Origin of the sequence: Granulicella cerasi (genome assembly GCF_025685575.1) — a bacterium.
In the GTDB taxonomy this organism is placed as follows: domain Bacteria; phylum Acidobacteriota; class Terriglobia; order Terriglobales; family Acidobacteriaceae; genus Granulicella; species Granulicella cerasi.
In genome coordinates, this window is the sequence record NZ_JAGSYD010000001.1 from 1,207,759 (window position 1) to 1,265,429 (window position 57,671).

The window sequence follows — 57,671 nt, forward strand, 5'->3', positions numbered from 1 at the left end:
GAAAGAATCGGGGCATCGTCCATGGCTCACACTTTACGCGAGCGCGCTGCGCAGAGCGACGGCATGAAACAAAATATCGTGCCGCAATGCAATCCGATGCGGTGCGCGAGTTACCCTTGAGCCATCCTCATGGTCAAGTCTCTCCACGTCCTGGTGATCGATGACGATCCCATCATGCGCGAAATTCTGGAAGCGCTGCTCAGCCTCTCCGGTTGCACGGTTGAACTCTTCAGCTCCGGCGAACCGGGCGTGGCGCGTTTGCGCGAAGCGGGCAAAGCTGTCGACGTCGTGTTGACCGACCTGCACATGCCCGGACTGCAAGGCGCTGAGTTAGCTGCGGCGCTGCAGGCGGAGCGCACGGAAGGCACCGCGCTGGTCGGCATGAGCGGCAGCTCGCCTACCGAAGATGAGACCCGTCTGCTCGACAGCTTTCTGCAAAAGCCGTTCAACGTGGAGGACTTCTACGCTGCGCTCGAGGCGGCGCAACGGCGCGCTACCGCACCTGCGACCGCTGCAGGCGCTGCTCCTGCGTCGGAGGCTGTGCTGGATGAAGACACCTTCGCGCGCCTGCGTGAAAGCTTCCCGGCCGAAGCTCTGCGCGGACTGTACGAGCTCACGGTGAGCGACGTGCGGCAGCGGATCGAGCGCATGAAGGTCGCAGCGGCTGCGGGCGATCTTGACCTCGTGCATCGCGAAGCCCACGCCATCAAGGGCGGATGCGGCATGGTGGGCGCGGTGGAGTTGGCGCGGCTTGCTACTGCTACGGAAGAGGGAACCGAGTTAGATGCTGAGGGGATTGTGCGATTGCATCTTGCGTGCGAGCGACTCGAGGTTATGCTGGAGAGGAAGCTTGCGCTGTAATCGTAATCATTAGCCCCGACGGAGAACGCGATGCCGAATTCTGCTGTGAAGAAGAGCTCCACCACGCGAAGCAACGCCCCCGAGGTCCGCATCGTTGTTGCCGACGACCACCCAGTGGTGCGGTTCGGCGTGAAGAACATGCTGATGAGCGAAGAGGGCTTCCAGGTCGTGGGCGAAGCCTCTGACGGCGAAGAAGCCATCACCGAAACCATCGAGCATGAGCCGGACATTCTGCTGTTGGACATGCAGATGCCGAAGCTGCCTGGCCTTGAGGCAATGCGCGCCATCATGAGCCGCTCGCCGCGCGTGAAGATCATCCTACTCACCAGCACGATCACGACGCAGCAGATCATCGAAGCGCTGCAGATCGGCGCTCGCGGCATCGTGCTGAAGGATACTGTCGCGGGCGACCTCGGCGAGAGCATCCGCGCCGTGCTCAGCGGCGACTACTGGATCGGCGGCCAGCGCGTCGCGAACCTGCTCGCTGCGTTGCATGACCTGATGCAGCAGGCCGCAGCTGTACCTGAGAAGAAGACCTACGGCCTGACACCGCGCGAACTCGAAGTAGTAACGTGCATCGTCGAAGGCTGCTCGAACAAGGACATCGCCAAGCAGTTCACGATCTCGGAAGAAACGGTCAAGCGCCATCTGTCGAACATCTTCGACAAGACCGGTGTTTCGACGCGCCTCGAACTCGCGCTGTTCGCCATCAGCCACAAGCTGGTGGATCTCGACGCTTAAGGCGTAGCAAGGATCAAACAGCCGCAGCTTCTCGCTGCGGCTGTTTTCTTTGGTGCGCTCTACAATCGATCTATGAGCGAAGATTTCTTTGACGTCCTTGTCATTGGTGCGGGCCCGACCGGGCTTGCGTGCGCGATTGACGCGCAGAACGTCGGGCTGCGCGTTGGCGTGGTCGACAAGGGGTGTCTGACGAACTCGCTCTTTCACTATCCGGCGAACATGGTCTTCTTCACCACGCCGGAGCTGCTTGAGATTGGCAACATCCCGTTTCCGTCGCCGAACCAGAAGCCCACGCGCGCCGAGGCGTTGGAGTACTACCGCAAGGTCGCGCAGCACTACAGGCTCGACACGCGGCTCTATGAGTCGGTGAAGCAGGTGAGCGGCAGCGATGGCGACTTCAGCGTGCAGATCGAAGATCGCTTCGGCCGCGCGAAGGTCTATCGCGCAAAGAAGCTGATCGTCTCTACGGGCTACTACGATCGCCCGAATTACCTCGGCATTCCCGGTGAGGAGCTGTCGAAGGTCGAGCATTACTACGACGATCCGCATCCGTTCTATAACCAGGATGTGCTCGTCATCGGCGGCAAGAACTCTGCGGCGATTGCGGCGCTGGAGCTGTATCGCCACGGCGCGCGCGTCACGTTGATTCATCGCGGCGCCGAGTTGCATCGCCACATCAAGTACTGGATCAAGCCGGACATCGAAAACCGCATCAAGAACGGCGAAGTGCAGGGCTTGATGAACACGACCTGCACGCAGATCACCGAGGACACCGTGACGCTGCAGACGCCGGAGGGCGAGCGCACGATCAAGAACGATTTCGTCTTCGCGCTCACCGGCTATCAGCCGGACTTCAGCTTCATCGAGTCGATGGGCGTGCACCTCGACCCCGACAATGCGCGCTGCCCGGTCTGCAACAAGGAGACCCTGGAGTCGAACGTAGCGGGCATCTATCTCGCGGGCGTTGTCGTCGCAGGCGAGCGCACCAATGAGGTCTTCATCGAGAACGGTCGCTTTCACGGTGCCTTGATTGCGGCGGACCTTGCTGTGAAGTTGAAGGGCGCGGCCGCGCAGCATCTCGAAGCGCCATCGCACACGGTTGCTGCGGAGTAAGCGTCTTCCAACGCAAACGTAGCGTCTAAGTGCAGAAGGAGTTACCTTGATGCGCTTTGCTGCTGCTTTGCTCTTTGCTGCTCTTGCTCTGCCCACCTCTGCACAGGTCTTCAAAGCGAAGGAAGCTTTGACGGTTCCCGGCACCACGACGAACGGCGTCGCCGTGCGCCCCGATGGCAAAGTCTTTCTTGTCATCGCCCGGCAGCCCGGCCAGAACGTGCCGCAGATTGCGGAGTTCGAGCAGGGCAAGCTCATTCCATATCCCAGCGCGGCGTGGAACTCCTACAAGGCCGGCGATGATGCAAGCCAGAAATTCGTGCACGCGAATGCGCTACGATTCGACACGGAAGGCGTGCTCTGGGTGGTCGATGCTGGCGCAGAGGACATCGGTAAGCCCTACGTGAAGGGCGGCCCGAAGCTCGTCTCCATCGATACGCATACGGGCAAGGTGAAGCGTGTGCTCGCGCTCGATGACGACAGCCTGAAGCCGACGAGCTACATCGACGATGTGCGCTTCAACGACGACCACGCCTACATCACCGACGCTGGCGCGCCTGGCCTCATCGCGATGCACACGCCCGACGGCTCCTTCCGGCGTGTGCTGGATGGCGATCCTTCGACGACCGCGCAGCGCCCGGTACGCGCTGCAGGCAAGCAGCTTTCCACCGCGGAGGGTAAGCCGCTGATGGTGCACGCCGATCAACTCGAGGTCTCGCCGGATGGCTCGAAGCTCTACTACCAGCCGCTCTGCGGGCCGATGTCAGTGATCGAAACGCAGTACCTCGATGAGATCGACCTCAGCGAAGCAGAGCGTCACACCCATGTGCAGCACTTTGCGGACACGCCCTGCACAGGTGGAACGGCGATCGACGCGAGTGGCAACATCTACGTCACGGACGTCGATGGGCAGCAGATTCTTCGCTACACGCCGATGGGCGTGCCGACCACGCTCACGCAGGATAAGCGCATCATCTGGGGTGACGCGCTGTGGCTTTCAGCCGATGGCAAGCTATGGATTCCCGACGCGCAGAACAGCCTCTCGGCGGGCATGAACGGCGGCAAGAACGAACAACATTTGCCGGGCAAGGTGTACACGCTGGAAATCGGTGCGAAGCCGCCGATCAACGACCATCGATAGCGAGTGTGCGGGTGTACGCTATCTGCACAGGAGGAAATCGAGCATGGCTGCCGCGATGACTACACCTTTCGTCTCCGTTGACGAATACCTCCGCACATCCTACTCGCCGGACGTTGAGTACCTTGACGGCGTGATCGAGGAACGCAACTTGGGTGAGTTTGACCATTCTGATCTGCAGCGCATTTTGACGACCATCTTCGGCGTGAACGCAAAAGCATGGGGCATCAAAGCGCTGCCGGAGCTTCGTACGCAGGTTGCCCCTATGCGTTACCGCGTGCCCGATCTGCTGGTGATCGAAGCCACTCGCCCGCGCACGCCGATCATCAAGCAGGCGCCCCTGCTTTGCATTGAAATCCTTTCCCCAGAAGACCGCTGGCCGCGCATGGAAGTGAAGCTGCGGGATTATTTTGAAATGGGTGTGCCCGAGGTCTGGGTGTTTGATCCCGAATCCCGCTCCGTCATCGTCGTGAAGAGAGATGGCTCGCGCACGGAGCATCGCGAGGGTGCATTGACGCTTTCCGGCACGCCTGTTCAGTTATCGCTCGCCGAAGTCTTCGCGGTTCTGGATGAAGGTTGAGCCGGAGTCGTATCCTAAGAGGCGCAAAGGAATCCGCCCTTATGACCACGATCCAGCAAGACGACTTTATCGAGAGCGTGCGCGCCGCGCTGCAGTACATCAGCTTCTATCACCCGGTCGATTACATCGAAAACCTCAAACGCGCCTATGAACTGGAGCAGTCGCCTTCGGCCAAGGACGCGATGAAGCAGATCCTCGTGAACTCGCGCATGTGCGCCGAGGGTCATCGCCCCATCTGCCAGGACACCGGCATCGTCACCGTCTTCGTGAAGCTTGGCATGGAGTGCCGCTTCGCCAAGGGCGACGCACCTGCAAGCATGACGCTGCAGGAGATGTGCGACCAGGGCGTGCGCGAAGCGTGGCTCGACCCCGACAACAAGCTGCGCGGCTCTATCCTCGCGGACCCTGCGTTCTCGCGCAAGAACACCAAGGACAACACGCCGTGCGTCGTCGAGGTCTCGCTTGTCGCGGGCAACACTTGCGATGTAACAGTAGCGGCTAAGGGCGGCGGCTCGGAAGCGAAGTCGAAGTTCGCGATGCTCAACCCTTCGGACCCCGTCGTCGATTGGGTGCTGAAGACCGTGCCGACGATGGGCGCGGGATGGTGCCCCCCGGGCATCCTGGGCATCGGCATCGGTGGCACCGCTGAGAAGGCCATGTTGCTCGCCAAGCAGGCGCTGATGGACCCGATCGACATGCAGGAGTTGAAGACGCGCGGGCCGCAGACGAACATCGAGAAGCTGCGCGTCGAGATCTACGACAAGGTAAACGCGCTCGGCATTGGCGCGCAGGGCCTTGGCGGCCTTACGACCGTGCTCGATGTGAAGATCTATGACTGGCCCTCGCACGCAGCGAACTTGCCGGTCGCGATGATACCCAACTGTGCAGCGACGCGTCATGCGCACTTCGTGATGAAAGGTGAAGGCCCGGTGTATCTCGATCCGCCGTCGCTCGAACACTGGCCGTCGATGACTTACGAAGCGCACAATGGCAAGCGTGTGAACCTCGACACGCTGACGCACGAAGAGACGAAGTCGTGGAAGCCTGGCGATGTGTTGCTGTTGAACGGCAAGCTGCTCACCGGCCGCGATGCCGCGCACAAGCGCATGACGGACATGCTGAGCAAAGGCGAGAAGCTCCCCGTCGACTTCACCAACAAGCTCATCTACTACGTTGGCCCGGTGGATCCGGTGCATGGCGAGGTCGTTGGTCCTGCAGGCCCCACGACGGCAACGCGCATGGACAAGTTCACGCGCCAGATGCTCGAGCAGACAGGATTGCTTGGCATGGTGGGCAAAGCTGAGCGTGGCGTCGCAGCGATTGACGCGATTCGCGACAACGAAGCGATCTATCTCATCGCGATTGGCGGCGCGGCATATCTTGTCTCGAAGGCGATCAAGGCATCGAAGCTGCTCGCCTTTGAAGACCTCGGCATGGAGGCGATCTACGAGTTCGATGTCGTGGATATGCCTGTGACCGTTGCGGTCGATAGCAAGGGCAATAGCGTTCACATCACCGGGCCGCAGGAGTGGAAGGAAAAGATTGCGCACTCGATGCAACTCGGCGACGTGGCGATCTTGAATCAGTAAGCGAATCGCCAACAATCATGCAGGTTTCGTAAAGAAGGTTGCCTGCGGAAGAAGTATCTTTCGCGGGCATCGCTTTGTCGCTTTCATCGCATCCATTTCAAATGTTCGCGTAGTTTTGCGCGAGATTTCTTCAGCCAGCATCCTGCAGGCGAAGTGACAGTGCGAGGAGACAAAGATGTTCAGCAAGGCCCAACGACTTACCGGTGTGCTCTCGGCCGCCGCAGTTCTAGCGTTCGTTCCCTTTTTTGCGAACGCGCAGGAAGCCAACCCCACCACCATTGCTCCCGGAGCCAAGCAGGCCGCGATCGTCGCAGACGGCCCGAACGGCATGTACATCTACAAGGTGAAGGTGGTCGAGCGTGACCTTGACGCGGTGAACTACCTGAACCGCTCGGGCTCCACGAAGATCGGTTTCCAGGGCACGAGCCTGCTGCCGCAGGCGACCGGCGAAGGCAAGGTTGATTCCGTCACCGGCAAGACGAACATTCAGGTGAACTTCAAGGGCCTCAAGCAGGCCAATAGCTTTGGTCCTGAGTACCTGACCTATGTGCTGTGGGCTATCTCGGCTGACGGCCGTCCGCAGAATCTCGGCGAGCTCGAGCTCGCAGGCGATAAGGCGAGCCTGCAGGTGAGCTCAGGCTTCCAGTCGTTCGGCATGATCGTCACCGCTGAGCCTTACTACGCTGTCTCGCAGCCCAGCGACGTGGTCGTCCTGCAGAACGTTTTCTCCGACAAGACGCAGGGCATCCTGCAGCACGTGAACATCCACTACTCGCTGCTGCCGAAGGGCCTCTACGCCAACACCGGCGGTCAGAACTCGGTGCAGGATCCGATCACGGACCGCGAGCACTATCCGCTGGCGCTCTACGAGGCGCATAACGCTGCGCGCATCGCGCTTGCTGCTGGTGCGGAGAAGTATGCTCCGGGCGTGGTCGAGCGTATGAACACGAACCTGAAGAACGCTGACGATATGCAGGCCTCAAAGAGCCGCGACGTAAAGATGATCTTTACGCAGGCACGCGAAGCGACACAGCGTGCGGAAGATGCTCGCCTGATCTCACTGCGCAAGCAGGCAGCTGATCGTGCCCAGGCCGAGCGTGATGCGCGCGCTGCTGCTGAAGCCAATGCCGCTGCCTCGCAGCAGCAGGCTGCTGATTCGCAGGCCGCTGCAGACCGCGCCGCCGCCGCCAAGGCTGAAGCCGATGCAGAACGTGCGAAGGCTGAAGCTGCAGCAGCTGCTGCGAATGCACAGGCCGCATCGGCCAAGCAGGACGCCGCTGCCACTCGCGAGAAGCTGCGCGCACAGCTCAACAACGTGCTCCAGACCAGCGAAAACGCTCGCGGCCTGATCGTGAACATGAACGATGTGCTCTTCGACACCGGCAAGTACACGCTGAAGCCCGGCACGCAGGTTTCGCTGGCCAAGGTCGCGACGATTCTGCAGCTATATCCTGGCCTGAAGGTGCACGTCGAAGGCTACACCGACTCGGTGGGCGGCGACGACTACAACCAGAAGCTCAGCGAAAATCGCGCCAACGCTGTGAAGGACTTCCTGACGCAGAATGGTGTTCCCGCTGACAACGTTACCTCGCAGGGTTATGGCAAGACGCATCCTGTTGCGGATAACGGCACCAAGGAGGGGCGCGCCCAGAACCGTCGCGTGAACCTCGTGGTCTCCGGTGACGCGATCGGCGTCAAGGAATCCACGCCTGATCAGCAGTAACTTCACTGCACTGAAAACAAGAAGGCCGCGGATAACTCCGCGGCCTTCTTGTTATCCGATGAACATCATCGGCGGCAGCGATAAGACTCATCGAAGACCGGGGCAAACGCCTGCCGATAACTCGCATCCATCTTTATACGTAAGCGCTTTGCGAACAACGCAGGCGCGGGCTTGCTGAGGGCGCGGGGTTTTCGCGATTTCTCTCGCTTGTCGTCAACGGCGGAGAATCGCACACAGTTGACGGACCTCAGCAGCAAACAAGATTAGTTCCGGGGGATAAGGCAATGGCAAACACACTCGAAGGATCGACGAAGAATCAGGAAACAGAGAAGGTATTGCTGGACGTCATCAAGACGCTGGCAGACAGCCAGAAGGGCTTTGCGGACATCGGCGAGCATCTGAAGGACGAGACGATCAAGCGTTTCTTTCTCGCAGAGAGCCTGAAGCGTGCGAACTTCCGCGCGGAGCTCGAGAACGAACTTCATCGTGCAGGTATGCCCGATGTGAAGGAAGGCGGCTCGGTGGCGGGCGCTCTGCATCGCTCGTGGGGTGATCTGAAGGCGAAGCTCGGCGGCGGCGATCACTCGCTGCTGGAGACGGCAGAGCAGGGTGAGGACGAAGCGAAGAAGGCTTATAAGACGGCGCTTGAGAGCGATCTGCCGTTGCCGGTTCGCGAGTTGCTCAGCACGCAGCAGGCGCACATCCTCATGTCGCATGACTTCGTGAAGAATCACCGCGACGCGTTGAAGTCGTAAGTCGTTACAGCTTGTACCAAGCGGCAGCCTTAGTGGCTGCCGTTTGTCTTTGGGGGCAGAATGCGAATTGGTAGGTTGTTGATGGGGGCGATGTACATCGCTGCAGGTATCGCACACTTCGCGTTCACCCGCCGCTATGAGGCGATCATGCCGGAGTATCTTCCAGCGCATCGAGAGCTGGTGCTCGCCAGTGGAGCCGCTGAAATTGCCTGCGGCGTCGGCATTTTGATGACCGCGACACAGTCCGCTGCAGCATGGGGAACCGTCGCGTTGCTGATCGCAGTTTTTCCCGCAAATCTCTGGATGGCGCAGCATCCTGACCGCTTCGCTCCCGTGCCCGTGTGGGCGCTCTACGCGCGCCTCCCATTGCAGTTCCTCCTGATGGCGTGGGCGCTCCGCTATCGTCGGCAAGACGCTGTGTGAGCAAAACAAAAGGCGCGACCGAAGTCGCGCCTATGTCTTGCCGAAGCCTTAGAGATGCATCGGACCGAAGTGCAGGTAGAGCACGACCGCGCTCGCCAGAATGCAGTAGATGCCGAAGAGCCACCAGCGGCCTTCTTCGAGCCATGCGCTGAGCCACTTCAAACCAGCCAGGCCTGCGAAGAAGCTCGCGACCATACCGATAAGCGCGAAGACGAGGCTCGAGTGCAGATCGATCGGCGCACCGGCGGCGGTGGCTTCATGAGAAGCCTTCAGCAAACGCAGCAGCTCGCGACCAATGACAAGTGGGGTGATGATGACAGCCAACGCAAAGGAGAAGCGTTCGGCGCGCTCGCGCTGTGCACCCACCATCATGCCCGCGGAGATCGTCGCGCCGGAGCGCGAGAAGCCGCGGAAGGGCATGCACAGGCCTTGCACGGCGCCCATCCATCCAGCCTGCGCGAAGGTGACGTTGTCGCCCGAGCGTGTCGCTGCGCGCTCATAAGCAAGCGTCCTGTCCTTCTGTTCGCCGCGCTCACGCAGGCCGGAGAGCAGGATCAGCACACCAGCCGCGAACAGTGCGATGCCCACGAGATCAAGGCGGCCAAAGAGCAATTCGATTTCGGCTTTGGGCATGCCTTTGAAGGCCGTCTTCTCGATGACCTTGATGATGGGGTAACCGATGGCGCCGGTCAGCACGGTGGCCCAGCCTGCGCGGATCGCAAAGCGGGCGAACGCGTCGCCGGTCGCGAAGTACGCACGACGCCACTGGTTCAGGAAGTAGACGATGACCGCAAACATCGTGCCGGTGTGCAGCATCACGAGCACGAGCGTCATCTCGGGCGAGCTGGGGTCGAGGTGCAGCAGCTTCTCTGCGACGACAACGTGTGCGGAGCTCGAGACGGGGAGCAACTCAGCAAGGCCCTGGACGATCGCCAGAATCAGAACTTTGAGCAAAGACATGGCCTGATTCTAACGGAGCGCCGCGCCCCGGAATATGACACTTCTTAGTCGCGGTCGCTACCGTAGATGGGAATGTTCTGCGCGACGCGGAAGGCGAGACTCTGCGCGCGCGCCGCGTACTCCGACTGCGGAAACGCCTTCGAGAGCTGGTCGGCGATCTCCTGGCAGTCGTGCTTGGCCTGCTCGGCGCGCCTGGTCTGCTCGTCAACGGTGTACATCGTCACAAGCACGCCCTGCCGGTAGGCCGCGTTGTAGAGCGCCTCGGCGGTCTTTGGCCCGAGCGGGAACTGGTTGGCGTACTTGATGTACAGGCCGGCCTCCATCTCCGGGCACTTCGGCAGGCCCTGCCAGTCGCCGCACAGCTTGTTGTCGATCAGGTCAAACGCCGCCTTCGCTGCCTGCGGCGAGTTGGGATACTGCTTCATCACGCGCTTCAGGTCGCCTTCGAACAACTGTGGCCGCAGGTACGCTTCCTGCTCATGCGCGCTGGGCAGCGTGCTGATGTCCGTCTTGTCGAGCTGCCAGCGAATATCTGCGGAGCGATACGCCGCCTCGGCTGCCAGCGGTGACCGCGGGAAGTAGTCGGCCACGCGCTGGTAGAGCCAGTGCGCTGCCGCGGCAGCACCCTTCGGCGGATGCGGCAGCATCGCCTGCGCCTCAAACTCCAGCGCCGCGCCGTAAAGGATGTTGTCCCCGTTCGGCGTGCCCGGGCTGACGATGCCTTTGTCGCGAATCCAGCCCGTTGAAGGATCGGGATGTACGCCGGGGTCTTCGATCTCCGGCGCTGCGTCGGGATCGGCCTTGTCGGCGCTGTCCGTGTTTGCAAAGACGTTCACCCACGCGCCGTTGCGCGCCACGACCACCACTTCGTGCCCGGGCGTCACCTGCGTCATCGGCGAAGTCCCGCCATCGGCGGTCACGTAGACGTTCGCGGTATGCAGCACCGTCGCACGCGCGGCAAGATCATAACCGGCGAGGTCCTGCTTCTTCTTCTGGGCGAACATGGCCGTGGAGCAAAGCAGCAGGGCAATCGCGACGGTGGTCTTCATGCGGTCCTCGGGGAGTAGCTATCTCTTCGTTAGACGGTGAATCGTCCTCGACCGTTACGCTGTCATCTCCGCGCGCAGCTTCGGGTCGATGTTGCCCCCGCTGACGATTGCGATGAGACGCTCGGCGGGCGGCAGCTCCTCCGTGTGGAAGAGCGCAGCGGCCAACGTTACCGCACCTGAAGGCTCGGCCACAATGTCGGTCGTCGTCAAGAGCAATCGCAGAGCCTCGCGCAGTTCCTCTTCCGTGATCGTGACGATGCCGTCGGTGAAGCGCAAAATGTGCTCGAAGTTCTTAGCGCCCAGCGACTGCGTGCGCAGCCCGTCGGCAAGCGTGCGCGTCGTTTTCTCGGCGGGCCATTCGACCAGCGACTTCGTGCGAAAGCTCTCGGCGGCATCGCCCGCAAGCTCCGGCTCGCAACCCCACACCTGTGGCGCTGTCCATCCGCGTGCTTCGCTGGCCAGCTTCACCCCGGTAGAAACTCCCGAGAGCAGTCCGCCGCCGGACACCGGCGAGAGCAACAATGTCTTCGCCGCTTCTTCAGCGGTCAAAGCGTTCACGATCTCCACGCCGCACGTAGCTTGCCCTGCGATGATGCGCTCGTCATCATACGGAGGAACGACCGTGTAGCCGTGTTCGGCAGACAGCTCTTCCGCTTTGAGCTTGCGTGCCGCGCTCGCCGTGCCGACAAAGACCACCTCCGCGCCCAGCGCGCGCGTAGCCTCCACCTTCACCTGCGGTGCATTGTCTGGCATCACGATCACGGCTTTCGAACCCAACGCACGCGCCGCATACGCAACGCCCTGCGCGTGGTTGCCGCTGGAGTACGTGATGACGCCGCGCCGCAACTGCTCAGGCGTGAGCTGCGCGATCATGTTGTACGCGCCGCGCAGCTTGAAGCTGCCGATCGGCTGCTTGGATTCATCCTTCAGCCAGATGCGCTCATTGAAGCGTACGAGAGGCGTTTCCACCGCGACTCCGTGGATGCGCCTCTGCGCGCCTTCGATCTCCTGCAGTGTGACGAAACTCACTCTTCCTCCGCATCGGCAAGAATCATGCCGAAGAAATGCACCAGCCGCAAGCGGTCGCCTGCGCTGGGCGCGTGTCCATCCAAATCCAGGTGCGAAAGCACCGGCGAGATCAGCACGGCGCGCAAGGACTCGCTCGGAAGCTCCGAGGCCATCCACTGCGTCTCCGCCGCGGGGATGATGTTGTCGCCTTCGCCGTGTAGCAGATACACAGGCGTCATCAGCGTCTTCAGGTGCCCGTCCGGACTGACGCCGGCCATCTCCAGCACATGCTTCAGCTCGGCCTGCGTCAGCATCCGTCGCGTGTCCGGTGAGGTCGTGTCGAGCAACTGCTTCGCCTCGGCACGCTGCGCGTCGCTCATCTGCGCGAGCGCGGCGTTCTCCGCATCATGGTCTTCGTACAAATGCGCGCGCAGCAGCCGGCGCATGGCTTCATGGTCTTGCGCGGGGACAAAGTCCTCCACATGCTCGTACTCGAGCACCAATGCGCCGTACTCATGCGGCGGCAGCAGCTCAGTCTTGCCGTCCGGCATCGTATCTTCGCCGGTGCGGTAATACGAAGCCACGCGCGACATCGCATCCTGCGAGCCTACGGCGACGACGAACTTGATGCTCGGCCGATACGCCGGGTCGGCCGCTGCGAGCAACGAAAGACCGCCCGAGAAGCTCAACCCCATCACCGAAACCGGTCGGCCGCCGCTCTGCTGCGAAAGCCACTTCGCCGTTTCACCGATCGTCTCAATCGAGTTCGCACCGACGTGATAGTCCTTGATGTCGGGCAGCTCCGGCGTCAGCACGCGCAGGCCGCACGACGCGATCGCCGACGCAAAAGCCACGAGCCGCGGCTCGTTCATGCCGAGATGGTGCACGCCATGCAGCACGAGAAACGCCGGCGCGTCGGGCTTCCCGACGGGCTCATACATCCGCGCGGCAACAGGGCCATTCGGTGTGTTGATCGTCACCTCGCGCGTTATCACCTTCGTGCTCACCACGCGTTGTACGAGCGGCGGCACAGGTTGGTTGCCCACCAGGTCGAGCACCGCAATGGCCTGCAAGTGCGCACGCGTCGTGGGCCACACCGCGATGCCAAAGCACACCAGCGCGACGAGCAACATCACCGCCGCGATGAGCCGGCGCTGCGTTTTGCTGCGTTGCTTCCTCTCTTGTTTGCGGTGAATGTCGTCGGCGATGCGTTGTACGCCGCCAAGCTCGCTTGCGTGTTCGCGCATCCGCGTTATCGCCTCACCAGCAGAACGATCATCATGACGACAAGCACAACGGTCATCGCAAAGGACATCGCGACCAGCACACGCAGCGAAGCCACTTTGTTTTCGAGACCCGCAATGCGTTCTTCGGTCGCCACCAGCGCCACGCGCGCGGTACGCACTTCGCTCACGGCGAGATCGATGCGCTCGCTCTGCTCGTTCATCTGGCGATAAACGCTCTCATGCGCGTGCAGCGTCTTGCTCACTTCGACACGCAGCGCGTCAAGGGAGTTGCGTGTCTCTTCGTCGTTGCCACTACGCGACTGCAGGAAGCGGTCGGCCATCGGCACCAGTCGCGAAACATGGGGCAGCAATTCAAGCAGTTGAGGAATCAACTTGGGCCACATAGACGCCTCCTAGGCGACAACGAAACGCTTGCGCATGCGCCACTGCATCCACGTGCCCACGAGGCACAGCGCAACAATCGCCGCGATCAGACTCTGCGACCACACGCAGTAGATGCACCACTTCTGAATGACGAAGGCCTCCAGGTAGCTGAGCACCGCTGCGCCGCCAAAGCCGATCTCCGCCACCTGCAGCGTCAACCAGAACGGAGCAAAGAGCGCCAGCACCGCGATGGCTGCGTAGCCGATGATGCCGAGCGTTGCCACCGGAACGTGCACCGCTTTGCTCGTAGCCGGATCTTCTTCGAGCGACTGCGCAGGGAAGACCGCATAGCGTGAGTGGTTCACCGAGCCGCAGTCCCACTTTTCGCTCACCGCACAGGGCGGCGCCATCGACGGGTCCTGCTTATGAATGCGCAGCGCGAGGAAGGAATCCACCATGCCGCCCAGGGCGATCAACGCGACGAGAAAACGCAGGAAGCGCAAAGCTGTCATGCGCTCCATTGTAGAGTCCCGCGCGGCCGTTCGTGCATCCTTACACTAAGAAGCGAAGGAGTTCCGCCACCGATGGAAGCAATTCAAGACACGCTGCACCTCTGGGCCAACGAAGCGAATGCCGATGCCGCCAAGGCCTGGGTGGAGCATCATCTGAGCGCCGCGCGCGAGCTCGTCGCCGCGCTTACCGCGGAGACCGCGCCGCGCACGGTCGCCAACACGCTCGAGCGCTACGACCGCGCCTGCTGGCATCTGCGCATGGCCGGTTCGCAGGCGCATGTGATGTTCATGGTGCATCCGCTGGCCGCTGTGCGCGACGCCGCACAGGAGCTGTCGCAGGTCGTCTCCGCAGAAGGCGTCGCATTGTCGTTGAACCGCGATGTCTACGACGCGCTGGCGGCTGTTGACGTCTCGCAGGAGGACGAGCGCACGCGTTTCTTCGCCGACCGCGCTTTGCTTGGCTATCGTCTCGCCGGTGTCGACCGCGACGAGGCCATACGCATCAGGATCGGCGAGATCTCTGAGAAGTCCACGATGCTGGCGATGCAATTCAGCCGCGCCGTGCAGGACGACGTCCGCACCATCAACGTCATCGACCCCGAGCAACTGCGCGGCCTGCCCGCCGACTACCTCATGCGCAAGGGCGTCCTCGAAAACGACGGCAAGCTGACCGCCGAAGGCCCGGTGACGATCACGACCGATCCGCCTGATCTCTCGCCCGTCATGAGCTACGCTGCTTCGCGCGAGCTGCGTCGTGAGCTCTACCTCGCCTACAACGGTCGCGGCTATCCTCAGAACAAGCAGGTGCTGCTCGACCTGCTGGCGCTGCGTCAGGAGCTCGCCGAAGTCCTCGGCTTCCGCTCCTATGCCGACCTCGCCACCGTGGACCAGATGATGGGTTCGGCGGCGAAGATGCGCGAGTTCCTTGCCTCTGTCGAAGCTGTTGCGCGCCCTACGGCACAGGTGGAATACGCTGCGCTCGAGAAATTCGTTGCTGCGCAGGACGCCGCCGCGCTGCCGCTCACGCTCTCCGACGCACGCTTCTGGGAAGAGCAGTATCGCCGCGCGCAGTATGACTTCGACTCGCAGTCCGTGCGTCCGTACTTCCCCTACGAGCCGGTGCAGCAGGGCATCCTGCGCACCGCGGGCAAGTTCTTCGCCGTGCGTTTCGAGCGTGACCTCGCCGCCAGGGTCTGGGATCCGAGCGTCGAAGCCTACTCGGTCTTCGACGAAGCCGAAGGTGCGGACAAGACGCGGATCATCGGCCGCATCTACCTCGACATGCACCCGCGCGAAGGCAAGAGCAAGTGGTTCTCGGAGTGCTCGCTGGTCGGTGGCCTGCTTGGCACCGCGTTGCCCGAAGCTTCGCTCGTCTGCAACTTCCCACAGCCCACCGCGGAAGACCCCGGCCTGATGCAGTATGCCGACGTCGTCACCTACTTCCACGAGTTCGGTCACCTGATGCACGAAGTGCTCGGTGGCGCACGTCAGCGCTGGGCATCGCAGAGCGGCATCGCCACCGAGGGCGACTTTGTCGAAGTGCCCTCTCAGATGCTCGAAGAGTTCTTCGAAGATCCCGAGCTGCTACGAACCTTCGCGAAGCACTACGAGACCGGCGAGCCGATCCCGTATGACGCGGTCGCTCGCATGACGCGTGCCGCTGCACATGGTCGCGGGCTCTCCACCTTAACGCAGGTCATGTACGCGACCTACTCCATGGAGACGCACGATCGCCGCGCCGCAGAACTCGACCTCGACACGCTGTTGCGCGATGGCTATGACCGCTTCTCGCGCTACGAGTTCGTCGACGGTAACCGCATGTACGCCGCATTTACGCACCTCATCGGCTACACGTCGAACTACTACACCTACCTCTTCGACAAGGTGATCGCGCTCGAGTTCTTTGCACAGTTCCCGCAGGGCGAGATCGGCGGCACGACGGCGTTGAAGTATCGCCACGAGGTGTTGGAGCCCGGCGGCTCGAAGCCCGCAGCCGATCTGGTGAAGGCGTTCCTTGGTCGCGAAACCAGCATGAACGCGTTGCAGGCGTATATCGAGAAGTCCGTCGAATAATCCTCGCAACACTGAAGGACAGAAGGGCCGCGAGCATCACTCGCGGCCCTTCTCTTGTTTGTCATTCCCTTGGTGCGTCGGCGTCTCGCCGACGCGATGGGCGTTACCGCTTACCCGTTTTCTTCGCGACAGCTTTCTTGGCCGGGGCTGCGGTCTTCGCTACGACTTTCTTCGCCGGGGCCTTCTTGGCAGGCACGGCCTTCTTCAATGCGGGCTTTGGTGCAGCCTTCACCGCGACCTTGGCGGGAGCCTTCTTGGCGACAACTTTCGCGGGCGCCGGCTTGGCCTTGGCCGCGATCTTGATAGGCGCAACCACTTTCCCGGCAGCTTTCACCGGAGCCGGTTCAGGCTTCTTCGTGGCAACCTTCGCCACAGGCGCAGCAGGCTTCGCCGCGACCTTCGGCGCTTCCACCTTCTTCGCTGTACCCTTCGCAGGAGCAGACGCCACGACCGGCGCAAGGGTCGCTGGGGGCGGCGCAGCGGCAGCCTTCTCCGCAGCTACGCTCGCCGTCATCACCTTGGTCGCCGAAGCCGTCGGATCGATGCCGCCCTCCGCCGTTTCGTGGCCCTGGCGCAACGCATGAACGATCACACGCAGCATTTCTTCGGTCGGCGCAGGCTTGCCCGTCCAGATCTCGAACTGGCGCGCACCCTGCGTGACAAACATCTCCACGCCGGTGATCACGGGCAGACCCTTCGCGCGCGCCATCTTCAGCAACGGCGTGTCGATCGGGTTGTAGACCGTGTCGAAGAACAACCGAGCGTTCAACTCTTCCGGCTTCAGCACGTTTGTCAGCTTGTTGCCGAGCATGCCCGCGGGCGTGCAGTTGATGATGACGTCGAAGCTCATCTTCGCCAGCTGCTCGCGCTTGATGACCTTCGCACCCGACTGACGGGCCAGCTTTGCCGCCGTCTCCGGCGTGCGGTTCAGGATGGAGACCTCCGCACCCTTGTCCGCGCAGCCAAAGACTGCAGCACGTGCTGCGCCACCGGCGCCGAGCACCAGCACCTTCGCCCCGCGCAGCTGCAGACGACGCTCCAGCGGGCCGACAATGCCGGCGACATCCGTGTTGAAACCGTAGAACTTGCCGTCCGGCATCCGCGCGATCGTATTCACCGCGCCGATCTTCTGGCTCAGGGCATCGGTGCGTTCCAGGTGCTTGATCACATCCTGCTTCAGAGGCATCGTCACGCTCAGGCCGTGGATCGGCACCTCGCGCATCACCTTGAAGAGGTCATCCACATCGGTCGCGAGCAGCGCCATATACACGGCGTTCACGGTCTCGCGGCGGAAAGCGGTGTTGAGCATCAGCGGCGACATCGACGCGCTGACGGGATTGCCCGCCACGCCGAAAACCTTGGTGGCCTTATCGATCAGCTCAACGCGGTAGGTCTCGATCAGCGTGCGCGCGGCAATCTGGCCGGGTGCGGTCGCTTCATCGGCTACCGCGGCAGCGAAGGTAAACGCCGAGCCGGAGCGCAGACCCAGCACGCGCGACAGGATGCCTGCTTCGCCCATGCAGATACCGATCACCGGCACCGAACCCTTGTCCTGCGCGCTGTCGAGGAAGCGCAGCATGGCGATGTTGTCGGAAAGCTTCTGCGCCGTCGGCACGACCTTCATAAAGTCGGGCTCGTAGACGGCCATGCGCTTGTAGAGCGCATCGAGGTCGGTCGTGCGCTTGAAGTCGTGGTGACTGATCATCACCGTCGCCCCGGTGGAGCGCAGCCTGCTCACGGCGTCCTTCGGCAGTTTCTCGGCGGCCTCCAGTTCGAGATCGATGATCTGGAAGCCAGCCTGGCCAGCCTTCATCAGGATGTCGAAGGCCTGGCTCGGCGAACCGGTAAACTTACCGCCAAAATCCTTACATCGGCAGGTGGCAACGACGACATCCGCTCCGTGCGTCTCCAGCCACGCCTTCATCGCGGGCAGGGCAGCGGCGGGCTTCGGCAGATAATCCAGCCGGAACTCCAGCAGGCTGGTTTCGGCTACGGCCACGTTGGCTTTTTGCAGGATTTCGTCGGCGGTAGCGCCCGTCAAGGCGACGCACAACTTGCCCAGGCGCGAACGCAGAAGGTGGGAGGCGATTTGTGTCTCTGTGCTCATGCTTTAGTGGTTTGCAGTTTCGTACAATCGCGGTATCGTAACGCTGAACTCGAGCCAATGCAAGCACTAAGCGCATTTGACGGCTTCCGCGAAGCGCGGCACCAAGGGTACGTCGCTTCTCGCATCACACCCATTAAGTTGACTCCCACAAAGGTGTTAGGGGCGTCCATCAAAGTAGGAAACTCGAGTCAGCGCACAAAAATTAACACAGTTGTAAAACTTTCCACCGCGAAGAGGCATCTACTACAAGTAACTGAGAGGCATTTCCAAACTGTCCTACCTTTTGTAGTAACCCCTATTTGTCCAGCTTTTTGGACCCATTCACACAATCCTCAGTTTTTTCCTCCCCCTATATGCCTCTCGTGGCCCCGCATGAAAGCGGGGCCAAAATTCTTAAGCCACCTTTTTCGCCGGTAGACTGTCCCCTGTGACTGACTCCGCGAACATCGCTGCTGACATCGAATGTGTCCCCGGCTGGGAGAAGTTTCCCTGGCTGCGCGCTGGCTTCTCGACCCGCCTGCGAGGCGTTTCTACTGTCTACAACTCACACGGCATCGGCGAGCTCAACCTCGGCTGGACCGCCACCGACACGCAGGAAGCGGTCGAAGAGAATCGCCGCCGCTTTCTGGCTGCGGTGAACGATGGCAGCGTCGCGGAACTCGTTACCATCGGCCAGACGCATACGGACGTTACGCAGATCGTCCGCGCTGGGCATGGCAAGCTGTCCACGGACACCGGACGTGCCACGCTCGAGGGCGACGGCCTGGCAACCGCGCTGCCGGGGCTGATGCTCGGCGTACAAACCGCCGATTGCACGCCGGTGCTCGTCGCGGATGTCGAGAAGCGCGTGGTGGCGGCCTTCCACGCCGGCTGGCGCGGCACGGCGGCACGCATTGTGGAGCAGGGGATCGCTCTCCTGGTGCAGGAATACAGTTCCCGGCCGGAGGATATGATCGCGGCGATCGGCCCGGCGATCGGAGCTTGCTGCTACGTCGTCGGCCAGGACCTCAGAGACCAATTCGACGAGCAGTTCCCCTATGCGGGCGATCTCTTCCGCGAGATCGATGGCATACCCGCGCCGCAGTTTCATCTCGATCTGCACGAGGCCAACCGCCGACAGCTACTCGACGCCGGTCTCATGCCGCAACAGATCACCGTTCTCGGCGAGTGCACCGCCTGTACGAGAACGCCAACGGGCCAGCGGAAGTACTTCTCCCATCGCGACGAAAAGGGCTTCACCGGTCGCATGATCTCGGCGATCGGGATTACGGGATGAGGGAATCCAGCAAACCCACATCTGCAGAGGCGCAGACGTGGGTGCCGGCCTGTTGAACGGTGTTGCTTAGCTCTTCTTGCCCAGCTCTTCAAACAGCGCATCGCGACGTTCGAAGGCATAGGCGTCCATTTTGCCGAGGTTCTGCCAGTAGATGAATCCTGCGACCACCGCGAGCGCCGCGAGGATCAGCGGCATCAGCCAGCCGAAGCCGCTGAAGCGCGCCAACTGCATCAGCGACCAACCCACTGCCGCCGAAAGCAGCAGAATGCCCATGCTGATGAGCGCGCTGACGCCATTCGCCTGCTTCTGCGCAGTCTTTTGCAGCTCGATTCTCTTCGGGCTGCTGATCGAGCGGTAGTTGCCGACGGTCATCTCCACCGCCAGCGTTGCCAGCGCCCATAGGACGGAGCTCAAGAGCATCACGGGGCTCGGCGCGCCGATCAGGTACGCGATCAGCGCGATGACGGCGATCATCTCGATCGCCGCGAGGATCGCGTTCAGCAGATTCTTCGCCAGCAGGACATCTCGCATCTTCACCGGCGCCATGAAGTAGAACTGCGTGCCCGTGCCGTCAAGGCCGAAGGCGTTGTAGCTGATCGGCACGATGCCGAGGAGTGCATACGAGAGCGCTGCCGGATAGACCCACTCCGATGACGTGTTCGACGTAACGCGCCCGGCAAAAAGGAAGACCATGACCAGCGGCGCTACGATGCCGTAGAGGATGCCCATGTTGCGGCGGAGGTAAAGAAACTCCTTACCGAGGATGGCCTGAATGGCTCCGACCGGACGCCCCTGCACGGCAGTCGTCGAAGGCACGGTTCTCGACGCTACACGCTGCTCGGTGTTGACGCGCTTCGGCGTACGAACCGCGTTCGCGACGTCGCTCAGGTTCTCACCCGCGAACTCTGCCTTCATGCGCAGGCCAAAGATCGCGAGGAAGAGCGCGCCGTAGAGCACTATCCCCGCCTCTTCCATGACGGCCTTTGCGGGCTGGCCGTTCGCGCTGGAAGCGACGGAATCTCCCATTAACCCCGGAGGCAGCAGACGGAAGTATGGACGCGCCTTGTCCCAGTAGAGCAGCGCGCGGCTCGCGGTCGGGGAGGGCTTCTCCGGCTCGGTAACATGCGTCATGCCCAGCTCGACACTGTCCGGCGTGGTGCTCGTCGCGTGGTGACGATGATGGCGACCGTGGTTGCGGTCCATGTTGTAGTGAACGTTCAGCCACTGCACGCTCATGGACGCGATGAAGATCAGCGCTGTGAAGACCTCGCGCGCGCGTCGCGTGGAGAGCCAGCGGTCCACCCAGGCGAAGACCATGCGCGTGAAAAGCAGATTGACGGCAGCGAAGAGCAGGGCTCCGACCAGCGCCACGAGCCACAGGTGTGCGTTACCCACGATGATACCCACCGCCGCTGCCAGCGACAGCACCACCACGAGCACATTGCCGGGGCTAATGATGCCAAAGAAGAGACGTACGAGCGCGTAGCGACCCACGGTCAGCGGAAAGCGGATGAGCTGCGTCGGATCAAACGTGGTGCCGGGCGAGCCGAGGTTGATGTTGATGAGCTGCGAGAGCACGAAGATGCCCCACATCATGCTCGTCACCAGGCCATACTTGCCTTCGCTCGCCGCATACGCGCAGGCGATGCCGATGCCCGCAGCAAGCCCCGCCGCGATCACCAGCGTCAGCAGGCCCACAAAGAGCCACGACAGGGCTTCGCTCTTGCCACCCTTGCGCCCAAGCATGTTGCGGAAGATGCGCCAGCGCAGCGTAATGATGGCGAGATACTGCGCCTTCGTCTGCTCTGCGGTCCACGGTGCGGAGGTTAGCTCAGCCATGACAGCTCGCCTTCATGTGCCGTATGCTCGGCGCTGTCCTTGCCCACCACGTTCAGGAATATCTGCTCCAGCGTCAGTCGCTCAGTCTGCGCGCCCTGCTCGGTCTGCAGCTTGGCCTGCACGCCTGCGCGCAGCTCTTCCAGTGATCCATTGGCCACAATATGGCCCTTGTCGATGATGGCGATGTGCGAGCACAGGCGCTCTACGATCTCGAGCACATGGGAGGTGAGGAAGATCGTGGCACCGCGTCCGATCATGCCCTGCAGCATCGACTTCAGCGTGCCAGCGGCGACGGCATCGACGCCCTCAAACGGTTCGTCGAGAAAGAGCACCTTTGGCCCGTGGATCACCGCCGCAGCGAGAGCGAGCTTCTTGCCCATACCGTGCGAGTAGTCCGCCAGCAGCTTCTTCGGCTCGTTGGCAAGGTCCATGAACTCCAGCAGCTCCGCTGCGCGCTGGCGCGTGGTTTGGCGGTCGAGCCCATACATCTGCCCCACGAACTCCAGATACTCCGTCGCGGTAAGTTTGCCGAAGAGCGCCATGCCCTCCGGCACGACACCGATCTGCCGCTTCACCTCGAGCGGGTTCGCGAAGAGATCGTTGCCCATGATGCGAATGGAGCCAGACGTCGGGCCGAGCAGGCCGGTCAGCATCTTGATCGTCGTCGACTTGCCCGCACCGTTCGGGCCGAGGAAGCCGAAGAACTGGCCCGGTGCAACTTCAAGGTCGATGTGGTCTACAGCGGTGAAGTTCTGGAAGGTGCGCGTTAGGCCCTGAGCAGAGATGGCTGGCGTCATGCCTACCAACATACGGCATCCCGCAACTCCCACCAATGGATTCGTGCTGTGGCGTTGCACAAACGACAAGAGCGACCTCGCATCGCAAGGTCGCTCTCTCAGGTGCTGCTTGATTCGGTCTAAACTTCTTCGGAAGGGGTTGCGGTAGAGCCGAGCGGCAAGGAACGCACGCCGCCGGGGTTGACCTGATCGCGCAGGTCTTTGCTCGGCTTGAAGAAGGGCACACGCTTTGCCGGTACATCGACCGACGCTCCCGTCTTCGGGTTGCGCCCGGTGCGCGAGTTGCGTTTGCGCGTGCGGAAGCTTCCAAAGCCACGTACCTCTACCTTGTCGTCAGCCTTCAGGGCTTCAGTGATGGAGGCGAAGAGGAGGTCGACGATGGTTTCGCCGTCCCGCCGCGTAAGGTCACCGAGCGCCACTACGTGGTCGACAAGATCGGCTTTCGTCATAGTCGTTCTACTCCCAAGCAAAGTTCAGTCGAGAGACGCGCTCTCGAGAAAAGCGGTGTACCGCGCAATGGTGGTCGTGGGGCCCATGAACTGCCAGCGTTCGTCCGGCATGGAGAAGTTACCAACGGTGCCGCGACGATGGGGTCGTACATTCATCTTGCGCTTTTCCGGCGGCATAAAGCAAATGGCCAACGCTGGCGGAGAAGGTAAAGCGCACAAAAGAAAGGCCCACGCAAAATGCGTGAGCCTTCAAGGTAACTACACCGAAGTTGCTAGACGGTGGTTTAGTACGAGGGGGCAGTTCCTGCAAGGGCCGCACCGCTGGCGATCTGCGCCGAAACCGGCGTGATCGTCGGGTAAGCCTGGCCCGGGAACAGCGTGAGGGTGAAGGAGCCTGGCGTGCAGCTCGTGGTGAGGCAGCCTGAGTTGGCGACCCAGATGTTGCCCTCGTTATCGACCGAGATGCCCTCCGGGTTCGTCAGCGTGTTGCCGTAGCTGCTGTTGTGGTTCAGCACATAACTGGTGAACTGACCGGCGCTGTTGATGTAGTTCGAGTAGGCGCGTCCGGTGCCGCTGTTCTGCGGAACCGAAGCGACCGAAGCCGTCTGGTTATACGCCAGCCACAAGGTGCCCGTACCATCCACCGAGATGCCGGTGGGACGGTTGTAGGTCTTGTTGCCGGCCATCGATGCGCAAGCACCGTTGCCGATGAAGCAGAGGCCGTCTACAGCGTAAGAGGCTCCACCGTTGTTGTAAGCCTTCACTCCGACCAGGTCACCACCAGTCCATGCAGACTGACCCGCGAGATCGTTCGCGAAGCCCTTCTGTGAAGTGGAGGTAGCACCACTGACAACGTAGTAGTCGTAGAAGCGGGGAACCGAGCTGTTGTAGCCGGTGAAGATCAGGTTGCTGCCGTTATCACTCGCAATGCTCTGCGGAATGTAGCTGGCGGCGATGCCCGAGGGGGATCCCGTGACGGTGTAAGCGGTGTGCGCGGAGTCGATCGTACCGAGCTTCGGAGCCGTTCCCACCATGGAGCCGATGCGCACCTGCGAGTTCGAGTCAATCGAAACCGCGTAGCTCGTCGAGTTCGCCAGTGTAAACACCGAGTACGTGGAGGGCGCCGTGGTATTGATGCCAGCCACCTTGGTGCTCTGCGTATCAGTGACCCATGCGTAGCCGTTGCCGTCGATAGCAATCTGCTGCGGATGCGTCAGGCCTGCGCCGTTGTACGGGCCGTTGAAGCTCTGGCTGGTGACATCGAAGTAGCCGATACCCACCTGGCCGGAAGCGTTCGACGGGAACCATACGCGGTTCGACGAGTCCGTATCGATCGTGGCGATGGTGTTGGTATCCACGCCAAGGCCGAAGGACGAAGTCGTGAAGCTGATCGCGAGGCTGAAGTCGTTCGGCTGCGTCGCGAGCGCGGCAGCGAACGCCGGCTGTGTGGGCGGGATCGCGAACAAAGTGCCGACATTCTGCGTCGGGTTCTTTGCGATCGCTACGGCCGCCTGCAGCGTGTCGTTCGGGCGCGAGCTATAGGTGGTTGCAGTGAAGAGCTTGCCGCAGTTCGAGGTCGCGTCCGAGGTGCCGGACTGGCCGGTAGAGTTCACGCAAGCTGCGAGGATGTTACCCAGCAGGCTGACCTTGGTGCTCTCGGTCGTCATCGTGCTGGTGCTCGGCATGGGGTTGCCGGTCGCTACATTGGCGATCAGCCCTGCCGTCGTGTTGCTGCCAAGCACGAGGCCGCGCGAGTACGTGACCACGCTACCGCTCGTAGAGGACGGTCCACCGAAATTGTCACCGGTAACGCCGCCGTTGCTGGCCGCTGTCGTGTAAGACGTGTTGAAGAAGTTTGCCAGCGCATAGGCTGCAGCGACGGTCGTGATTTCATTGATGTTTACGTACGACTGCTTGGCGTTCGTGCAGGTTCCGAGCACGGCTGCCAGGACAGCGTTCGGGTTCGACTGGCCAACGCCAGGGTCGCCGCCCGAAGAAAGCAGGTAAACGGGGGTGTTGCTCTGCGGGCAGGTGTACGCGCCCGAGGCAAAGGAGAAGCTGCCGGTGCTGTCGGTGGTGGTCGATGCAAGCAGCGTCGCTGCCGAACCATAGCCGCCCGTACCGTATTGGTAGACGCCGATGACGGAGCCGATGAGCGGCTGCTGGCCACCCATGAGACGGCCATTCAATTCTCCGGATGCGACGTTGGTCTGAACTTCATTCAGACCCATTCCGCAGCCAGTGAGAGCGAGGGCCAAGCCGCAGCCAAGAAGTCCTGAAATCGTCCGCAGTGGGGAAAAACGCATGTAGTTAGCCTCCAGTCGCCGTGGACTCACGTCGTGCTGTCGCTGGCAACTTATTTCTCACTTGTTCTTGTTTTCTTCAAGGAAGCAGAGAGACTCTTCCTTTGGACAAAGCTATTCACCAAATGGGGTATTGCATTCCGACACGGACTCAGAGTGTTAGAGAGTCGGAGAACATTCAGATGAGAACTTTCTTATCTCTATGATGCTTGGGTTTGTCCATTGTTGCCAGCAAAAAGTGTAGAAAAATCAGCAGTATTACCGTAAGGCCACAAAAAAGTCGTACCCGCGTGGGGTACGACTTTTGAAGTTACCGTGAGGTTACTTTTGCACGTTACTTCCACAGGAAGTAGAAACCCGGCGCCCGGTTCAAAAGCTGTGACGGCGTCGGAATCAGCGATTCGGCGTCGTCGTCGCCCGAGAGAAGGCCGACCAGGCCATGTTTGTCGCGGGGTGTCTTCACGACTTTAGGCTCGCCGGAGATGCCCGCCAGCTTTCCGGTAGCCAGCAATGCTTCGTGGTAGCCACCTTCGCTGTCGATGAGGCCGAGCGGAAGCGCCTGTTCGCCGGTCCAGACCTGTCCGGTGGCCAGCGGCTGGATTCTGGCATCGGTGGAGTGGCGGCCGATGGCGACGTCATGCACGAACTGCGCGTACATGTTGTCGACGAGGCCCTGGAAGTAGGCTTCTTCCTTCGGCGTCAGCTCACGCGTGGGATCGCCGGCGTCTTTCAGTTCGCCTTTGCTGATGGTAATGTTCTTCATCTTGGCCCAGCGCAGCAGGTCGCCGTAGTTGGTCCACTGCATGATGACGCCAATGGACCCAACGACCGAAGCCTGGTTGGCATAGATTTTGTCGCAGGCGGAAGCGATGTAGTAGGCGCCCGAAGCGCCAACGCTTTCTACGCTGGCGACGATCGGCTTATGCGACTCTCTTCGCACGCGCATCACGTCGTGGTAGACCTCTTGCGAGGCGGCAGCACCACCGCCTGGCGAGTTGATGCGCAGCAGGATCGCCTTGACGTTGTCTTGCTTGGCGAACTTCTCAAGCTGCTTGTCGATCTTGTCCGCGTCGAGGATGACGCCGTTGATCTCGACGACGGCCACGGCATCGCCGCCGCCAAAGCCGCTGGAGATCGAATTGTTCTCGCCCTCATGGCTTAGCGACTTAAACGCCGAGGCGAAGATCGCTGCGACGATGATGAAGACCACGCCGACGATTGCGATCGCGACCACAGCCCAGATCCAGCCATTACGACGCGGCGGCGGTAGCGCTACGTAGCCATAGGGTGTCTGCGGCGCTTGAGCGGGATATCCGTAGGGGGAAGGGGGCGGAGGCATGCTCGACATGTGCCGGAGTGTACCAGCCTTCAGGGGTGCGACCCAAAATCCCTGCGGCTGCTGGTGACCGCAAGGACGCGCGGGATGAAAAAGTTGTAACGTTTTGGAGACGGGATACGTCTGTGTCAGTAGAGACTCACGAAGGCCAAGCTCTCTTGCTGTGACGTATTATGGTTTGGTCGAAGGGCTGTCGCGTCTTGCTGGCAGCCTACTGATCATCACTTCTGGGCCCCTTGGATTTCATCAACGAGAGAATGACTGTGTCCTCCTCCAATCCGGACATGACCGAGCGTCCGCCGGCGCTCAGCATCGTGATCCCCGCGTACAACGAGGCCTTGCGCATTGAAGGCACGCTGGAGCGGGTGGTACTCGCCGTCGCGCAGCGACAGTGGGACGCTGAAGTGCTGGTCGTGGACGACGGTTCCAGCGATGAAACGGTCGAGATTGTGCATCACTGGATGGACCGCCATCACTGCATCAAGTTGATCTCCAACCTCGGCAACCGCGGTAAGGGCTTTTCGATCCGCAACGGTCTGCTGCAGGCACAGGGACGCATTGTGATGTTCACGGACGCCGATCTCTCCGCTCCGATCGAAGAAGCCGAGCGACTCTTCGAGGCGCTGGATGCCGGTGCGGACGTGGCGATCGGTTCTCGCTGGCTCGACAAGCAGCGCCAGATCGTTCACCAGCCTTTGTATCGCCGCTTCTTTGGCCGCTGCTTCAACATGGTGACGCGTCTGCTGATCGGCTTGCCGTACAAGGACACGCAGTGCGGCTTCAAGGCGTTCAAGCGCGAGGCGGCACAGGTGATCTTCCGCCTGCAGACCATCGAGCGCTGGGGCTTCGATCCGGAGATTCTCTTCATCGCCCGCAAGCTGAAGTACAAGATCGCGGAAGTGCCCGTGACCTGGGGACACGATGAGCGTTCGCGCATCTCGTATCTCAAGGACGGTCTGAAGATGCTGGAAGAGATGTTGCAGGTCCGCACGAACTCCGTCCGCGGTCGCTACGACGAAGCCATTGCCGCGTTCCGCAATACGTCCACGATGGTGACGCCGCAAGTGAGCGTGCGCACGCTGCTGAACGCAGCTGAGCAGGCCGAAGCCAAGCGCTAGCCGCTGCTGCGGATTCGTTTGATCGCACCCATACTCTGATCGCTTTCTTTCGCGTCGAGTGCAATCGCTTTCCTCAGGTTGAGCGTTCTGGCATATCCTGAGTGACGAACATGCTTCGATCGTTCTTCATCGCCCTTTCGACTAACGCCGCCCTCCGCAAGTTCTCTGAGAGCTCCTCAGTGGGGCGTCGTGTGTCGCGCCGCTTTGTTGCAGGCACGACTGTGGCTGAAGCCGCCGCTGTTGCTGAAGCCCTGAACCACGAAGGCATCGCCGTTACGCTCGACTGCCTGGGCGAGAGCGTGCTGCAGGTCTCGCAGGCTGAGGAGTCGGCCGCAGCCTACCAGCGGACGCTCTTCGAGATCCACGCTCGAGGTTTGAATGCCAACGTCAGCTTGAAGCTGACGCAGATGGGCATGGACATCGGCGGACCCGGAGCAGGGCCTGCGCTGGCCGAACGCATCGTCGGCGAACTCGTGGCGCAAGCCGCTACGGATAACAATTTCGTCCGCATCGATATGGAAGGCTCTCAGTACACCGAGGCCACCGTGCAGATGACCGAACGGCTCTACGCGCAGTATCCCGGATGCGTCGGTACGGTGTTGCAGGCCTACCTGTATCGCACGGAAGCTGATATGGAGCGGCTCTTCGCGAAAGGCATTCGCATCCGCCTGTGCAAGGGCGCTTACAAGGAAGACGCCGACAAGGCGTTTCCCGAGAAGGCGCACGTGGATGCGAACTATGTGAAGCTGATGAAGCGCGCGGTCACCTCGGGCGTCTACTGCGGCATCGCCACGCATGATGAGGCGATCGTCGATCAGCTTTGCCGGTTCGTGGAGTCAGGCGGCACCAGCAAGGACGCCTTTGAGTTCCAGATGCTCTATGGCATCCGCCGCGACCTGCAGCGCAAGCTCGTGCAGCAGGGGTACCGGGTGCGCGTGTACGTGCCCTTCGGCACAGAGTGGTATCCGTACTTCATGCGTCGGCTTGCCGAGCGCCCCGCCAACGTACTCTTCCTGATCAAGAACTTCTTCCGCAGCTAGAGAAGGGTGTAGGGGATAGCGTTTAGGGTGTAGCGTTTAGGGTTTAGAAAAGCGAAGCCGGAAGCGAGGTCACCTCCGCTCCGGCTTTTGTCTTCTAAACCCTAAACGCTACACCCTACACCCTCGCCTTACTGCGGCATGATCGGTTCCACCCGCATCAGTTCGTCAAGGCTCTGCCGTTGCTGTGGCGTCATGGGGCCGTACTGTCCGCTGCTGAGCGCGGCTGCACGCTGATTGGGTGGCATGGAACGTAGATCGCGGAATGCCCGCGACACCGTGCGGCGCTGGTCCGGCGGAAGAGCGCTCAACTGAAGCATAGCGGAGCGGAAGTCCGCTCGCTGCTGCGGCGACATGCGCTCCATCTGCTCGGCGCGGTTGATCATCCGCTGACGCTGGCCGGGGGCCATGCTGTCCAGCTGCGAAAGGCGATCGCGCATGCGTTGCTGCGTTTCCGGCGGCAGGTTGTGGAAGCCGGGCTCACGCCCGAGAGCTTCCTGCCGTTGCTGCGGCGACATATTGCTGTGGCTGTTCATCCACTCGTTCAAGTGCTGGCCGCGCAGCGAACCCGGCGCTTGCACCTGGTCCATGCCGCCTGCACGTCCGGGATTCGGGTTCGCACTCATGCTGTCGCGAGGCCCCATCGGCGCACCACGACGTTCACCGCCACCACCGCCGCGACGCATCCCTTGTGCAGCGAGCGTAGGCGCGAGCAACACGGTCGCCGCCAACACCAAAGTGCTGAGCATTGCGGGCCGGGTTGTGGCGCTGAACTTCATGGGCAATCTTCTGGCCCTGAGGCCGGTGTTTCTTTCAGAACGATGGCCTCATCCTACGTGGGAAGAGGCCATCGCTTCAAATCTCGGGAGTTCCAACAGTGCCTGGAAGTGACGCCGGACTAAGTGCTCGGCGCATCCGTGCTGTTGTCGTCCTGGTTGCTCAACAGTTGGTCCATCTGCTGCAGAGCGGTAGCGTTATTGTCGATGATCTTCAGATCATTGACCGTGGCCGAGGAGCTGGGCTGCGCCTGGTTGGAGTACAGCTCCAGCGCGACGCCACCACCGCAAAGCACCATGACCACGGCCAGCGCACCGGCAGCCATGGGGCGGAACGAGCGTCCCGCGGAGAACATCATCCAGGAGCGAACGCGCTCCATAAAGCTCTCCGGCTTGGCTTCCACCGCTTCGCGGAGTCGCGCGTGCAAGCGCGTATCGAAGTACGGCGTCGGCTCAGGCGCGGTCCATTCATTCATCATCGCCATCGTTGCCAGCAGATCGGCCCATTCCTGGCCACACTCGGCGCACTGCGCCATGTGCGCTTCAAACTCAGGATGCGCGGACAAAAAGCCCGGCTCGAGTAGAGCGTCTGCCATCAACGTTTGGGAAGTCTTGCAATCGATCATCGTGTTCATCATTTTCCTCCCGTTCTACGGCCGGGTCGGTCGTTGGTTCTTTCTTCTTTTGTCTGACGAGGGGAAACCTCATCAGGCCTCAAATCTTTTCTGCGTGCTGCGCTACACAAAGTCCTTCAGCTTCTCGCGCAACGTCTGGTAGGCGCGGAAGAGCAGGCTCTTCGTGGCGGACTCACTCAGTTTCAGCACTTCGCCGATCTGCTTGTAGTCCAGCCCTTCATACTTGTGCATCAACACGGCTGTACGCTGACGCTCCGGCAAGGCCATCACATGGTCGCGGATCGCCTTCATGCGCTCATCGCGCAGGATGTCGGCTTCCACGTTCGGCGTGTCGTCGGCCACGTCCGGCCGGGTGCCCGTTTCCGGGTCCGGATCGTCCAGATAAACCGTCTGCGCCGAGCGCTCGTAACGCGTGTCGCGAGCGTGATTTACGCCGAGGTTCGTAGCGATGCGATACAGCCACGTCGAAAACCGTGCCTCGGCGCGGTACGTCTCGCGCGAGCGATAGACGCGCAGAAAAACTTCCTGGGCCAGCTCTTCTGCCACCGCCTGGTTATGCACCATGCGGAACATGAAGTGGATGATCTGCTTGCGGTACTTGTTCAGCAGCACATCGAAGGCTTGCAGGTTGCCGGCCTTCAGCTCAAGCATCACCTCGGCGTCGTTCAGCTCGGAAAAGTCCCCGCGAGCTACCGCCGCGGCACGCTTTTTCGCCTGTTCCGGCGTCAGTTCGGTGATCACGGCTTCGCGTTCGCTTGCCGCTCCGATTTCTCCGGGATGGATGACCAGCGTGCCCATATCTTCCTCAACCCCGGATTTTTCGGCAGGTTGCGCCGCCTCCTCAATTTCTTCGGGGCGGGGCGCTGTCTCGTCGGGTTGGGGACGCTTGAGGGGCATCAGGGCAGATTGTATCGTCCCGTGGCGACTCCGGGCAGGACCTCAGGTGGTTCGATGTACCATTCCCCGCATGGAGATTCGCCACGGCTGAGTCCTGGGATTAGCGTGTCCTCTCGCAACACTTGTTTCAACTGCCCGCTTTTCTGACCGACTGATTCTCCGCGTGGAACGACCAGAAACTCGTAAGGGCTTTTTCATCCATGTCGGGCAGTACCAATAGGGACCCCTGATCTTGAAGAATTTGCATTGCCGTTGACGTGGCAGTTTGGTCAGTTCTCCAACCCTCTCCGGCCTTCCTGAGTTCCCCTGCGACTAGATCCGCCATTTGTAATGGAAGGCAGGTGGCATCATCCTCCATGAACAGTGAACCCATGAGCGATCCGGCTCTTGGATTCTTGTGTTTCAAAGACTCCCAACTCTCCGTCAAGTTGTGACCGTGCATCTCGCAGCTATCGCAGGTGAAATCGATCTCGCCCTCGTAGCCGGCATTCGAAAGCCCGTAAGCTAACAGCACGATGTGTAAGTGGTATGTAAGTAAATGTGGATCGCGAAGATAATGCTTTGGCAGGGGAGCGACTTTGCGGTGCCTTGAGAAATAGCCTCTGTCCAGGCGCATACCTACTGAGATCATTCCCGAATTTGCGATTGCACGCGCGAACTGCTCCAGCGAGGCGGGCCGTTGTCTGAAATGCCGATGTTTGAAGGGGCGATCTCCCGTCTTTCGAAGAGACCTCCATTCAGTCTCGGCCTTCAACACATCCCGTTCATTCCCGATCACCGCACCTACCGCAAAAACGCCCTCGGGCGCAGGATCAAAACTCTCGTCGAGATAGGCCATAAGCCTTGGCATGTGCTTCTCCATTTCGCGGCGAACTAGACGCCCAACTCCGCGCGAATCTCGTCCGCGATCGCCTTCGAGTGGCGCTGCATGGCCTCTTCGCTCTCGGCCTCGATCATCACGCGTGCCAGCGCCTCGGTGCCCGAATAGCGGATGACGACGCGACCCGAGTCCTTGAGCTCTTCTTCGGCGGCGGCGATGGCGGCGGCGATCTTCGGGAAGCCTTCGAGCGGCTTCTTCTCGCGAACCTTCACGTTCACGATCACCTGCGGAAAGTTCTTGAGGTCGGCGACGAGTTCGCCCAGCGTCTTGCCCGAGCGGTGCACGACGTCGAGCACCAGCAGCGCAGACATGAGGCCGTCGCCCGTGGTCGCGAGCGCGGGGAAGAGGATGTGGCCGCTCTGTTCGCCGCCCAGCGAGGCGTCGTTCTTTTGCATCTCTTCGAGCACATACTTGTCGCCCACCGGCGCGCGCAGCATCCCGATGCCGGAGCGCTTCAGCGCCGCCTCGAAGCCCATGTTGGACATCGTGGTGGCGACGACGAGGTCGTGCTTGAGCAGGCCGCGGGCCTTCAGGTCGCGCGCGCAGACGAGCATCACGGCGTCGCCGTTGATTACGTTGCCGTGCTCGTCGGCAAACATGGCGCGGTCGGCGTCGCCGTCAAAGGTGAAGCCCACCGATGCACCGCGCTCTTTCACTTCGGCGGCGACGATGTGCGGCTTCGTGGCACCGCAGTTCTCGTTGATGTTGCGGCCGTCGGGCGAGGCGTGTGTGACGTCGACGGTGCCCTTCAGCTCTACGAAAAGCTGCGGGGCAACGGCCGAAGCCGCGCCGTTCGCGCAGTCGATGACGACATGCTTGTTGTCGAGCGAAATGCCCGGCACGGCAGCGAGCAGGAACTCGATGTACTCGCGGCGGAAGGCTTCGTTCGCTTCGGGGAGAGCCGTGCCTTCCGGGCCCTGAGCCCTGGCCCCTGGACCCTCTGCCAGCACGGCGTCGATCTCGGCTTCAATGCCGAGTTCCACCGCGTCGGGCAGCTTGTAGCCGTCGCCGCCGAAGATCTTGATGCCGTTGTCCTGCCACGGATTATGCGAGGCGGAGATGACCACGCCTGCAGCGTAGCCGTGCTTGCGCGCGAGGAAGGCGATGGCTGGCGTGGTGATCACGCCTGCGAACTCCGCGGTGGCGCCGCCTTCGCTCAGGCCCGCGATCAGCGTCGCGGCGATCCACTCGCCGGACTCGCGCGTGTCCATGCCGAGCACAACATGCGCGCCTGCGCCGAGCTTGCGCGCCAGGGCCACGCCCACGGCGAAGATGGTGCGCTTGTCCAGCGGGGCCTCTCCTGCCACCGCGCGAATGCCGTCCGTTCCGAAGTACTTCCTCATGCTGTTATCGGTCTCTCCTGCGACGCTTCATTGTACGAAGTTGTGATGCGGGAATGGTGCGCGGGGGGCGAGGTTGCCTGCCACTCCTGTCATGCCTCCCCCCATCACTGTCATCCTTCGCGTTTCTCAGTTGACAGTGGCTTGAGGGTGTCCTTTGGATCTCCTCGGGCATCGTGCAAACCCATGTCTCAAAAAGCGAGATGTGGGGCACCCGTTCTTCCTGGTGTGAGAGTGGGGTAGCCTATTCCGAATACTCGACGCGGGCGCGGACGCGGCCTTCGCCGAAGCGCGCCACGATGCCCTGGCCGGAGTGCAGTTGCGCGGCCTTGCGCACCAGCTTGCCTTCGCTCGTGTAAACCAGCGAATATCCGCGTTCGAGCACAGCGAGCGGGCTCAGCGCGCCCAGCCGCAACGCTGCGCGATCAAGCTGCGTTTGGCGCTGGTCGATCATCTTCGCGCGCTGCTGCTCGAGCCGCGCTGTGAGCGCTTCGAGGCGGCTGCGATCGCCAGCGAGCTTCAGCGCGGGATGGTGTCGGCGCAGTGTCGCTTCCAGGCGGTCCAGCTGCGAGTGCTGCTTGCGAACGCGCTGCTGCACGGCGTTCTCGGCACGGTAGTCGAGCTCATCAACACGCTGTGCGCGGCGGCGCAACAGGTCTTCGATGCGACCGACGAGCCGCTGTTCGCCGAGCCCGGCGAAGCGTTGGCGAGCGCGCAGAAGCTCGTAGCGGCTCGCACGCTGCAGGCGTTGCGTCAGGCGATCGACCTGCTCCTCCACGCGATGTTGCGCGGCCGTGAGCAATTCGGCTGCGGCAGAAGGCGTGGGCGCGCAGACGTCTGCCGCGGCGTCGGCGATCACGCAGTCCGGCGCGTGGCCGATGCCGGTGATGACCGGCACGCTGCAGGCGGCGATGGCGCGCGCGACCTCCTCGGCGTCGAAGCCGTGCAGGTCCTCCCAGCTTCCTCCGCCGCGCGCGACGAGCACCACGTCCACCCGCTCAGGATGCGCGGAGAACCAGCGCACGCCGGCGGCCACTTCGGCAGGGCAGTTCGGCCCCTGAACGGCGGCGTGATAAACGAGCAGATTGACCGCAGCATGGCGTCGTCGGCAGACCTTGACGATGTCGCGCAACGCCGCGCCCTGCAGGCTGGTGACGATGCCAATGCAGCGCGGAAACGCGGGCAGCGGGCGCTGGCGGTCGAAGAGCCCCTCGCGGCGCAGGCGCTCCTTGAGCTGGCGCACGGCCTCGAGCATCGCGCCCAGGCCGACCTGCTCCATGCGCTCGGCGACCATCTGCATCTGGCCGCGCGCTTCGTAGATGCTGAGCGAGCCGGTGATGCGGACGGCATCGCCGTCCTTGGGGCGGAACTTGACGCGCATGGCCTCGCGGCGGAACATGACGATCTGCAACTGCGCGCCGTTGTCCTTGAGCGTGAAGTAGCAGTGGCCGCTCGTCGCCGGACGCCAGTTGGAGATTTCGCCTTCGACGGTGACACTGCCGAAGCGGTTCTCGACGAGGCCGCGAACGCGGCTGATGAGTTGCGAGACGGAGAAGACGGCCGGCTCGGGTGCTGGCGGAGGTGTCGGGGGTTCGAATCCCTCCCTGTCCGCCACGTTCGCCACCGGGGCGAGAGCGGACTTCTTTTCGACGATGACCGCCGGAGGCTCCTCCGCAAACAGCGCCTCGCCAAACAGCGCCTCGCCAAACAACGAGGGCATCGCCGGAGCGTTGGAACGGGCTTTCTTGCGCGCGCCTTTTTTCAGCCAGAGATCGGCTGCGGTCGGCACTGCATCCGGATTGCGGGAGTCCTCGGCCATCGCGTTCCAGTGTACGCGCGGTGGCCGGAGGAATTGCGCCTAGGCGGCGGAGGCTTCGAGCAGATCGCGCGTCTCGCGCAGCAGTTCAACGGGCGGGCAGGGCTTGGCCAGCAGCTTGATCTGGCGCTTGGTACGCTGCGCGTGCACATGCACTTCGCGCATATTGCTGGCGTAGGCGGAGAACATCATCACCTTGCACGAGGGCATCTCGGCGTGAAGCTTCTCGAGCAACGAAAGGCCGTTTTCTTCAGGCATCGTCACGTCGCAGAGCACCATGGAGGGCGCGAAGATGCGCGCTGTCTCCAGACCGGAGGCGGCCGAGTAGCAGGCCTGGCTTTCGTAGCCGTTGGCGCTGTAGATCAGGCTCACGGTGTCGGCAACAAGACGATCGTCATCGACGACAAGAATGCGGTGTTTCATAGGGCCCATCACGCTTTCCCTGATTTTGAGGGTCAGTTGTTTGTTCTTGCGTGAACTACGGCGATGCGCTCTGACGATCGCGAGGAGTGAAGCTTAGTAAACGCCCGTCTCCCGAAAAAATCCAGTGGAATTGTGTCAGGTCACGAGAAATTGCAAAACTGTCACACAAGCAAAGGAAAAGGCCGCCCGAAGGCGGCCTTTTCCGGAGGAGAGCGGTTTACTTCTGTGCCAGACGGCTCGCTGCCACCTGACCAGCCGGTCCGGGGTTGCCCTTGGCATCCTTGTCGGAGTCCTTGAGCTGAGCGTAGATCTTCTTGGCTTCAGCCGGCTTGCCCTGCGACTCGTAAAGCTCTGCAAGCTGGATCTGAGCGAGACCACCGGGGACCGTGGCAGCCTTGCTGGTCGAGAGCTCGTTGTAGAGCGCAATCGCGTCGGCGTCGCGGCCGGTCTGCTGATCAAGCTGCGCGAGCGCGAGCTTGGCGAGAGCGGCGACATCGCCGTTCCAGCTTCCCGAAGCCTGCTTCAGGGTGGTCTCGGCCGAAGCGTTCTGGCCCTGCTCGATGAGCGAAACACCCTGGAAGTATCGGGCGAGCTTGCCGGGCTTGGTCATGCCGTACTGGTCTGCCACTGCCTGGAAGGCCGAGGAGGCTTCGGCGGCACGGGCCTTCTGATCGGAGTACGTCTTTACTCCCGGAGGAACCTGCTGGCCGGGCTGCGCGATCGGCGTCTGGTAGATCGACATAGCGTTGCCGAAGGCCGTCTGTGCGGCTTCCGTACGCTTCTGGAACACCGTAAAGCCGATGGCAATGACCGCGACGAGCACGACGACCGCAATCAAGGTGGCGACGAGCGCCTTGCGGTTGGACTCACCGATGGGGAGACCGTTGTTCAGCGATGTTTCGAGGGAGTTGATCTGGTTGCTTACGTTGCTCAAGTCGTTGCTCTCGATGGATTTCTTTGCCCCGCCGTCGGATCTTGACCCGGGCGGCTCCCGCAGCGCTGCAGAACTGACGCTTTACCGCGGGCGTGGCATCGCTCTCAAGTGTATCAGCCACAGCCGATGGACTCCGGTAGATGCCAGAAAAGGCCATTATTAGAGCGGTTTTCCGAGGTGTCTGGCAGCGACATTTTCTGCTTGCCAATCGCTAATCGGCACGCATAGTATCCGACACGCAATGGGACATTTGCACTATGTCGCAAATTTGTCCGGTTGCGCTCGACCGCTGGCTGTTTCCAACGTTTGAGGCCATTGAGTAGTACCAGACAAATCGCTGCATGAGCAATGTACTCCGCAGCAGAAGAAGCACAGGGAGCAACCGAAACCATGGCGTGGTATGCCTATTGCATCGCAGAACGTAGTGCCTTTCCGGAGTTAGCCCGTCACCGTCGTCCGATGCCTTTGCCGAACGTGACCGGACTTTTCGGAAACCAGACCTTCCTCTTCCCCGCAGCCGACCTGACGGTGATCGTCAGCGAACATCTTCCCGAAGATACCGCCCGCCTCGCAGGCCCTGAAGCTTCTGCCGCCTGCCGCGAGCACGCCAATGTGATCGCGACCGCTTTCAAGCGTTCCACGGTGCTGCCCTTCCGTTTTGCCACCACTTTCCAGGACGACGATGCGTTGCGTCGCTCGGTGCGCTCCAACCAGCGCCACTTCATGGCGAACGTTGAACGTCTGCGTGGCAAGGCTGAGATGCACCTGAAGGTGCTGGTGGACGACGTTTCGAACGAAGCACGCGAGCAGGGCAGCGTTTCTGCGGCCGCTGGTCAGCAGTATCTCGCGCAGATGCGTGAGACGGCGTCGCGCCAGCGCGAGCGCCAGTCCAAGGCCCGCGCATTGACGCTGCAGATGAACCGCATGTTCCTGCCGCTGGAAGAAGAGATCACCTGCAAGCGCATGGACTCCGGCAAGATGCTTATCGACATCGCGCACCTGGTCGACAAGAGCACGGTGGAGCGCTACCAGAACAAGTATTCGACCGCGACGAAGGAGCTGAAGGACCTGGCCATGCAGCTTTCCGGTCCCTGGCCGCCGTATCACTTCGTGCAGCGCGAAACGCGGACCCACGCTTAGGCAAAAGCTTTCGCTGAGCAACTGGAAGGGCGGCCCTCGGGCCGCCCTTCTTGCGTCTGGAGATTCGAGAACTACTTGACGGCGGTGCTGGCCGGTTCGACAGCCTTCTTCTTGCGGCTGAGCACGCTGGTGCGGCGCTTGCGGCGGCTGGAGCTGGCATGCTCGATCTTGTTCCAGAAGGCCACGAAGTAATCCACGGCAGAGATGATCGAGACGATCGTCATCCAGTAGGTGGCCGTCACGGCGATCAGGTGGACGCCGATCGGGAAGCCCCACCAGTTCCAGTAATCCCAGCGGTGGTTCAGAATGACGGCGACCACGGCGACGATCTGGATCACCGTTTTCAGCTTGCCGATCTCGCTGGCGTCGATGGTGAAGCCTTCGCTGGAGGCGATGGAGCGCAGACCTGTGACAAGAAATTCACGACCGATCACCAGTACGGCGATCCACGGCACCATGATGCGCGGGTTATAAGCCACCAGCAGAATCAACGCGGCGGTGACCATGAGCTTGTCGGCCAGCGGGTCGAGCAGCATACCGATCGTGGTGATCTGTCCTCGTTTGCGGGCCAGGTAGCCGTCGAGGCCGTCGGTGATGGAGGCCAGAATGAAGACGCCGGCGGCGATAAATTCCTGTTGGCCGTTCGCGCCACGCAGCGGAAAATGCGGACTCAACACCCAGATCAGCAGCGGGACGGCTGCGATGCGGGAGAGCGTAATGGAGTTCGGCAGGTTCACGGCGAGGCAGCGTTTCGTGCGCGCAAAGGCAACAACGGCAAACACAGTCATTCTGCCACATCAAACGTCGGAGCGTTGGCGCGTGTGTACGCAAATCCTCGCGAAAGCTCGTCTTTACAGGGAGAGAACCTCACCCGTATCCTAGCAACACCTTTTCAGGCCAACCTTTTATGCTGACCCCTTCTTCCGCCCGCCGTTTTGCCGCTCGCTGGATGCCAGCGGCCCTGTGCACCTTGGCCTCTGTCGTTGGCACTGCGGCCTCTGCGCAGACCACCTGCGTCAGCACACCGACCACGATCTCCGGCACCGTCTACACGCCGAACGGCACGGACCCGCTGCCCAACGTGCTGGTCTACGTGCCGACGGCTGGCACGACGTTGCCGACGCTGACCGATGGTGTAGACACCGTGAATGGATGCGCGGCGGTGAGCACCCTGGTTCCGACGACGCTGATCGCCAGCACCACTACGGACGCGAAGGGCAACTTCACGCTGGTGAACAACAATCTGTCCACCGGCACACAGTTGGTGATTCAGGCAGGCAAGTGGCGTCGCGCTTATACGATTGCGCCCACGGCCTGCGCGGTGACGAGCGGTTTCAAGGCCGTGATGCCTTCTACGAAGGATCAGGGCAACATTCCCAAGATTGCTGTTCTTACCGGCAGCGTGGATTCCGCAGAATGCGTGCTGCGCAAGGTTGGTGTGGCGGACACCGAATTTACGAATCCTGCGAACGGTGGCCGTATCAACTTTTATCAGGGGACCGCATCGACGACTTCGGGTGGTGCAAGGATCGATTCATCGACGCCCTCTGAAAGTGCTCTGGTCAATTCGGCATCGACGCTGGATGGCTATGACATGCTGATGCTTCCGTGCCAGGGCACCGATGCTGACTCGCTGGTCACAGCATCTGCAACGAATCGTAGCAACTTCGTCTCCTATGCCAACAATGGTGGTCGTGTTTTTGCAACGCACTTCAGCTATGTCTGGCTCGAGCAGGCGGACACCTTCAAATCTGTAGCGAACGGGTGGGGCAACTCGACGATCAGTGCGTCGACGACTACAAGCTATAACTCCGATATCAATACGACCTCGAACACCGTGGGGCAAGTGCTCTCCGATTGGATGTACTACATCGGTGCGAGCACAACGGCAGGCGTCATTCCCTTGTATGACTCGCGTCAGAATGTGACCTCGGTGAATTCGCCCACGCAGGTGTGGGCTACGTTTGATGATTCACGCCTCCCTGCATACAAAGGCACGGTGATGCAGTTCACCTTCGACACGCCTTTGGGTTCCACGAGTTCGCCCACGCTGGCGACCACGTTTACGAATACCCCTACTGTCATGCAACTCGGCTCTACGGGAAATAGCGTCGCTGTCAATGTGAGCAACTCCGGCAGCGGACCTGCGGATACCACGCTTACGCTGACATTCACCGCAGCTTCGGGCATCACGATCAGCGCAATCACTCCGACTAACGGCTCCGCGTCGGGTTGGATCTGCAACGTGTCTACGCTCTCCTGCAGCCGTACGGTAGCTCTAGCTTCTGGTGCGAGCGATCCCGTCGCCGTGACCCTCAGCGTGGCTTCAACGGCGTCAGTGGGCAACACGAACATCCTGACAGCGGCTCTGACCGGTGGCAATATCTTCAATGTGTCGCAGTGCGGGCGCGTTCTTTTCAACTCCTACCATGTAGAGGAACCAGCGTCCGGGAACACGAATAGGAACATCGTTTTCCCCAATGAATGCACGACGGGCACGATGACCGCGCAGGAGAAGTTCCTCGAGTTCTCGCTGTTCAATCTGTCGAACTTCGTCGCTCCTTCGAACACGGATTCGGTGCTGATCCAGGGCACATCTTCGATCACCTGGACACCCTCGACCACGACGATCTACTACGGTCATCCGCTGGATTCGACGATCCTGGATGCGACCTCGACGGTTGCGGGTACGTTCACGTATTCACCGGTGCTGGGCACCATTCCGCATGTGGCCAATAGCCCGCTGACTGTGACGGCGACGTTTACGCCGACCGATCCGAATTACATCGGTGCCACGCAGACGAAGACCATTACGATCCTGCCGGACCCGACCGCGTCGACGATCACGCAGCTTGATCAGGACATCCACTACGGCGAAGAGATCGGCTATAACAACGGCGTCGATGCACAGCTCAACGTGCTGGTGGCGTCGCCGGGTTACAACCCCGGCAACGCTGCTGATAGCGGCCCCTTCACGGTTTACATCGACTCCACCCTGGTCTGCTCGGGTACTCGTGGTGTGCCGCTCACCGGTCCGCGTGGCAACTGCCCGGACGCCAACTTCCTCGGTTGGAATGCGGGCACGCACTACATGCAGTTGAACTATGCCGGCGATACCGACTACGTGGCCTCGCAGTCGCAAGGCTATCCGGTTGTCGTCGAGCCGGACCATACGACCACGGCCGCGACGCTGGCGAGCCCGTCGGCGGCGGTCTACCAGAACGTGAACTTCAATGCGCAGGTGGCGAACACGGACATTCCCGCTACGATCGCCGTCGGCAACGTAACTTTCTACGACAGCCTGAACGCGACGGCCGCGCAGACGACCAACAACCCGAACACGACTCTCGCGACCTCGAGCATGTATGCGGTCGGAACGTCAGCGGTAGATGCGACCGGCAACGCGTCGCTGCAGTTGGCGAACCTGACGATCGGTACGCATAACATCTCGGCGTGCTATGGCTCGACGATCAACACCTCCGGCACTTACAACTTCCTGAACTCCTGCTCGGCGTCGAGCGTGCAGACGATCACGATTCCGTCCACGGCTCAGCCGGGCACGGCGGTTACGCTGGTCTCGAGCGCGAACCCTTCCACCTACGGTCAGAGCGTCAGCTTCACGGTGCAGGTGAAGACGACCGGCTCGTTTGTCGCGGTCCCGACGGGTACGGTGAACGTGCTCGATGGCTCGACAGTGTTGGGCACGCTGACCCTGGACGCAACTGGCAGCGGCATCTACACGACGGCTTCGCTCGCCGTCGGAACACATCCGCTTACCGCCGTATACAGCGGCTCCGCGACGTATACGTCGAGCAAGTCGGCGACGTTGTCGCAGGTCGTGAACACGGCGATCACGCCGGTGGGCGCGGGCTATCAGCTCATCGTCGATCCGCTGACGGTGCCGATCTATGTCGGCTCGACGGGCGTGGTGAATGTTCAGGTCGTCACGTTCTCGAACTTCAACTCCGCGGTGAAACTAAGCTGTTCGGGCCTGCCTGACCAGTCGACCTGCACCTTCGCGGACTCGATCATCGCGGTCGGTGGCGGCACGACGAAGTTGCTGGTCGGCGCGGGTGCTCCGCACAACTGCAACAGCAACACACCGTACTTCTCGGGCCTGCCAGCGCGCATGGGGCTGCCCATCCTGAGCCTGTCGATGCTGACGCTGTGCGTGGCGCGCCGTCGTCGCAAGCTGCAGGGCATCGCTCTGCTGGCGCTGCTGCTGGCCATGCCGACGGTGCTGACAGGCTGCGGCTCGGGCAACTGCACGGACTTCGGCCTGAAGCCGGGCGACTATAACTTCAGCATCACGGCGACGCCGGTGGACACGCAGTACGCGCCGAAGACGCAGTTGATGTTGATGCATGTGCATTTGTAAGGCAGTCGTAAGTGTGAAGTGGTAAGTCATAAGTGAAACGCCCCAAAAGCGTGACGCCCACGGAGGAATCCGTGGGCGTCACGCTTTTTACTTACGACTTTTCACTTACGACTTCTCACTTACAACTTTTCACTCATGATTACGACTTGCCCTACGCGTAGATGCCGCGCTGCTTCGTCGTGAACGCCACGCGATCGATGGCCAGCATGTAGGCCGCGAGGCGGTTGTTCACGTTGTGCTGCACGGCGTACTGCAACACAGCGTCGAAGCTCTCGATCATCACGCGCTCGAGGCGCTGATTCACGTCATCCTCGGCCCAGAAGTAGCCCATGCGATCCTGCACCCACTCAAAGTAGCTGGTGGTGACGCCGCCAGCGTTCGCGAGAATGTCCGGCACGACGAAGACTCCTTTGTCGGCGAGGATTTCGTCGGCGATCGCGGTCGTCGGGCCGTTCGCGCCCTCCACGAGGATGCGGCATTGCAGGCGCTCAGCGTTGCGGCTCGTGATGACGTTCTCTGTCGCCGCAGGGATCAGCACATCGACCGGCTGCGTGAGCAGTTCATCCTTGTCGAACGGACCCGCACCCGCGAAGCCGTGGATGGTGCCGCGCCTGGTCTTCCACTCGACGAGTTCGCCGATGTCGATGCCGTCAGCGTTGTAGAGCGCGCCGTCGTACTCCCCGATGCCGATGACCTTGTAGCCGCGCTCCCACAGCAGGCGCGCGGAGTGCATGCCGACGTTGCCAAAGCCCTGCACGATCACGGTGGTTTCGCTGGCGTTCATGTTCAGGAACTTGAGCGCCTGGTCGGTGACGGTAGCTACGCCGCGGCCTGTGGCTTCACGGCGTCCGCGGGAGCCGCCAAGGCTTACCGGCTTGCCCGTGACGACCGAGGTGACGGTCTGCCCCATGTGCATCGAGTAGGTATCCATGATCCAGGCCATGGTCTGCTCGTTGGTGTTCATGTCCGGCGCCGGGACGTCCTTCTCCGGGCCGAGGAACTCGATCAGCGACGCGGTGTAGCGGCGTGTAAGGCGCTCGAGCTCGCCCTGACTCATATTCTTCGGATCGCAGATCACGCCGCCCTTCGCGCCGCCAAAGGGGATGTTTACCACAGCGCACTTCCAGGTCATCCAGCTGGCGAGCGCGCGCACTTCGTCGAGCGAGACGTCGGGAGCGTAGCGGATGCCGCCTTTGCCGGGGCCGCGTGAGATGGAGTGTTGCACCCGGTAGCCGGTGAAGACCTCGACGGTGCCGTCGTCCATGGTGACGGGAATGTGCACGATGATCTCGCGCGTCGGCTCGCGCAGGATCTTCCAGATGCCTTTGTCGAGGTTGAGCTTCGTAGCCGCTTCATCAAAGCGTGCGGCCTGTGCCTGCCAGGGGTTCGTTTCCTGTTCGAGCGAAGGGGCTGCGTTCACGCGGCCGGTAATACCTTCGATCGCTGCTGCTTTCGGTACCATCGTTCTTTCTTCTTTCATCGGTGTAGCTCTACCTTTCCGCTAATAAGAACGGCTCGCGAAGCGTTGGACTTAGCATCTTTCAAAAGTGCTCGTCTCGCGCATAAAAATTGCGTTAGCCGTCGTAGGAGGCGGACGCGCTTCTCTGCTGCAATCCGCTGGATATCTCTTGCTCTTCTCTGAGCAAACGGAGGCGAGTCTACGCCCCGCGTAATATCGCCATCAACGGGTGCTGTGCGTTATTCGGTCGACGTGACCCATTTTTGACACGAGTACAACGGATGGGTTGCGCCTGTGTCGTGCGCCGCATCCAACGCAGGCAGGAGGACGTTTCCCGATGAAGCTTCGTCATACAGCCTTCGCTGTTCTGGGTAGCACCGCTCTGATGCTGGTGCTGACCGGCTGCCCGCATCACCATCACGATCACTACCCGCCGCCGCCTCCGCCGCCGCACCATGACGACGGCCCGCCGCCGCCTCCTCCGCCGCGCTAGATCGCGGCTCCATAGAAACAACACACGAGGCATCGCTATGATGAATAGCGATGCCTCGTGTTTCTTCAACCCGCTCTTCTGCGCCGGCGAAGCCAGCCAAGCGCAAACCCGCCGCTTCGGTGAACGCCTCACCCACTCCGCGGGAGTTTGCCGCATGGGCCAGGCAGCACACGCTTGTCCCCGTCACGCGCACGGTCGTCGCCGATCTGGAAACGCCGGTGTCGGCGTTTCTGCGCGTCGCTGCGGAAGAGCCGGAAGCGTTCCTGCTGGAGTCGGTTGAAGGCGGCGAGCATGTAGGCCGCTACACCTTCATCGGCATTCGCCCGTACCGCCGCATTACCTCGCGCGGTCGCTCGCTCACCCTGGTCGAGGGCCGCAAGACGCGTCACTTCGAGGGCGATATTTTTGCGGAGTTGAAGTCGGCGCTGGAAGGGCAGAGCATCGCTCGCTTGCCGAACCTGCCGCCGTTCGTTGCGGGAGCGGTGGGCTTCTTCGCATACGACGTTGTGCGCCAGATCGAGAAGCTACCGAGCCATGCCAAGGATGAACTCGGCGCGCCGGATGCGCACCTCATGTTCTTCGACGAGGTACTTGCGTTCGATCACGTGAAGCACGCGATTCACCTGATGGTGACTGCGGGTGCGCGTAAGCCAATCACGTCGGCGAGCTACGCTGACGCGGTGAAGCGGCTGGACCGCCTGGAGAAGACGCTCGCGAATGCGCCGATTCCGAAGCCGAAGAAGTCTCGCAAGCCATTGCCTCCGCTGAAGCTGACGGCGCGCACCAAGCCCGCGCAGTACATGCGCGCGGTGGATGCGGTGAAGGAGTACATCAAGGCCGGCGACATCTTCCAGTGTGTGCTCTCGCAGCGTTTTGATTGCACGCCTGCGGTCGATCCGTTTCAGGTCTATCGCTCGCTGCGCATCGTGAACCCATCGCCGTATATGTACTTCCTGCGCTTCCCGCAGCAGGGCGGAGAAGGGGAAGCGTTGTCGCACATCGTGGGTTCTTCGCCGGAGTTGCTGGTGCGCGTGCACGATGGCCGCGTGGAGTATCGTCCCATCGCTGGCACGCGTCCGCGTGGCGCGGATGAAGCCGCTGACAAGGCGCATGAAGCGTCGCTGCGCGCGGACGCGAAGGAAGTCGCCGAACACGTGATGCTTGTCGATCTCGGACGCAATGATGTGGGGCGCGTGTCGGAGTACGGCTCCGTGAAGGTGACGGACCTGATGTTCATAGAACGCTACTCGCACGTGATGCATCTGGTGTCGAAGATCGAAGGCCAGTTGCGCGATGGCTTGTCGCCTATCGAAGCGTTCAAGAGCTGCTTCCCCGCAGGTACATTGTCGGGCGCGCCGAAGATTCGCGCGATGGAGATCATCGACGAGCTTGAGCCTGCCCGCCGCGGCGTCTATGGCGGTGCCATCGTGTACGCCGACTTCTCCGGCAACTTCGACAGCTGCATCGCGATCCGTACGCTCTTCATGGACGGCGAAGAAGGCCACATCCAGAGCGGCGCTGGCATCGTTGCTGACTCCGTGCCTGAGAAGGAGCATGAGGAGTGCAAGAACAAGGCCGCCGCGGTGGTGCGTGCGATTGAGCGGGCGAGGCTGGTGGTGAGTAGTTAGTAGTTCGTCTGAGACTGCAAAAAGCCTGCGCTGTGGCGCAGGCTTTTGCTTTTCATGTGCTGACGCTCATGGCGTATGACTGACTGCTAGAAGCTATACCGCGCGCCGAACTCGATGCGGCGACCGTTGTCCGCGGTGATCGGTGCGCCGAACTGCGAGTTCAGGCCCGGGGCGGCGGTATTGCCGTTGCTGACGAGCACGCTGTTCACGCTCTGCACGTTGGTGTAGTTGAGGAAGTTTGCCGAGCGCACGTTCACGGTGAGGCTCTGCGGATGCGTGGCCTTCGGATTATGCGTAAGGGCGAAGCTGCGCTGCAGGTTCGCGTCGAGGTGCACGTTCCACGGGATCGTGCCGAGGTTGCGCGTGACCGGGCGAAGCGGCACACCGTTCACGATGGGGCCGTTGTTCGTCAGCACGCCGAACTTCGTGCGGAAGACGTTGACGTTGTCGACGACTGCACCGGGCGCGGCGTACTGCGGGCGATCGTTATAGTTGCCATCGCCGTTGTTGTCACTGCCGGTGGAGAGGTCGTAGCGCTGCTTGCCCTGCATGTAGCCGTCCATGGAGAGCGCAATCTTCAGCGGCAGGTTCACGTTGCCCTGGCCGAAGATCTGCCAGGAACCCTGGTTCGTACGCTGCACGATCTCACCTGCGTTGCTGTAGGCGCTTTGCGGCTGGAAGAAGGTGCTGTCGTTGTTGCTGTCGCGGATGTCGATGTGCACTGCGCCGATAACACCCTGCGCGCGCTTGTTCTTGAAGTTGCTGATGACCAGCACCTCACCGTGGCCGATGCCTTCGGCGCTCGGCTGTACCTGCAGGATGTTCGTGTTCGGCATGAGGGGGCGCGCGCCGTAGGGGTTGGAGTCTGTCGGCGAGTTGATGTTCACCGTGCGGGCCATGTTGAACATGCGGATCTGCACTTCCTGCACGTTCACGTTGAAGCCCTTGGGCAGGTCCTTCGCGACGCCGACCGCGCCCATGATGTAGCTCCCCGGTCCGAGCCCAGGCTGCGTGGTGCGCAGGGTGTGGATGGACGTGGCGCCTGCGAGCGGGTTGCCATAGGTGGGGTTGTAGACGAGGTTGCTGACGCGCTGGATGCCGTCGAGGCGATGCAGTTCCTCGGTCTCATCGGCGTTGTACTGCCCGTTGAAGACGCCGAAGTGCGCGTCGAGGTGCCAGGTCTGCTTCTTGTCCGGCGACCACGCTACGCCGAGGCGCGGGGCGAAGTTGCGATACGTCGCCGGATCGCTCTCGAGGAAGTAGCGCAGACCGTAGGAGAAGGTAAGGTTCGGCTTCAGCTTCATCGTGTCCTGAAAGAAGGCGACGAGTCGCGTCTGGTCGATGATGACGTTCGGGTTGCCGGCGACGTTGCTGAAGCTCTGCGGCTGCTGCGCCAGATACTGCGCGGCGGAAGCGTAGGTGTAGATGCCGTTGAAGTTCGTGTAGAGCAGGCTGTTGCGGTGGATCCAGAAGTACTGGATGCCGGCCTTGATGCTGTGCTGCTTGGTGGTCAGCACGACGTCGTCGTCATACTCCATGCGGCTGCGGTGCTGGATGCTGGGGCCGTACGTCGAGCCGCCGCCGGTGAAGAAGCCGGAGACCTGCACGCTGGGCGCAAGACTGTTGGGCGTGTAGGTTTCGCTGTACCACTCGAAGGCGAGGCGCGACTCATGCATCAGGTGCTCGCTGAAGGTGGTGACGTTGGAGCCGCGCACCGTCTGGTCGAGCCACGAGTCGTCGTAGCCGGTCTCGCGCAGCGACGAGCCGCCAACGCCGCTGTTCGCGGTGTCGTTCGCGTTGGCCGAATAGGTGAGGAAGAGGAAGTCCTTCGGCGAAATCTGGAAGTCCGCACGGCCGGAGGCTTCCCACAGCGACTTCGGCGTGGGCACGTTGTAGATCGTCGCCTGCTGATTGCCTGCAGTGTCGAGCGTGATGGCGTTCACGACGGCAAGCTGATCGATCTGGCGGTGCTCCAGCGAGAGGGAGAAGCTGGATCCCTTCTTGCGAATGGGGCCGGAGAGGTCGAAGCCGTAGCGCTGCTTGCCGAGCTTGCCTGTTGTGGGCGCGAAGGGGTCCTTCGCGTTCATCCAAGAGCTGGAGTTGGTGCCGAAGAGCGAGCCGTGGAAGGCCTTGGCGCCGGGCTTGGTGTAGATTTCCACGCGGCCGCCGTCGCCGAAGGGCGGCTCGCGGTACTCGGCGGAGAAGAGGTCGGGGTTGACGCTGATGAAGGCGATAGAGTCCTTCGGAGGCAGTTGCGCGTCGTCCTGGAAGCCGTCCACAGAGATGTGCGTCTTCGAGGGGATACCGCCGGACATCGCGCCAAGCTGCTGAAGCTGACGCTGCAGATCATCGGGGTCATCGGCGAGCGACTGCAGCATCTTGCCGCTGACGGTCATGCCGTTCACGCCGCCGGGCGCGGTGACCTGCATCAGGTCTTCGTCGGCATCGACGGTCACGCTGGCTTCGGTGGCGGGCACGAGCTTCAGGTGGAGGTCCTGCGTGAAGGGCGTGGTGAGCTTCACGGTGAAGCTCGAGAAACCTTCTGCCGAGGCCGTGAACGAGTGCTTGCCGCTGGCCACGCAGGGGAAGAGGAAGCGGCCCGCGCTGTCGGTCGTCTTCGAGGTGTGTTCGTCAAGCACCACGCGCGCATCGGGGATCAGCGCCTCGGTGGAGTCCACGACGGTACCCGCGAGCTTAGTGCAAGTCGTCTGGGCAGGCGCCAGCGAGGAGGAAGCCACGGGGATCAAGAGCGAAAGCAAAGCAAGGGTGAAGCGCATGGAGAAACTCCTGCCGAGACGGCGGGTGAACTTGGGACGGAAATCCGTCGATGTGTCGGAGTACGCAAGGCTCCTGCGATTGGTTCCCCGGTCGGATGAATATTTCGAGAAGCTCCTGTGCATTTCGCGGGCACGCCGCGGTCGTCGCACAGGGCAACGTAAAATAGAGAACGTTGTGCGTTCGCGGTTGGAACGCAAAAGTTCTCTGAGGGTAACGATCCGAAATGTCTGTGATTCTTGAACAACTGCCCGCTGGCCAGAAGGTCGGCATTGCATTCTCTGGCGGCCTCGACACGTCCGCTGCGCTGCACTGGATGAAGCAGAAGGGCGCGACCCCCTATGCCTACACCGCGAACCTCGGACAGCCGGACGAGACCGACTACGAGGCGATCCCGCGCAAGGCGCTGGAGTACGGCGCCGAGAAGGCCCGCCTCATCGACTGCCGCGCGCAGCTTGTACGCGAAGGCATCGCCGCGCTGCAGGCCGGTGCATTCCACATCACCACCGCTGGCGTCACGTACTTCAACACCACGCCCATCGGCCGCGCCGTGACCGGCACGATGCTCGTGACGGCGATGAAGGAAGACGACGTCAACATCTGGGGCGACGGCTCGACCTTCAAGGGCAACGACATCGAGCGCTTCTATCGCTACGGTCTACTCGTGAACCCGGACCTGCAGGTCTACAAGCCGTGGCTCGATGCGCAGTTCATCGAAGAGCTCGGCGGCCGTAAGGAGATGAGTGAGTTCCTCGTCGCTTCGGGCTTCGACTACAAGATGTCGACCGAGAAGGCGTACTCGACGGATTCGAACATCCTCGGCGCAACGCATGAAGCCAAGGACCTCGAACTGCTTTCGTCCTCGGCGAAGATCGTGCAGCCGATCATGGGCGTGGCGTTCTGGCGCGAAAACGTTGCGGTGAAGGCAGAAGAAGTCACCGTCCGCTTTGAAGAAGGCTTCCCGGTTGCGCTGAACGGCACCGAGTACAGCGATCCCGTTGAGCTGATGCTCGAGGCAAATCGCATTGGTGGACGCCACGGCCTCGGCATGAGCGATCAGATCGAGAACCGCATCATCGAAGCGAAGTCGCGTGGCATCTACGAGGCCCCGGGCATGGCGCTGCTCTTCGCAGCTTACGAGCGCCTCATCACGGGCATTCACAACGAAGACACCATCGAGCAGTACCGCGACAACGGCCGCAAGCTGGGCCGCCTGCTGTACCAGGGCCGCTGGTTTGACTCGCAGGCGCTGATGCTGCGTGAAGCAGCGACGCGTTGGGTGGCCAAGCCGATCACAGGCGAAGTCACCTTCGAGCTGCGTCGCGGCAACGACTACTCGGTGCTCAACACCGAGTCGCGCAACCTGACCTTCATGCCCGAGCGCCTGTCGATGGAGAAGACCGCATCATCGTTCTCGCCGAAGGACCGTATCGGCCAGCTCACCATGCGCAACCTTGACATCACCGACTCGCGCGCGAAGCTGAAGACGTACGCGCAGAGCGGCCTGATCGCGCTGGGCAAGGCTGGCGAGATGCCCAAGCTGCAGGGTGGCGAGTAGCTCAGGCGAGAGAGTCGTAAGTGTGAAGTCGTGAGTCATCAGTAAAAGCAAAACGAACCCCGCAGACGATGTCTGCGGGGTTCACTTTCGTTCTTCACTTATGACTTACGACTACTCACTTACGACTGCCTTTTACCGAATGTTGCCGTCAGCGGGATCGTAAGCCACCACGCCAAGGTCGGTAAGCTTATCGACCGTCTTCTCCACAGAACGACGGATGGCGGGCATAGCATTCGCGGGCACCTTGTGTGCCTCTTCAATCGCCACCACGCGGCCGTAGGGCCACGCGTCCTGTGGAATGGCGGCCAGAGCATCACCCAGCTTGTCGAAGCTGATGTTGAGCACCTGGCGGCGCGCGTTCACCGGGCGCAACATGCCGCCTGCGCCGTAGCTCGAGGGGTTCGGGTCGGCGAGCACTACGCGCAGCTCGAGCATGTTTTCCTGCACGGTCAGCGTGGGGTTCATCCAGTATTCCGTGGAGTGTATGGCCATGAAGCGCGACTTGGCGGGCGGGGGGATGGAGGCGAGCTGCTCGCGCTGCGAGTCTACGAGGGCGTGCTCGGCGGCCTTCGACTGCTCATTGGCCGGGGTGGGGAGCGACGGAGCGTGGCAGCCTGCGAGGGCCAGCACGAGAAAAGTTGAGAAAAAAGCGTTGCGGCGGTTCACCGCAACAGGATATCAAGGTGCGGGTTCAGTATTGTGAAAGAAGAACGTGCGTATTTTCTGCCTTCAGCCCCGTTGTGTTTGGACCCTCTTTGCTGCTGCAGTGACGATGGCGACGCTCTGTACCCCCGCGCACGCGCAACAGGCTGCTCCGCTGCCGCAGGCCCCCTCGGCGACGATCCGCGCCAGTGTTCTGGGCAACGTGGTGGACGAGGACAATGACGTCGTCCCCGAGTCTGTCGTAACGCTCTCGCAGCCATCGTTTACGCGCTCCGTGATGACCGCCGCAGATGGTACTTTCAGCTTCGCCGAGATTCCCGCCGGCAGCTACACGCTCACTGTAGCCAAGGCCGAGTGGGCGCCCGTGACGCGGACGGTGCTGGTCAGCGCTACAGGTTCGATCGAGCTGGGCGCGATTGCGTTTACGACCCCTACGGCGCGCTTCGAAGTCTCCGCGATGACGCAGCACCAGATCTCCGAAATCGAAGTGAAGCAGGCGGAAAAGCAGCGCCTGCTCGGCGTGCTGCCGAACTTCGGGGTGACCTACAACTGGGACGCTCCACCGCTGGACGCCGCGCAGAAGTTTGAGCTCGCCACGCGATTCGTCATCGACCCTGTCTCCATCGGGCTGAACTTCGGAACGGCGGGCATCGGCCGCATCAACGGCGGGTACTCGTCCTTCGGCCCGGGGGCAAAAGGTTACTTCAAGCTGGTCGGCGCGTTCACGCTCGATTCGGTGATCGGCAACGAGCTTTCTGGCGCGGTGCTGCCGGTGATCTTCAAGCAGGACCCGCGCTACTTCTACCGTGGTACGGGCACCCCGGCTTCGCGCACCTGGTACGCGATCACGCGTACGGTGATCTGCCGCAGCGACAAGGGCAAGAGCGAGACGAACTACTCGAACATCATTGGCAGCTTCGCCAGCGGCGCGATCTCGAACCTCTACTACCCGTCCACCGGCACGCGCGGCGCGACGCTGACGCTGGAGAACGGCCTGATCGCCCTGGGTAGCAATGCGGCGGGCAACATCGTGCAGGAGTTCCTCTTCAAGCGCTTCACTCCGAAGGCCAAGCGCAACCTGCCCACCGACGACGCGAAGCGATAACGCGCGCCCACGTGGAGCGGTACAATCGTCTTTATGGTCAAGGGAATTACAACCGTCGTCCAGGTGGCGACGATCGAAGTTTTGGATCGCGCGGGCAGCCTTTTTCAGGCGCTCGGATTCGAGCAGGGTAAAGGTTGGAGCCTCGAGGGAGGCAAGGGTGCGCCGTTTCTCGCGCCCCTAGGCAATCTGGAGCTGGTAGCGGGCCGCGTGCCGGCAGAGCCGTCGTTGCTGGTGGAGGTCACGCACCTCGATCAGGCCTACGAGATTGCGCAGCAGTGGGCCTCTGCCGCAGGCCGCAAGCTGACGCCGGTGACGTCGACGGGCTGGAACTCGCGCCTGTTCACGGTCGAGGTTGTTGAGGGCACGACGCTCGGTTTTTGGGAGTCGGAGAATCCGCTGCACGGTGTGCCTGCGGCGATCGAGGGCGACCTCGTCGTCACCGGGCAGAAGTACGCGATCGTGGTCGCGCGTTGGAACGCGGTGATCACCGACCGCCTGCTGCAGGGCTCGCTCGATGCGCTGCTGCGTTCGGGCGCGAAGCGCGAAGATATTGAGATCGTCCGCGTGCCGGGCGCGTGGGAGATTCCTTCCGCAGCGCGCACGCTGGCGGAGACGAAGAAGTTTGCAGGCATCATCACGCTGGGCGTGCTGCTGCGCGGCGAGACGGCTCACTACGAGGCGATCTACAACGAGGTCGCGCGCGGCATCGGGCAGTCGCAGCAGGAGACCGGCGTGCCGCATGCGTTCGGCGTGCTGACCTGCGAGACGCTCGAGCAGGCGCTCGATCGCGCGGGTCTGAAGGTAGGCAACAAGGGATTTGAAGCTGGAATTGCAGCCATTGAGATGGCGTCGATCCAGAGCAAGCTGGGAGGCGCAAAGTAATGGGAACGCGACGCAAGAGCCGCGAGCTCGCGATGCAGATGTTGTTTCAGGGCGACCTGGGCAAGCAGAAGGCCGAAGATGTCGAGAAGGTCTTCTGGGATACGCGCGACGATGTGGATGACGAGACGCGCGGCTTTGCCGATGAGCTTCATCGCATCGCCACGGTGCGCGAAGATGAAGTTGACGCGCTGATCACCAAGCACGCGCAGAACTGGCGTCTGGAACGCATGGCTGCGGTCGATCGCAACGTGCTGCGCACGGCGGTGGCCGAGATGCTCGGCTTCCCGAAGACGCCCGCTGCGGTGATCATCAACGAGTCGCTCGAGATCGCCCGCCGCTATGCCGCGCCGGAGAGCGTACAGTTCCTCAACGGCGTGTTGGATGCCGTCGGTCGCGAGTTGTTGGAGAAGCGACTGGCGAAGTAAGGATCCAGAGGTTAGCCGCAGATCCCAGCGAGCAAGACCCAAGGGTTGAGGGTGTAGGGGTTAGGGTTTAGGAAAGATCGCCAAGAGAAATGCCCTCCGTTTGGAGGGCATTTCTTGTTTTCATCATGGCGCAGGGTCCTGATTTAGCTCAGCGTCTTGCGCGGGCGCTGGACGATCAGATTCGGCGTAGCCGAGCCAGTACCGGTAAGAGCAGGCAGCGCCGGAAGGAGCTGGCTGCTGTCGGTCACGGTGGGGTTGCCGCTGCTCGGGTAGGTGACCGTGATCAGGTGGATCGCGTTGTCGCCTGCCGTCGTCAGGTAGAAGGTGTTGTTGTCCGTCGCCCACACACCAGCGGTCGGCGCGGTCGGCGTGCCGTTCGTGGTGGAAAGCGTCAGGTAGTTCAGCGTGCCTGCCGTAGCGGAGGTCGTGCTGGGGAAGTAGTAGGGAACCAGACCGTTGCCCGTACCCGTGAAGGTGACGAACGCGACCTGCGAGTTGGTCGATGCCTTCACGCCGGTGATCGCCGAGGGGACGATGCCCGCGAAGGCCTTCTTGCCGAGCGTCGAGGTAAAGGTGACGCCCGTGCTCGCCGTGGTGCAGGCCGAAGCCGTGGTGAACGAAGCGGCGTCGAGGAAGAGGTCCGTCAGGCCCGCGGTCGACGAGGCGCCGAGGATGTGCAGACCGTCCGGCGTGGCCGCAACACGCTCAGCCGCTGAGGCCTTGCTGTCTGCGATCGGCGCGTAGACATTGCTCGCCGTAGCGGGCGTGGTCGTGGTGGTCACCGTCGTCGTCGAGCAGTAGGACCGACCCTCGATGTTCGGCGAACCTCCGAAGTACGCACCCACAGCCGTCGGCGTGACCGCCACGTCGTTGTAGGTGGTGTCCGTGCCGGCGAGGGTGATCGTCTGCCAGTCCACCATGCTGTTGTGCATGAGGATGGTGTTGCCGGTCGTGGTGACGTAGACGGTGGAGCTATCCGGCGACCAGTCTGCGCGGACGCCGACGCCGTTGGTGTAGGTCGAAACCGCGCCGCTCACGACGAGCGAAACCGTCTGACGCACCGTATCGGTAACGACCAGCGTCGTGCCATCCGGCGAAACAGCCAGTACCTTGCCCGGGATCAGCGTGTTGGCCGAGGTGGTATTGGACGAGGTGGAGTAGGTCATCAGGGCGCCCTGACCACCGCTGACGGGGTCAGTGCCGCCCATGTAGACGGTGCTTCCGTCCTGGGTGATCACCATCGAGTTCGGCAGGTATGGCAGCTTCACGAGATTGCCTGTGGTCTGCGTCTGGAAGTCGACCGGGTAGATATACTGCGAGTTCGTGCTGGCCACGTAGATCGCCGTGGTGCTGCGACCGGTGGTGGTGACGGAAACGCCCGGCGAGGTGATCGGCTTACCGTTGCCGAGGTAGCCAAGCTGCGCGGTCGGCGAAGGGTTGCAGGTCGGCGGCTGGCAGACTGCGGTGATCTTCGCCGTGCCCGCGAATGCCGGGGTGACCGAACCGGTGGACGCAGCAGGCTGTGTCTGTGGCGAGGTCGACTGGTAGGTCAGTGTCAAACCGGTCAGCGTAGCGCCAGCGGTATCGACAGCCGTGGCCGTGAAGGGCTGCGTGTTGTTCAACGGCACCGTCAGGTTGGTCGAGCCCGATGCGCCGACGGGCGTCAGCGTGATCGAAGCTGGCGGGCAGACCGAGAAGAAGCCGGTGTTGTAGGCGTTGGCCGAGTTCGACAGCGTGGCCGTGACGAGCGTCGAGCCTGGCAGCAGCGCGGTAGCGACGCCGTTCTGATCAAAGCTCACCAGACCCGAGGAACCGGTGGCTGCCAGCGTGACCTTGCCGGCCATGCAGGTGATGTTGTTCGCCGCGGTCGTGGAGTTGTTCTTGTAGACGCGAACCGGAACCTGGCGCGTGCTGTTCTGCGACACGCAGCTTGCCTGGTCATAGACAGCAGCCGTAGCCACCGTGGTGGAGTCCACCGGGCAGCAGGTCGTGTCGGGATCCACGTACGTTGTGATGTCAGAGCCGGAACAGCTTCTAGCGCTCGACTGGCCGAAGACCACGCCCGTCACAACGGGGTGCACATAGACGGCGATTGCGTTCGAGGTAACGCCGTTGGACACCGCGGTGACGAACGCCTTGTACTGCGTTGTGGTAGCCGGCGCGCTGCAGGTGGTGTAGTCGGCAATGCCTGAACCGGAGTTGCGGTTCCAGGTGCCGCCGCAGGTCTGGCCGGTGGTGGGGTTGATGTCCGCCAGCGCCATGTTGCTGGTGCCGTAGGTCACGGAACCCAGGCCCACCGTGGAGCCCTTGCAGTCGTAGCCGGTGGCCGACAGCGTCGTACCCATCTGGCCGTAGTTCAGCGAAATGCCGGTCGCGGTCAGCGACGGGGACAGCTGAATCGACGCGAGATCACCCACCTTCGGGCCGGAGTCGCCCGAGTTGCAGTACTGGGTGGTGGTGGACTTTTTGCCGCAACCCACAACCGAAACGCCCATGGGCAAGCCCACGAAAAGAACCACGGCCAGAGCTAGCAACCGCTGGGTAATACGCATCGAAAACAACCGCACTTAGAAAACCTCCCCGCTCAATCGGAGTTCGACTGAACGGTGCAAAATCTGCACAACAGCACACAAATCCGAGTTTTCAGTTTACAGGAAGCCCCACGTCGCGCGCGGGCGTTTCCAGCGGTTTTTGTGAGCTGCTCTTCGGACGATTGGCGTCCGGCAAAGGTGAGCAGCGGGTTTCTGTTGCTCCAACAGCAAACGCCCGGCGATGGTCGCCGGGCGTTTGGGGCTTTCCGCCTCTACTTCAGGTTTTCGTCGAACCACTTCTGCGTACGTTCGGCGCGGTCCTTGATGTGCGCCGGGTCACGGAAGCCGTGGCCTTCGTTGGGATAAATGACGAGCTGTGTCTTCACGCCGTGCGCCTTCAGCGCGCTCCAGAACTCGAAGCTCTGCGGGGCAGGGCACTCGCCATCGCGGTCGCCGACGATCACAAGCGTTGGCGTGGTCACGTTCTTGATGAAGGTGATTGGCGAGGACTTGGCATACACCGCGGGATCGTCATAGACGCTTGCGCCGAAGAACGGCACCATCCACTCCGAGATCTGGTTCTGGCCGTAGTAGCTCTGCCAGTTGGCGATGCCCGCTCCTGCCACGGCGGCCTTGAAGCGCGGCGTCTGCGTCACGGAGAACATCGTCATGTAACCACCGTAGCTCCAGCCGGTGACGCCTTCGCGGTTCTTGTCGATCGACGGAATGTCCTGCTCCAGCTTGTCGAGGCCGGTGAGGATGTCGCGGAGATCGCCATAGCCAAAGTCCTTGCGGTTAGCCTGCGTGAACGCCTCGCCCTGACCAAAGGAGCCGCGCGGGTTCGGCTGGAAGATGAAGTAGTTCGTCAGCTGCTGCGGGCCCATGTCCCAACGCGCGCCGATAGAAGCCGACGGCCCGCCATGCACCTGCGTGATGATGCCGTACTTCTTGTGCTCGTCGAAGTCCTTGGGGAAGGTGAGCCAGCCCTGGACGTGCGCGCCGTCGGAGACCCACTCCACCGAGATGGTCTTGCGGCGCAGCTTCAGGCCTTCGTTGAAGTGGGTGAACTGCTTCGGTGCACCGCTGCCTGCGCCCCAGATTTCAGGTGCCTGCTCGAGTCCGGACTGCACCCAGACGGTGTAGCCCCCGTTGGCGGGCGAGAAGCTCGGCGCGTCCTTGACCAGACCGCCGCTAAGGCTGGCGAGACCGAGGTCGACCGTCGAGTTCGGCACGGCTGCCTTCTTCTCGACGTCCCAGTCGAGCATGAGGGTGTGGCCGCGCTTGTCCTCTACGAAGCCCACGTGCGTCGGCGAAACAAAGCTTTCGTGCACGACCGTGCCGTCGAGGTCGGGGGTGACATCCACCGGCTGCGCGCCGGGCCTGGCGTCGATCAGCCAGAGATCGCCACCGGTCGAACCGAAGTCGCTCATCAGGCCGCCGATAAAGGCGATCTTCTTGCCATCGGGCGAGAACTTCGGCACGGCGATCTGCAGGCCATGCATCGCGCCGGAAACCTTCGACGGGTCGAGAATCAGTTGCGCGTGGCGGTCATTGACCCGCCACAGCTTTGCCACCCACCAGTTGTTCTCGCCGGGAGCCTTGGTGCCGGTCGTGGCGATGGTCTTCGAGTCGGGCGCCCAGGCGAATTCGTAGGTGTACATCTCGGGAGTGGGCGGCAGCAGCCATGCGCCGTTGCCGTCCTCGGTCTTCACGGCGTAGACGCCCTGAATCTCAATGTTGTCCTCGCCGATGACACCCGCAAACGGCTTCATGGCATCGAGTGCGCCAGCGTGACGCGTGGCGTTCTCCACGAAGAGGAAGGCGATCTGCTTGCCGTCTGGCGACCATGCCGGGGTGTCCATGTTGCCGGTCACATGCGTGAGCTGGCGGCTCTTGCCGTCAGCGGGCGTGTAGAGGAAAATCTGCTGCTGCGTGGACTTCGCGTCCTTGCCGGTGCAGGTGGAGAGATAGGCGAGGGTCTTCGAGTCCGGCGACCACATGGGCGTGGTGTTCGAGCAGCTCGTCTGATCACCGGGCGCGACGATCTTCTCCTTGCTCATATCTACGGTGGGGAAGGGCAGCAGATGCAGCTCGGTGCCTTCCTTGCCCTTGATCGTGTAGGCGAGGCTGGTGCCGTCAGGCGAAAGGGCGACGAGCCCGGGCTGGCGCACCTGGCGCCCGGCTGGGGCGCTCGTCGAGGAGGTCTGCGCAAACGCGGCAAGAGGCAGGGCGAGGAGGACGGCGGCGAAGGTGTGACGCATGAGCAAAGGGTAAACGACGAACCCCAGCATTGGCAGAAGCGCGATGGAAATGAAAAGCCCGCCGGCAACGACGAGGCTGCCAGCGGGCGAGTTCCCGCAGTGAGGGACGTTGGCACATGCGGGCGGGAATCCAGGCCGACGGCGCTGCAGAGGATCGCAATGGTGAGTACTGTAGGGGCTGCACGCAGCCGCGAAGCTCTCAGGGCGATCCGTGTGATGGGGCGAACATCTTGTCAATTGCGAAAACGTGCTTCATTTGGTACATTGAGAGGGTTCCG

Annotated in this window: 49 protein-coding genes (1 of these 49 running past the window's edge); 21 read left to right on the forward strand and 28 right to left on the reverse strand. The window is 61.9% G+C overall.

From position 1 onward, the window contains the following. Positions 1–23, reverse strand: partial view of a DUF2339 domain-containing protein gene (locus OHL11_RS04995; protein WP_263370373.1) — the start only. Its footprint begins 1,747 nt before the window's first position; only the first 23 of its 1,770 coding nucleotides appear in the window; it begins with the start codon at positions 21–23; its stop codon lies beyond the left edge, outside the window. Positions 24–129: 106 nt separating this feature from the next. Between OHL11_RS04995 and OHL11_RS05000 the strand changes: the two genes are divergently transcribed. The 9 genes from OHL11_RS05000 to OHL11_RS05040 all read left to right on the forward strand — a co-directional run bounded on the left by OHL11_RS05000 (position 130) and on the right by OHL11_RS05040 (position 8,920). Continuing rightward, positions 130–861: an Hpt domain-containing response regulator gene (locus tag OHL11_RS05000; protein WP_263370374.1), complete on the forward strand. Its 732-nt coding sequence runs from the start codon at positions 130–132 to the stop codon at positions 859–861. Between the two features lie 30 nt (positions 862–891). Then, the gene (locus OHL11_RS05005; protein ID WP_263370375.1) at positions 892–1,602 is read left to right on the forward strand and encodes a response regulator; all 711 of its coding nucleotides are present in this window, start codon (positions 892–894) and stop codon (positions 1,600–1,602) included. A gap of 72 nt (positions 1,603–1,674) precedes the next feature. Next, positions 1,675–2,715 (forward strand): YpdA family putative bacillithiol disulfide reductase, encoded by a 1,041-nt coding sequence (locus tag OHL11_RS05010; protein WP_263370376.1) that lies wholly within the window; start codon positions 1,675–1,677, stop codon positions 2,713–2,715. Between the two features lie 49 nt (positions 2,716–2,764). Continuing rightward, entirely contained in the window at positions 2,765–3,853 is a 1,089-nt protein-coding gene (locus OHL11_RS05015) for an SMP-30/gluconolactonase/LRE family protein (protein ID WP_263370377.1), read from the forward strand. 43 nt (positions 3,854–3,896) lie between these two features. Beyond that, a complete protein-coding gene (locus tag OHL11_RS05020) occupies positions 3,897–4,430 on the forward strand; it encodes a Uma2 family endonuclease (RefSeq protein ID WP_263370378.1) in 534 nt (177 codons plus the stop codon). Positions 4,431–4,471: 41 nt separating this feature from the next. Continuing rightward, entirely contained in the window at positions 4,472–6,019 is a 1,548-nt protein-coding gene (locus OHL11_RS05025; RefSeq protein ID WP_263370379.1) for a fumarate hydratase, read from the forward strand. 175 nt (positions 6,020–6,194) lie between these two features. Next, positions 6,195–7,742 carry an OmpA family protein gene (locus OHL11_RS17225; protein WP_317890621.1) on the forward strand — a complete coding sequence of 516 codons (1,548 nt, stop codon included), beginning with the start codon at positions 6,195–6,197 and terminating at the stop codon, positions 7,740–7,742. 284 nt (positions 7,743–8,026) lie between these two features. Beyond that, positions 8,027–8,497, forward strand: coding sequence for a PA2169 family four-helix-bundle protein (locus OHL11_RS05035; protein WP_263370380.1), 471 nt, complete (start codon positions 8,027–8,029; stop codon positions 8,495–8,497). 90 nt (positions 8,498–8,587) lie between these two features. Further along, positions 8,588–8,920, forward strand: coding sequence for a DoxX family protein (locus OHL11_RS05040; RefSeq protein ID WP_263370381.1), 333 nt, complete (start codon positions 8,588–8,590; stop codon positions 8,918–8,920). 48 nt (positions 8,921–8,968) lie between these two features. On the opposite strand, the gene OHL11_RS05045 is transcribed toward OHL11_RS05040, so the two are convergent. The 6 genes from OHL11_RS05045 to OHL11_RS05070 are packed head-to-tail and all read right to left on the reverse strand — an operon-like array spanning position 8,969 to position 14,059. Beyond that, complete coding sequence (locus tag OHL11_RS05045; RefSeq protein ID WP_263370382.1) at positions 8,969–9,880, reverse strand: undecaprenyl-diphosphate phosphatase; 912 nt, start codon at positions 9,878–9,880, stop codon at positions 8,969–8,971. A gap of 44 nt (positions 9,881–9,924) precedes the next feature. Next, positions 9,925–10,929, reverse strand: a complete 1,005-nt coding sequence (locus OHL11_RS05050) for an outer membrane protein assembly factor BamD (RefSeq protein WP_263370383.1) — start codon at positions 10,927–10,929, stop codon at positions 9,925–9,927. Positions 10,930–10,983: 54 nt separating this feature from the next. Beyond that, the gene (locus OHL11_RS05055) at positions 10,984–11,958 is read right to left on the reverse strand and encodes a threonine ammonia-lyase (protein ID WP_263370384.1); all 975 of its coding nucleotides are present in this window, start codon (positions 11,956–11,958) and stop codon (positions 10,984–10,986) included. Then, entirely contained in the window at positions 11,955–13,184 is a 1,230-nt protein-coding gene (locus OHL11_RS05060) for a dienelactone hydrolase family protein (RefSeq protein WP_263370385.1), read from the reverse strand. Before OHL11_RS05060 ends, OHL11_RS05055 begins: the two co-directional genes overlap by 4 nt. 5 nt (positions 13,185–13,189) lie before the next feature. Beyond that, on the reverse strand, positions 13,190–13,567 hold the full coding sequence (locus tag OHL11_RS05065; RefSeq protein ID WP_263370386.1) for a hypothetical protein: 378 nt from the start codon (positions 13,565–13,567) through the stop codon (positions 13,190–13,192). Positions 13,568–13,576: 9 nt separating this feature from the next. After that, positions 13,577–14,059 (reverse strand): vitamin K epoxide reductase family protein, encoded by a 483-nt coding sequence (locus OHL11_RS05070; RefSeq protein ID WP_263370387.1) that lies wholly within the window; start codon positions 14,057–14,059, stop codon positions 13,577–13,579. Between the two features lie 72 nt (positions 14,060–14,131). On the opposite strand from OHL11_RS05070, the gene OHL11_RS05075 reads away from it, so the two are divergent. Then, positions 14,132–16,132, forward strand: a complete 2,001-nt coding sequence (locus OHL11_RS05075) for a M3 family metallopeptidase (protein WP_263370388.1) — start codon at positions 14,132–14,134, stop codon at positions 16,130–16,132. A 103-nt stretch (positions 16,133–16,235) separates the two neighbouring features. Here OHL11_RS05075 and aroE read toward each other — a convergent pair whose 3' ends face one another. Next, the gene (gene aroE / locus OHL11_RS05080; RefSeq protein WP_263370389.1) at positions 16,236–18,239 is read right to left on the reverse strand and encodes a shikimate dehydrogenase; all 2,004 of its coding nucleotides are present in this window, start codon (positions 18,237–18,239) and stop codon (positions 16,236–16,238) included. Positions 18,240–18,666: 427 nt separating this feature from the next. Between aroE and pgeF the strand changes: the two genes are divergently transcribed. Continuing rightward, positions 18,667–19,515: a peptidoglycan editing factor PgeF gene (pgeF, locus tag OHL11_RS05085; RefSeq protein WP_263370390.1), complete on the forward strand. Its 849-nt coding sequence runs from the start codon at positions 18,667–18,669 to the stop codon at positions 19,513–19,515. A 66-nt stretch (positions 19,516–19,581) separates the two neighbouring features. Here the strand turns inward: pgeF and OHL11_RS05090 are convergent, their stop codons facing one another. The 6 genes from OHL11_RS05090 to sppA form a co-directional block, all read right to left on the reverse strand. Next, on the reverse strand, positions 19,582–21,354 hold the full coding sequence (locus tag OHL11_RS05090; protein WP_263370391.1) for a hypothetical protein: 1,773 nt from the start codon (positions 21,352–21,354) through the stop codon (positions 19,582–19,584). Continuing rightward, complete coding sequence (locus OHL11_RS05095) at positions 21,342–22,151, reverse strand: ABC transporter ATP-binding protein (RefSeq protein ID WP_263370484.1); 810 nt, start codon at positions 22,149–22,151, stop codon at positions 21,342–21,344. Before OHL11_RS05095 ends, OHL11_RS05090 begins: the two co-directional genes overlap by 13 nt. Positions 22,152–22,270: 119 nt before the next feature. Continuing rightward, complete coding sequence (locus OHL11_RS05100; protein ID WP_263370392.1) at positions 22,271–22,600, reverse strand: HU family DNA-binding protein; 330 nt, start codon at positions 22,598–22,600, stop codon at positions 22,271–22,273. Between the two features lie 24 nt (positions 22,601–22,624). Then, complete coding sequence (locus tag OHL11_RS05105; RefSeq protein WP_263370393.1) at positions 22,625–22,756, reverse strand: hypothetical protein; 132 nt, start codon at positions 22,754–22,756, stop codon at positions 22,625–22,627. A gap of 128 nt (positions 22,757–22,884) precedes the next feature. Further along, positions 22,885–24,789, reverse strand: a complete 1,905-nt coding sequence (locus OHL11_RS05110; RefSeq protein WP_263370394.1) for an NHL repeat-containing protein — start codon at positions 24,787–24,789, stop codon at positions 22,885–22,887. Between the two features lie 448 nt (positions 24,790–25,237). Then, positions 25,238–26,242, reverse strand: coding sequence for a signal peptide peptidase SppA (sppA, locus tag OHL11_RS05115; RefSeq protein WP_263370395.1), 1,005 nt, complete (start codon positions 26,240–26,242; stop codon positions 25,238–25,240). A 254-nt stretch (positions 26,243–26,496) separates the two neighbouring features. Here sppA and OHL11_RS05120 point away from each other — a divergent pair, with 254 nt between their 5' ends. Both OHL11_RS05120 and OHL11_RS05125 read left to right on the forward strand, forming a co-directional pair. Continuing rightward, positions 26,497–27,357 carry a dolichyl-phosphate beta-glucosyltransferase gene (locus OHL11_RS05120; protein WP_390235690.1) on the forward strand — a complete coding sequence of 287 codons (861 nt, stop codon included), beginning with the start codon at positions 26,497–26,499 and terminating at the stop codon, positions 27,355–27,357. A gap of 110 nt (positions 27,358–27,467) precedes the next feature. Continuing rightward, positions 27,468–28,397 (forward strand): proline dehydrogenase family protein, encoded by a 930-nt coding sequence (locus OHL11_RS05125; RefSeq protein ID WP_263370396.1) that lies wholly within the window; start codon positions 27,468–27,470, stop codon positions 28,395–28,397. 128 nt (positions 28,398–28,525) lie between these two features. On the opposite strand, the gene OHL11_RS05130 is transcribed toward OHL11_RS05125, so the two are convergent. The 8 genes from OHL11_RS05130 to OHL11_RS05165 form a co-directional block, all read right to left on the reverse strand. After that, complete coding sequence (locus OHL11_RS05130) at positions 28,526–29,173, reverse strand: DUF3106 domain-containing protein (protein WP_263370397.1); 648 nt, start codon at positions 29,171–29,173, stop codon at positions 28,526–28,528. 119 nt (positions 29,174–29,292) lie between these two features. Continuing rightward, the gene (locus tag OHL11_RS05135) at positions 29,293–29,766 is read right to left on the reverse strand and encodes an anti-sigma factor family protein (protein WP_263370398.1); all 474 of its coding nucleotides are present in this window, start codon (positions 29,764–29,766) and stop codon (positions 29,293–29,295) included. A gap of 141 nt (positions 29,767–29,907) precedes the next feature. Next, complete coding sequence (locus OHL11_RS05140) at positions 29,908–30,603, reverse strand: RNA polymerase sigma factor (protein WP_263370399.1); 696 nt, start codon at positions 30,601–30,603, stop codon at positions 29,908–29,910. A gap of 226 nt (positions 30,604–30,829) precedes the next feature. Next, positions 30,830–31,540: a DUF3800 domain-containing protein gene (locus OHL11_RS05145; RefSeq protein ID WP_263370400.1), complete on the reverse strand. Its 711-nt coding sequence runs from the start codon at positions 31,538–31,540 to the stop codon at positions 30,830–30,832. A gap of 35 nt (positions 31,541–31,575) precedes the next feature. After that, entirely contained in the window at positions 31,576–32,925 is a 1,350-nt protein-coding gene (gene glmM / locus OHL11_RS05150; RefSeq protein ID WP_263370401.1) for a phosphoglucosamine mutase, read from the reverse strand. Between the two features lie 241 nt (positions 32,926–33,166). Further along, positions 33,167–34,741, reverse strand: a complete 1,575-nt coding sequence (gene xseA, locus OHL11_RS05155; protein ID WP_263370402.1) for an exodeoxyribonuclease VII large subunit — start codon at positions 34,739–34,741, stop codon at positions 33,167–33,169. A 39-nt stretch (positions 34,742–34,780) separates the two neighbouring features. Next, positions 34,781–35,161 (reverse strand): response regulator, encoded by a 381-nt coding sequence (locus OHL11_RS05160; protein WP_263370403.1) that lies wholly within the window; start codon positions 35,159–35,161, stop codon positions 34,781–34,783. Between the two features lie 217 nt (positions 35,162–35,378). Then, positions 35,379–36,095 carry a tetratricopeptide repeat protein gene (locus OHL11_RS05165; protein WP_263370404.1) on the reverse strand — a complete coding sequence of 239 codons (717 nt, stop codon included), beginning with the start codon at positions 36,093–36,095 and terminating at the stop codon, positions 35,379–35,381. Positions 36,096–36,443: 348 nt separating this feature from the next. Here OHL11_RS05165 and OHL11_RS05170 point away from each other — a divergent pair, with 348 nt between their 5' ends. Next, positions 36,444–37,235: a GvpL/GvpF family gas vesicle protein gene (locus OHL11_RS05170; RefSeq protein ID WP_317890622.1), complete on the forward strand. Its 792-nt coding sequence runs from the start codon at positions 36,444–36,446 to the stop codon at positions 37,233–37,235. A 71-nt stretch (positions 37,236–37,306) separates the two neighbouring features. On the opposite strand, the gene pgsA is transcribed toward OHL11_RS05170, so the two are convergent. Further along, a complete protein-coding gene (gene pgsA, locus OHL11_RS05175) occupies positions 37,307–37,972 on the reverse strand; it encodes a CDP-diacylglycerol--glycerol-3-phosphate 3-phosphatidyltransferase (protein ID WP_263370487.1) in 666 nt (221 codons plus the stop codon). Between the two features lie 233 nt (positions 37,973–38,205). Between pgsA and OHL11_RS05180 the strand changes: the two genes are divergently transcribed. Beyond that, positions 38,206–41,613, forward strand: a complete 3,408-nt coding sequence (locus OHL11_RS05180; RefSeq protein WP_263370405.1) for an Ig-like domain-containing protein — start codon at positions 38,206–38,208, stop codon at positions 41,611–41,613. Between the two features lie 151 nt (positions 41,614–41,764). Here the strand turns inward: OHL11_RS05180 and OHL11_RS05185 are convergent, their stop codons facing one another. Beyond that, positions 41,765–43,075: a Glu/Leu/Phe/Val family dehydrogenase gene (locus tag OHL11_RS05185; protein WP_263370406.1), complete on the reverse strand. Its 1,311-nt coding sequence runs from the start codon at positions 43,073–43,075 to the stop codon at positions 41,765–41,767. Between the two features lie 334 nt (positions 43,076–43,409). Between OHL11_RS05185 and OHL11_RS05190 the strand changes: the two genes are divergently transcribed. Both OHL11_RS05190 and trpE read left to right on the forward strand, forming a co-directional pair. Further along, positions 43,410–43,565, forward strand: a complete 156-nt coding sequence (locus OHL11_RS05190) for a hypothetical protein (RefSeq protein WP_263370407.1) — start codon at positions 43,410–43,412, stop codon at positions 43,563–43,565. Between the two features lie 50 nt (positions 43,566–43,615). Next, complete coding sequence (trpE, locus tag OHL11_RS05195) at positions 43,616–45,193, forward strand: anthranilate synthase component I (protein WP_263370408.1); 1,578 nt, start codon at positions 43,616–43,618, stop codon at positions 45,191–45,193. A gap of 86 nt (positions 45,194–45,279) precedes the next feature. On the opposite strand, the gene OHL11_RS05200 is transcribed toward trpE, so the two are convergent. Then, positions 45,280–47,970 carry a TonB-dependent receptor gene (locus tag OHL11_RS05200; RefSeq protein ID WP_263370409.1) on the reverse strand — a complete coding sequence of 897 codons (2,691 nt, stop codon included), beginning with the start codon at positions 47,968–47,970 and terminating at the stop codon, positions 45,280–45,282. Positions 47,971–48,194: 224 nt separating this feature from the next. Here OHL11_RS05200 and argG point away from each other — a divergent pair, with 224 nt between their 5' ends. After that, entirely contained in the window at positions 48,195–49,526 is a 1,332-nt protein-coding gene (argG, locus tag OHL11_RS05205) for an argininosuccinate synthase (RefSeq protein WP_263370410.1), read from the forward strand. 132 nt (positions 49,527–49,658) lie between these two features. Here argG and OHL11_RS05210 read toward each other — a convergent pair whose 3' ends face one another. After that, positions 49,659–50,156 (reverse strand): hypothetical protein, encoded by a 498-nt coding sequence (locus tag OHL11_RS05210; protein WP_263370411.1) that lies wholly within the window; start codon positions 50,154–50,156, stop codon positions 49,659–49,661. A gap of 142 nt (positions 50,157–50,298) precedes the next feature. Here OHL11_RS05210 and OHL11_RS05215 point away from each other — a divergent pair, with 142 nt between their 5' ends. The 3 genes from OHL11_RS05215 to nusB are packed head-to-tail and all read left to right on the forward strand — an operon-like array spanning position 50,299 to position 52,601. After that, positions 50,299–51,294 (forward strand): carboxypeptidase-like regulatory domain-containing protein, encoded by a 996-nt coding sequence (locus OHL11_RS05215; protein WP_263370412.1) that lies wholly within the window; start codon positions 50,299–50,301, stop codon positions 51,292–51,294. A gap of 33 nt (positions 51,295–51,327) precedes the next feature. Then, complete coding sequence (gene ribH, locus OHL11_RS17230; RefSeq protein WP_317890623.1) at positions 51,328–52,176, forward strand: 6,7-dimethyl-8-ribityllumazine synthase; 849 nt, start codon at positions 51,328–51,330, stop codon at positions 52,174–52,176. Further along, complete coding sequence (nusB, locus tag OHL11_RS05225) at positions 52,176–52,601, forward strand: transcription antitermination factor NusB (RefSeq protein ID WP_263370413.1); 426 nt, start codon at positions 52,176–52,178, stop codon at positions 52,599–52,601. Before ribH ends, nusB begins: the two co-directional genes overlap by 1 nt. A gap of 143 nt (positions 52,602–52,744) precedes the next feature. Here nusB and OHL11_RS05230 read toward each other — a convergent pair whose 3' ends face one another. Together OHL11_RS05230 and OHL11_RS05235 are read right to left on the reverse strand one after the other, a co-directional pair. Then, positions 52,745–55,153 (reverse strand): hypothetical protein, encoded by a 2,409-nt coding sequence (locus OHL11_RS05230; RefSeq protein ID WP_263370414.1) that lies wholly within the window; start codon positions 55,151–55,153, stop codon positions 52,745–52,747. A gap of 251 nt (positions 55,154–55,404) precedes the next feature. Further along, the gene (locus tag OHL11_RS05235; protein WP_263370415.1) at positions 55,405–57,393 is read right to left on the reverse strand and encodes a S9 family peptidase; all 1,989 of its coding nucleotides are present in this window, start codon (positions 57,391–57,393) and stop codon (positions 55,405–55,407) included. Positions 57,394–57,671 lie beyond the last annotated feature (278 nt).

What these genes read in the sequence shown, in the direction of transcription:
- OHL11_RS05060 (WP_263370385.1), bottom strand. Translation starts at nt 13,184, where the DNA reads ATGCGCGAACACGCAAGCGAGCTTGGCGGCGTACAACGCATCGCCGAC.
- OHL11_RS05140 (WP_263370399.1), bottom strand. Translation starts at nt 30,603, where the DNA reads ATGGGCACGCTGGTCATCCATCCCGGAGAAATCGGAGCGGCAAGCGAA.
- OHL11_RS05050 (WP_263370383.1), bottom strand. Translation starts at nt 10,929, where the DNA reads ATGAAGACCACCGTCGCGATTGCCCTGCTGCTTTGCTCCACGGCCATG.
- OHL11_RS05015 (WP_263370377.1), top strand. Translation starts at nt 2,765, where the DNA reads ATGCGCTTTGCTGCTGCTTTGCTCTTTGCTGCTCTTGCTCTGCCCACC.
- sppA (WP_263370395.1), bottom strand. Translation starts at nt 26,242, where the DNA reads ATGCCTCCGCCCCCTTCCCCCTACGGATATCCCGCTCAAGCGCCGCAG.
- OHL11_RS05200 (WP_263370409.1), bottom strand. Translation starts at nt 47,970, where the DNA reads ATGCGCTTCACCCTTGCTTTGCTTTCGCTCTTGATCCCCGTGGCTTCC.
- OHL11_RS05090 (WP_263370391.1), bottom strand. Translation starts at nt 21,354, where the DNA reads ATGGCTGAGCTAACCTCCGCACCGTGGACCGCAGAGCAGACGAAGGCG.
- nusB (WP_263370413.1), top strand. Translation starts at nt 52,176, where the DNA reads ATGGGAACGCGACGCAAGAGCCGCGAGCTCGCGATGCAGATGTTGTTT.
- OHL11_RS05215 (WP_263370412.1), top strand. Translation starts at nt 50,299, where the DNA reads ATGGCGACGCTCTGTACCCCCGCGCACGCGCAACAGGCTGCTCCGCTG.
- OHL11_RS05045 (WP_263370382.1), bottom strand. Translation starts at nt 9,880, where the DNA reads ATGTCTTTGCTCAAAGTTCTGATTCTGGCGATCGTCCAGGGCCTTGCT.
- OHL11_RS05185 (WP_263370406.1), bottom strand. Translation starts at nt 43,075, where the DNA reads ATGGTACCGAAAGCAGCAGCGATCGAAGGTATTACCGGCCGCGTGAAC.
- glmM (WP_263370401.1), bottom strand. Translation starts at nt 32,925, where the DNA reads ATGAGGAAGTACTTCGGAACGGACGGCATTCGCGCGGTGGCAGGAGAG.
- OHL11_RS17225 (WP_317890621.1), top strand. Translation starts at nt 6,195, where the DNA reads ATGTTCAGCAAGGCCCAACGACTTACCGGTGTGCTCTCGGCCGCCGCA.
- OHL11_RS05025 (WP_263370379.1), top strand. Translation starts at nt 4,472, where the DNA reads ATGACCACGATCCAGCAAGACGACTTTATCGAGAGCGTGCGCGCCGCG.
- OHL11_RS05135 (WP_263370398.1), bottom strand. Translation starts at nt 29,766, where the DNA reads ATGGCAGACGCTCTACTCGAGCCGGGCTTTTTGTCCGCGCATCCTGAG.
- OHL11_RS05035 (WP_263370380.1), top strand. Translation starts at nt 8,027, where the DNA reads ATGGCAAACACACTCGAAGGATCGACGAAGAATCAGGAAACAGAGAAG.
- OHL11_RS05075 (WP_263370388.1), top strand. Translation starts at nt 14,132, where the DNA reads ATGGAAGCAATTCAAGACACGCTGCACCTCTGGGCCAACGAAGCGAAT.
- ribH (WP_317890623.1), top strand. Translation starts at nt 51,328, where the DNA reads ATGGTCAAGGGAATTACAACCGTCGTCCAGGTGGCGACGATCGAAGTT.
- trpE (WP_263370408.1), top strand. Translation starts at nt 43,616, where the DNA reads ATGCCTCGTGTTTCTTCAACCCGCTCTTCTGCGCCGGCGAAGCCAGCC.
- OHL11_RS05130 (WP_263370397.1), bottom strand. Translation starts at nt 29,173, where the DNA reads ATGAAGTTCAGCGCCACAACCCGGCCCGCAATGCTCAGCACTTTGGTG.
- OHL11_RS05105 (WP_263370393.1), bottom strand. Translation starts at nt 22,756, where the DNA reads ATGAATGTACGACCCCATCGTCGCGGCACCGTTGGTAACTTCTCCATG.
- aroE (WP_263370389.1), bottom strand. Translation starts at nt 18,239, where the DNA reads ATGAGCACAGAGACACAAATCGCCTCCCACCTTCTGCGTTCGCGCCTG.
- OHL11_RS05160 (WP_263370403.1), bottom strand. Translation starts at nt 35,161, where the DNA reads ATGAAACACCGCATTCTTGTCGTCGATGACGATCGTCTTGTTGCCGAC.
- argG (WP_263370410.1), top strand. Translation starts at nt 48,195, where the DNA reads ATGTCTGTGATTCTTGAACAACTGCCCGCTGGCCAGAAGGTCGGCATT.
- OHL11_RS05235 (WP_263370415.1), bottom strand. Translation starts at nt 57,393, where the DNA reads ATGCGTCACACCTTCGCCGCCGTCCTCCTCGCCCTGCCTCTTGCCGCG.
- OHL11_RS05040 (WP_263370381.1), top strand. Translation starts at nt 8,588, where the DNA reads ATGTACATCGCTGCAGGTATCGCACACTTCGCGTTCACCCGCCGCTAT.
- OHL11_RS05190 (WP_263370407.1), top strand. Translation starts at nt 43,410, where the DNA reads ATGAAGCTTCGTCATACAGCCTTCGCTGTTCTGGGTAGCACCGCTCTG.
- OHL11_RS05070 (WP_263370387.1), bottom strand. Translation starts at nt 14,059, where the DNA reads ATGACAGCTTTGCGCTTCCTGCGTTTTCTCGTCGCGTTGATCGCCCTG.
- OHL11_RS05100 (WP_263370392.1), bottom strand. Translation starts at nt 22,600, where the DNA reads ATGACGAAAGCCGATCTTGTCGACCACGTAGTGGCGCTCGGTGACCTT.
- OHL11_RS05010 (WP_263370376.1), top strand. Translation starts at nt 1,675, where the DNA reads ATGAGCGAAGATTTCTTTGACGTCCTTGTCATTGGTGCGGGCCCGACC.
- OHL11_RS05230 (WP_263370414.1), bottom strand. Translation starts at nt 55,153, where the DNA reads ATGCGTATTACCCAGCGGTTGCTAGCTCTGGCCGTGGTTCTTTTCGTG.
- OHL11_RS05000 (WP_263370374.1), top strand. Translation starts at nt 130, where the DNA reads ATGGTCAAGTCTCTCCACGTCCTGGTGATCGATGACGATCCCATCATG.
- OHL11_RS05005 (WP_263370375.1), top strand. Translation starts at nt 892, where the DNA reads ATGCCGAATTCTGCTGTGAAGAAGAGCTCCACCACGCGAAGCAACGCC.
- xseA (WP_263370402.1), bottom strand. Translation starts at nt 34,741, where the DNA reads ATGGCCGAGGACTCCCGCAATCCGGATGCAGTGCCGACCGCAGCCGAT.
- OHL11_RS05020 (WP_263370378.1), top strand. Translation starts at nt 3,897, where the DNA reads ATGGCTGCCGCGATGACTACACCTTTCGTCTCCGTTGACGAATACCTC.
- OHL11_RS05120 (WP_390235690.1), top strand. Translation starts at nt 26,497, where the DNA reads ATGACTGTGTCCTCCTCCAATCCGGACATGACCGAGCGTCCGCCGGCG.
- OHL11_RS05125 (WP_263370396.1), top strand. Translation starts at nt 27,468, where the DNA reads ATGCTTCGATCGTTCTTCATCGCCCTTTCGACTAACGCCGCCCTCCGC.
- OHL11_RS05095 (WP_263370484.1), bottom strand. Translation starts at nt 22,151, where the DNA reads ATGACGCCAGCCATCTCTGCTCAGGGCCTAACGCGCACCTTCCAGAAC.
- OHL11_RS05065 (WP_263370386.1), bottom strand. Translation starts at nt 13,567, where the DNA reads ATGTGGCCCAAGTTGATTCCTCAACTGCTTGAATTGCTGCCCCATGTT.
- OHL11_RS05145 (WP_263370400.1), bottom strand. Translation starts at nt 31,540, where the DNA reads ATGGCCTATCTCGACGAGAGTTTTGATCCTGCGCCCGAGGGCGTTTTT.
- OHL11_RS05170 (WP_317890622.1), top strand. Translation starts at nt 36,444, where the DNA reads ATGTACTCCGCAGCAGAAGAAGCACAGGGAGCAACCGAAACCATGGCG.